Origin of the sequence: Thermoactinospora rubra, assembly GCF_002093975.1 — a bacterium.
In the GTDB taxonomy this organism is placed as follows: Bacteria; Actinomycetota; Actinomycetes; order Streptosporangiales; family Streptosporangiaceae; genus Nonomuraea; species Nonomuraea rubra_A.
The window spans coordinates 440,625-492,437 of the sequence record NZ_KZ084324.1 but is presented as its reverse complement, the minus strand read 5'-3'; the positions used below and the strand labels follow the sequence as shown (position 1 = coordinate 492,437).

The 51,813-nt window shown below is 70.3% G+C and carries 56 protein-coding genes (1 of these 56 cut by a window edge); 12 read left to right on the top strand and 44 right to left on the bottom strand.

What is annotated here, in order from left to right; all coding sequences use genetic code 11:
- Positions 1-436: 436 nt before the first annotated feature.
- The 5 genes from BSB02_RS02540 to msrA all read right to left on the bottom strand — a co-directional run bounded on the left by BSB02_RS02540 (position 437) and on the right by msrA (position 4,575).
- Positions 437-907 (bottom strand): hypothetical protein, encoded by a 471-nt coding sequence (locus BSB02_RS02540; protein ID WP_084956150.1) that lies wholly within the window; start codon positions 905-907, stop codon positions 437-439.
- 113 nt (positions 908-1,020) lie between these two features.
- Entirely contained in the window at positions 1,021-1,494 is a 474-nt protein-coding gene (locus BSB02_RS02535; protein WP_084956147.1) for a hypothetical protein, read from the bottom strand.
- Between the two features lie 17 nt (positions 1,495-1,511).
- Positions 1,512-2,711 (bottom strand): helix-turn-helix domain-containing protein, encoded by a 1,200-nt coding sequence (locus BSB02_RS02530; RefSeq protein WP_240506112.1) that lies wholly within the window; start codon positions 2,709-2,711, stop codon positions 1,512-1,514.
- Between the two features lie 879 nt (positions 2,712-3,590).
- A complete protein-coding gene (locus BSB02_RS02525) occupies positions 3,591-3,869 on the bottom strand; it encodes a hypothetical protein (protein ID WP_143590151.1) in 279 nt (92 codons plus the stop codon).
- 43 nt (positions 3,870-3,912) lie between these two features.
- Positions 3,913-4,575 (bottom strand): peptide-methionine (S)-S-oxide reductase MsrA, encoded by a 663-nt coding sequence (gene msrA / locus BSB02_RS02520; protein ID WP_084956142.1) that lies wholly within the window; start codon positions 4,573-4,575, stop codon positions 3,913-3,915.
- 101 nt (positions 4,576-4,676) lie between these two features.
- Here msrA and rarD point away from each other — a divergent pair, with 101 nt between their 5' ends.
- Positions 4,677-5,588: an EamA family transporter RarD gene (rarD, locus tag BSB02_RS02515; protein ID WP_084956139.1), complete on the top strand. Its 912-nt coding sequence runs from the start codon at positions 4,677-4,679 to the stop codon at positions 5,586-5,588.
- A 7-nt stretch (positions 5,589-5,595) separates the two neighbouring features.
- On the opposite strand, the gene BSB02_RS02510 is transcribed toward rarD, so the two are convergent.
- The 19 genes from BSB02_RS02510 to BSB02_RS02420 form a co-directional block, all read right to left on the bottom strand.
- A complete protein-coding gene (locus BSB02_RS02510) occupies positions 5,596-6,585 on the bottom strand; it encodes a polyprenyl synthetase family protein (protein WP_084956136.1) in 990 nt (329 codons plus the stop codon).
- A gap of 12 nt (positions 6,586-6,597) precedes the next feature.
- Positions 6,598-8,133 (bottom strand): NADH-quinone oxidoreductase subunit NuoN, encoded by a 1,536-nt coding sequence (nuoN, locus tag BSB02_RS02505; protein WP_240506124.1) that lies wholly within the window; start codon positions 8,131-8,133, stop codon positions 6,598-6,600.
- A 44-nt stretch (positions 8,134-8,177) separates the two neighbouring features.
- Positions 8,178-9,713, bottom strand: coding sequence for an NADH-quinone oxidoreductase subunit M (locus tag BSB02_RS02500; RefSeq protein WP_084956130.1), 1,536 nt, complete (start codon positions 9,711-9,713; stop codon positions 8,178-8,180).
- Complete coding sequence (gene nuoL, locus BSB02_RS02495) at positions 9,713-11,554, bottom strand: NADH-quinone oxidoreductase subunit L (RefSeq protein WP_206184481.1); 1,842 nt, start codon at positions 11,552-11,554, stop codon at positions 9,713-9,715. Before nuoL ends, BSB02_RS02500 begins: the two co-directional genes overlap by 1 nt.
- A gap of 70 nt (positions 11,555-11,624) precedes the next feature.
- The gene (nuoK, locus tag BSB02_RS02490; RefSeq protein WP_084956119.1) at positions 11,625-11,921 is read right to left on the bottom strand and encodes an NADH-quinone oxidoreductase subunit NuoK; all 297 of its coding nucleotides are present in this window, start codon (positions 11,919-11,921) and stop codon (positions 11,625-11,627) included.
- A complete protein-coding gene (locus BSB02_RS02485; protein WP_084956116.1) occupies positions 11,918-12,688 on the bottom strand; it encodes an NADH-quinone oxidoreductase subunit J in 771 nt (256 codons plus the stop codon). Before BSB02_RS02485 ends, nuoK begins: the two co-directional genes overlap by 4 nt.
- Positions 12,681-13,196 carry an NADH-quinone oxidoreductase subunit NuoI gene (nuoI, locus tag BSB02_RS02480; RefSeq protein WP_084956112.1) on the bottom strand — a complete coding sequence of 172 codons (516 nt, stop codon included), beginning with the start codon at positions 13,194-13,196 and terminating at the stop codon, positions 12,681-12,683. The genes BSB02_RS02485 and nuoI overlap by 8 nt, the downstream gene beginning before the upstream one ends.
- Positions 13,183-14,496 (bottom strand): NADH-quinone oxidoreductase subunit NuoH, encoded by a 1,314-nt coding sequence (nuoH, locus tag BSB02_RS02475; RefSeq protein ID WP_084956109.1) that lies wholly within the window; start codon positions 14,494-14,496, stop codon positions 13,183-13,185. The genes nuoI and nuoH overlap by 14 nt, the downstream gene beginning before the upstream one ends.
- Entirely contained in the window at positions 14,493-16,862 is a 2,370-nt protein-coding gene (locus tag BSB02_RS02470; protein WP_240506123.1) for an NADH-quinone oxidoreductase subunit G, read from the bottom strand. The genes nuoH and BSB02_RS02470 overlap by 4 nt, the downstream gene beginning before the upstream one ends.
- Before the next feature lie 23 nt (positions 16,863-16,885).
- Entirely contained in the window at positions 16,886-18,175 is a 1,290-nt protein-coding gene (gene nuoF, locus BSB02_RS02465; protein WP_084956102.1) for an NADH-quinone oxidoreductase subunit NuoF, read from the bottom strand.
- A complete protein-coding gene (gene nuoE, locus BSB02_RS02460) occupies positions 18,172-18,828 on the bottom strand; it encodes an NADH-quinone oxidoreductase subunit NuoE (protein ID WP_084956099.1) in 657 nt (218 codons plus the stop codon). The genes nuoF and nuoE overlap by 4 nt, the downstream gene beginning before the upstream one ends.
- 64 nt (positions 18,829-18,892) lie before the next feature.
- Positions 18,893-20,209: an NADH-quinone oxidoreductase subunit D gene (locus BSB02_RS02455; RefSeq protein ID WP_084956096.1), complete on the bottom strand. Its 1,317-nt coding sequence runs from the start codon at positions 20,207-20,209 to the stop codon at positions 18,893-18,895.
- Complete coding sequence (locus BSB02_RS02450) at positions 20,206-20,883, bottom strand: NADH-quinone oxidoreductase subunit C (protein WP_084956093.1); 678 nt, start codon at positions 20,881-20,883, stop codon at positions 20,206-20,208. Before BSB02_RS02450 ends, BSB02_RS02455 begins: the two co-directional genes overlap by 4 nt.
- Positions 20,880-21,431: a NuoB/complex I 20 kDa subunit family protein gene (locus BSB02_RS02445; protein WP_084956090.1), complete on the bottom strand. Its 552-nt coding sequence runs from the start codon at positions 21,429-21,431 to the stop codon at positions 20,880-20,882. Before BSB02_RS02445 ends, BSB02_RS02450 begins: the two co-directional genes overlap by 4 nt.
- A 3-nt stretch (positions 21,432-21,434) precedes the next feature.
- The gene (locus BSB02_RS02440) at positions 21,435-21,794 is read right to left on the bottom strand and encodes an NADH-quinone oxidoreductase subunit A (protein WP_084956088.1); all 360 of its coding nucleotides are present in this window, start codon (positions 21,792-21,794) and stop codon (positions 21,435-21,437) included.
- Between the two features lie 76 nt (positions 21,795-21,870).
- Positions 21,871-23,124, bottom strand: a complete 1,254-nt coding sequence (locus BSB02_RS02435) for a geranylgeranyl reductase family protein (protein WP_084956085.1) — start codon at positions 23,122-23,124, stop codon at positions 21,871-21,873.
- A gap of 187 nt (positions 23,125-23,311) precedes the next feature.
- The gene (locus BSB02_RS02430) at positions 23,312-23,509 is read right to left on the bottom strand and encodes a DUF397 domain-containing protein (RefSeq protein ID WP_084956082.1); all 198 of its coding nucleotides are present in this window, start codon (positions 23,507-23,509) and stop codon (positions 23,312-23,314) included.
- A 142-nt stretch (positions 23,510-23,651) separates the two neighbouring features.
- Positions 23,652-23,867 carry a DUF397 domain-containing protein gene (locus BSB02_RS02425; RefSeq protein WP_084956310.1) on the bottom strand — a complete coding sequence of 72 codons (216 nt, stop codon included), beginning with the start codon at positions 23,865-23,867 and terminating at the stop codon, positions 23,652-23,654.
- 67 nt (positions 23,868-23,934) lie between these two features.
- Complete coding sequence (locus BSB02_RS02420; protein ID WP_084956081.1) at positions 23,935-24,828, bottom strand: helix-turn-helix domain-containing protein; 894 nt, start codon at positions 24,826-24,828, stop codon at positions 23,935-23,937.
- Positions 24,829-25,059: 231 nt separating this feature from the next.
- Here BSB02_RS02420 and BSB02_RS02415 point away from each other — a divergent pair, with 231 nt between their 5' ends.
- Positions 25,060-25,617, top strand: coding sequence for a hypothetical protein (locus BSB02_RS02415; protein WP_084956077.1), 558 nt, complete (start codon positions 25,060-25,062; stop codon positions 25,615-25,617).
- Here the strand turns inward: BSB02_RS02415 and BSB02_RS02410 are convergent.
- Positions 25,599-26,318 (bottom strand): demethylmenaquinone methyltransferase, encoded by a 720-nt coding sequence (locus BSB02_RS02410; protein WP_084956075.1) that lies wholly within the window; start codon positions 26,316-26,318, stop codon positions 25,599-25,601. The genes BSB02_RS02415 and BSB02_RS02410 overlap by 19 nt on opposite strands.
- Positions 26,319-26,428: 110 nt before the next feature.
- Here BSB02_RS02410 and BSB02_RS02405 point away from each other — a divergent pair, with 110 nt between their 5' ends.
- Positions 26,429-27,646 carry a hypothetical protein gene (locus BSB02_RS02405; RefSeq protein WP_084956072.1) on the top strand — a complete coding sequence of 406 codons (1,218 nt, stop codon included), beginning with the start codon at positions 26,429-26,431 and terminating at the stop codon, positions 27,644-27,646.
- Here BSB02_RS02405 and BSB02_RS02400 read toward each other — a convergent pair.
- A complete protein-coding gene (locus BSB02_RS02400; RefSeq protein WP_084956069.1) occupies positions 27,643-27,858 on the bottom strand; it encodes a DUF4229 domain-containing protein in 216 nt (71 codons plus the stop codon). The two genes, BSB02_RS02405 and BSB02_RS02400, sit on opposite strands and share 4 nt — an antisense overlap.
- 257 nt (positions 27,859-28,115) lie before the next feature.
- Here BSB02_RS02400 and BSB02_RS02395 point away from each other — a divergent pair, with 257 nt between their 5' ends.
- Positions 28,116-28,337, top strand: a complete 222-nt coding sequence (locus BSB02_RS02395) for a BldC family transcriptional regulator (RefSeq protein ID WP_084956066.1) — start codon at positions 28,116-28,118, stop codon at positions 28,335-28,337.
- Positions 28,338-28,427: 90 nt separating this feature from the next.
- Here the strand turns inward: BSB02_RS02395 and BSB02_RS02390 are convergent, their stop codons facing one another.
- Both BSB02_RS02390 and BSB02_RS02385 read right to left on the bottom strand, forming a co-directional pair.
- Positions 28,428-28,712, bottom strand: a complete 285-nt coding sequence (locus BSB02_RS02390; RefSeq protein WP_084956063.1) for a hypothetical protein — start codon at positions 28,710-28,712, stop codon at positions 28,428-28,430.
- A gap of 10 nt (positions 28,713-28,722) precedes the next feature.
- Complete coding sequence (locus tag BSB02_RS02385; RefSeq protein WP_240506111.1) at positions 28,723-29,457, bottom strand: hypothetical protein; 735 nt, start codon at positions 29,455-29,457, stop codon at positions 28,723-28,725.
- Positions 29,458-29,648: 191 nt separating this feature from the next.
- On the opposite strand from BSB02_RS02385, the gene BSB02_RS02380 reads away from it, so the two are divergent.
- Entirely contained in the window at positions 29,649-29,954 is a 306-nt protein-coding gene (locus BSB02_RS02380) for a PLDc N-terminal domain-containing protein (RefSeq protein WP_084956056.1), read from the top strand.
- 6 nt (positions 29,955-29,960) lie between these two features.
- Here the strand turns inward: BSB02_RS02380 and ccsA are convergent, their stop codons facing one another.
- The 5 genes from ccsA to BSB02_RS02355 are packed head-to-tail and all read right to left on the bottom strand — an operon-like array spanning position 29,961 to position 34,357.
- Positions 29,961-30,881: a cytochrome c biogenesis protein CcsA gene (ccsA, locus tag BSB02_RS02375; protein ID WP_084956053.1), complete on the bottom strand. Its 921-nt coding sequence runs from the start codon at positions 30,879-30,881 to the stop codon at positions 29,961-29,963.
- On the bottom strand, positions 30,871-32,391 hold the full coding sequence (gene resB, locus BSB02_RS02370; protein ID WP_084956050.1) for a cytochrome c biogenesis protein ResB: 1,521 nt from the start codon (positions 32,389-32,391) through the stop codon (positions 30,871-30,873). Before resB ends, ccsA begins: the two co-directional genes overlap by 11 nt.
- Positions 32,391-33,113: a cytochrome c biogenesis CcdA family protein gene (locus BSB02_RS02365; RefSeq protein WP_084956047.1), complete on the bottom strand. Its 723-nt coding sequence runs from the start codon at positions 33,111-33,113 to the stop codon at positions 32,391-32,393. The genes resB and BSB02_RS02365 overlap by 1 nt, the downstream gene beginning before the upstream one ends.
- Entirely contained in the window at positions 33,106-33,672 is a 567-nt protein-coding gene (locus tag BSB02_RS02360; protein WP_084956046.1) for a TlpA family protein disulfide reductase, read from the bottom strand. The genes BSB02_RS02365 and BSB02_RS02360 overlap by 8 nt, the downstream gene beginning before the upstream one ends.
- Positions 33,673-33,727: 55 nt before the next feature.
- Positions 33,728-34,357, bottom strand: a complete 630-nt coding sequence (locus tag BSB02_RS02355; RefSeq protein ID WP_084956043.1) for a histidine phosphatase family protein — start codon at positions 34,355-34,357, stop codon at positions 33,728-33,730.
- Positions 34,358-34,469: 112 nt separating this feature from the next.
- On the opposite strand from BSB02_RS02355, the gene BSB02_RS02350 reads away from it, so the two are divergent.
- On the top strand, positions 34,470-35,321 hold the full coding sequence (locus BSB02_RS02350; protein ID WP_084956041.1) for a DMT family transporter: 852 nt from the start codon (positions 34,470-34,472) through the stop codon (positions 35,319-35,321).
- A 10-nt stretch (positions 35,322-35,331) separates the two neighbouring features.
- Here BSB02_RS02350 and BSB02_RS02345 read toward each other — a convergent pair whose 3' ends face one another.
- Positions 35,332-36,267 (bottom strand): LysR family transcriptional regulator, encoded by a 936-nt coding sequence (locus tag BSB02_RS02345; protein WP_084956038.1) that lies wholly within the window; start codon positions 36,265-36,267, stop codon positions 35,332-35,334.
- A gap of 228 nt (positions 36,268-36,495) precedes the next feature.
- On the opposite strand from BSB02_RS02345, the gene BSB02_RS43255 reads away from it, so the two are divergent.
- Positions 36,496-37,599: a dihydrofolate reductase family protein gene (locus BSB02_RS43255; protein WP_084956037.1), complete on the top strand. Its 1,104-nt coding sequence runs from the start codon at positions 36,496-36,498 to the stop codon at positions 37,597-37,599.
- Here the strand turns inward: BSB02_RS43255 and hemL are convergent.
- Complete coding sequence (gene hemL / locus BSB02_RS02335; RefSeq protein ID WP_084956035.1) at positions 37,574-38,854, bottom strand: glutamate-1-semialdehyde 2,1-aminomutase; 1,281 nt, start codon at positions 38,852-38,854, stop codon at positions 37,574-37,576. The genes BSB02_RS43255 and hemL overlap by 26 nt on opposite strands.
- Before the next feature lie 57 nt (positions 38,855-38,911).
- Here hemL and BSB02_RS02330 point away from each other — a divergent pair, with 57 nt between their 5' ends.
- Positions 38,912-39,316: a nuclear transport factor 2 family protein gene (locus BSB02_RS02330; protein WP_143590147.1), complete on the top strand. Its 405-nt coding sequence runs from the start codon at positions 38,912-38,914 to the stop codon at positions 39,314-39,316.
- Positions 39,317-39,358: 42 nt separating this feature from the next.
- Here BSB02_RS02330 and BSB02_RS02325 read toward each other — a convergent pair whose 3' ends face one another.
- The 6 genes from BSB02_RS02325 to BSB02_RS02300 form a co-directional block, all read right to left on the bottom strand.
- Positions 39,359-39,985: a bifunctional DNA primase/polymerase gene (locus BSB02_RS02325; protein ID WP_084956031.1), complete on the bottom strand. Its 627-nt coding sequence runs from the start codon at positions 39,983-39,985 to the stop codon at positions 39,359-39,361.
- A 153-nt stretch (positions 39,986-40,138) separates the two neighbouring features.
- Complete coding sequence (gene hemB, locus BSB02_RS02320; RefSeq protein WP_084956029.1) at positions 40,139-41,122, bottom strand: porphobilinogen synthase; 984 nt, start codon at positions 41,120-41,122, stop codon at positions 40,139-40,141.
- Between the two features lie 40 nt (positions 41,123-41,162).
- Positions 41,163-42,710 (bottom strand): bifunctional uroporphyrinogen-III C-methyltransferase/uroporphyrinogen-III synthase, encoded by a 1,548-nt coding sequence (locus BSB02_RS02315; protein ID WP_084956027.1) that lies wholly within the window; start codon positions 42,708-42,710, stop codon positions 41,163-41,165.
- Positions 42,707-43,648, bottom strand: coding sequence for a hydroxymethylbilane synthase (hemC, locus tag BSB02_RS02310; protein ID WP_276206305.1), 942 nt, complete (start codon positions 43,646-43,648; stop codon positions 42,707-42,709). Before hemC ends, BSB02_RS02315 begins: the two co-directional genes overlap by 4 nt.
- Positions 43,645-44,895, bottom strand: coding sequence for a glutamyl-tRNA reductase (locus BSB02_RS02305; RefSeq protein WP_084956025.1), 1,251 nt, complete (start codon positions 44,893-44,895; stop codon positions 43,645-43,647). The genes hemC and BSB02_RS02305 overlap by 4 nt, the downstream gene beginning before the upstream one ends.
- Positions 44,892-45,587: a redox-sensing transcriptional repressor Rex gene (locus BSB02_RS02300; RefSeq protein ID WP_084956023.1), complete on the bottom strand. Its 696-nt coding sequence runs from the start codon at positions 45,585-45,587 to the stop codon at positions 44,892-44,894. The genes BSB02_RS02305 and BSB02_RS02300 overlap by 4 nt, the downstream gene beginning before the upstream one ends.
- 119 nt (positions 45,588-45,706) lie before the next feature.
- On the opposite strand from BSB02_RS02300, the gene BSB02_RS02295 reads away from it, so the two are divergent.
- Positions 45,707-45,943, top strand: a complete 237-nt coding sequence (locus tag BSB02_RS02295; RefSeq protein WP_084956020.1) for a glutaredoxin family protein — start codon at positions 45,707-45,709, stop codon at positions 45,941-45,943.
- Positions 45,944-45,946: 3 nt separating this feature from the next.
- Here BSB02_RS02295 and BSB02_RS02290 read toward each other — a convergent pair whose 3' ends face one another.
- Positions 45,947-47,356: a putative quinol monooxygenase gene (locus BSB02_RS02290; RefSeq protein WP_084956018.1), complete on the bottom strand. Its 1,410-nt coding sequence runs from the start codon at positions 47,354-47,356 to the stop codon at positions 45,947-45,949.
- 176 nt (positions 47,357-47,532) lie between these two features.
- Here BSB02_RS02290 and BSB02_RS02285 point away from each other — a divergent pair, with 176 nt between their 5' ends.
- The 3 genes from BSB02_RS02285 to BSB02_RS02275 all read left to right on the top strand — a co-directional run bounded on the left by BSB02_RS02285 (position 47,533) and on the right by BSB02_RS02275 (position 49,794).
- A complete protein-coding gene (locus tag BSB02_RS02285; protein WP_084956016.1) occupies positions 47,533-48,165 on the top strand; it encodes a sigma-70 family RNA polymerase sigma factor in 633 nt (210 codons plus the stop codon).
- Between the two features lie 146 nt (positions 48,166-48,311).
- Positions 48,312-48,899: a DUF5667 domain-containing protein gene (locus tag BSB02_RS02280; protein WP_084956014.1), complete on the top strand. Its 588-nt coding sequence runs from the start codon at positions 48,312-48,314 to the stop codon at positions 48,897-48,899.
- A 19-nt stretch (positions 48,900-48,918) separates the two neighbouring features.
- Positions 48,919-49,794, top strand: a complete 876-nt coding sequence (locus tag BSB02_RS02275) for an HAD family hydrolase (RefSeq protein ID WP_084956012.1) — start codon at positions 48,919-48,921, stop codon at positions 49,792-49,794.
- Between the two features lie 20 nt (positions 49,795-49,814).
- On the opposite strand, the gene BSB02_RS02270 is transcribed toward BSB02_RS02275, so the two are convergent.
- Together BSB02_RS02270 and BSB02_RS02265 are read right to left on the bottom strand one after the other, a co-directional pair.
- The gene (locus BSB02_RS02270; RefSeq protein ID WP_084956010.1) at positions 49,815-50,858 is read right to left on the bottom strand and encodes an alpha/beta fold hydrolase; all 1,044 of its coding nucleotides are present in this window, start codon (positions 50,856-50,858) and stop codon (positions 49,815-49,817) included.
- A gap of 55 nt (positions 50,859-50,913) precedes the next feature.
- Positions 50,914-51,813: the 3' portion of an LCP family protein gene (locus BSB02_RS02265; RefSeq protein ID WP_084956008.1), read on the bottom strand. 81 nt of this gene lie beyond the right edge of the window; only the last 900 of its 981 coding nucleotides appear in the window; the start codon falls outside the window, past its right edge — the gene reads right to left on this strand; it ends in the stop codon at positions 50,914-50,916.

Below are 51,813 nucleotides of genomic sequence, written 5' to 3'. Positions count from 1 at the left end.
AGGCGACTTGACACAAGCACCCAACGCCTATCTATACGGCATTGGTACTAGCACCGGCGGTAGCACTGCGCTCCGTGCACTATTTGCTAGTCCGTGTCTTTGGGATGCCGTGGCGACGCATAGATCACCCAGACAGTACGGGTGTCGTCGTCAATGACGTAGCGGACTCGTCCGCCGCTGGTGACTTCAAATTCCCACTGCTCCAAGTCCTTACCGTTATGACGATGGGTCGCGAGATCGCCCCGCAGTCGATGCTGACGGTCGTGATTGGCTCGTGAGCGAGGATCAGCGCGCAGGATCTCCAAGCACCGGCGTGTGTTCGCCAGAGCGTGACGGCACAGCTCTTCCCAGCCCGTGACCGCGTCGCCAGTACCGAACCGGACATCCCACTCATCATCCGGCGGTGGCACCGTAACTCGATCTCCGCGCTTCGGGCTCATGCAGAAACCTGCACCGATCCGAAATCGCCGCTCGTGGGCTTGCGGGCCTCGACGTAGCGCGCAGGGTCGGCCTTGATTCTGGCGGTGGCCCGCCAGCCTGCGATGACCTCATGGATGGTGGCGTCGACGTCCAGCTCGGCCGCATCGGACAGCGCCGCGACCAGTTCCAGCGTGAAGGCACGCAGTTCGTCCGGGGTCAGGTGGCGAACCCACGGGAAGACCTCTGGCATGGCTATGACCAGCGCACGCGCGGTCGGATCGTGCTTGATCAGGGCAAGGAGCAGCCGGGACGCCGTGGACAGCGTCCGTTCGCGCTCCTCTTCACGGTCTGCCGTGGTCAGGTAGAAGTCTGGAGCATCACGGTGAGTGACGCGCACACGTCCCAGGCGTGCCGCGCGCTCGGCGACCGCTCGGGGATTTCTCGACAAGTCGGAAAAGGTCACAGCGTCGGCATGTCCAGCGCTCACGCTACGAGCGTATATCAGAACACGTTCTGATATGAGCGATCGAGTAGATCACTTGTACCGGGGCGAGGACGCCGGATCGCGAGAGACGTCGTCACGTCTCCGGACTGACGGGATCAGTCGCGCCGTGCTCCCTCAGGCCAGACGATCCGCACCGTGATGCCGCGTTCCTTCGCCTCGGCAACCACATCGGCCGTTCCGCCGTACCCTCGGGCGGGCTGGCCGTCCCACACGGCAATCAGCTCATCGGCCTGGTCCAGCATGCGCCTGCTCGCCGCCATGTGCGCCTCGGAGGTGGATTCGACGAGCGGCAGGCGATGCACCCGGACAGCCTGCGTGAGCAGCGCGTCGTACTCCTCCCACGCCTCAGCTGGTAGCCCGTCGCGGTACTGCTCGGCAGGGATCACCACTTCCAGCTGCCCACCCATGTCCACGACCGCACGGGCGAAGATCTGGTCGGCCCCGTCCGCCAGGCAGGAAAGCCCCGTGATCTCAGGCCCGTACTCGCTCAACACCTCCCGTATCCCTTGGTCGACCAGTCGCGCGGTCTCGGGTGGCAACCCGCGATGCCCGGATACAGCGATGCGCATCGTGTCTCCTCAAAGCCTCAGAGCAAGGTCGCTTGAAGTCGCTCGTCGAACTCCCGCACCGCGGCGATCACCGGGCCGGTGTACTGCCTGCGGAAGCGTCGCACCCGATGGACGACGCGCTCCGAGCCGTACGTCAGGCCGATGGTGAGCGCGCTGCTCGCCAGTTTGAACGCCTCCTCCGGATGTCCGGCCATCGCCTTGACCGTGGCCATCTCGGTCATGAGCACGCCGCGTTGCTTAACCGCCGGCTGCGTTGAGGACAGCGACTCGGCGAACGCCGTCTCCGCCTCTTCGGTACGGCCCAGCCGTACCATGACCAGCGCACGGTACCCGGCGAGCTTGGCCTGATCAAAGGGAAAGACCCACGGCCAGGGTGGCGCGGCGGCCCGCTCGCTGGCCCTCACCGCTGCCTCGGCCGTCCGCAGCGCCGTCTCCGCTGCATGTCGATCATGGGCACTCGCATGCCCCAGGGCCTCGATGCTGGATATCCACGCGCGTGCCGTTGCTGGTGGCCGGTCCCCCAGCTCGCGCCGGGCCGTACCCACGAGGTTGAGTGCAATGCTGGGTTCTTCGGCGTCGATCTCGAAGGCGGCCAGGCTACCGATCATGTAGGCGGCCAGGAGGTTGTGCCCTGCCTGGCGTGCGCTCTCGATGGCCAGGCGGTAGTACGTCCGAGCGGTGCCGGAGTCGTGCATATCTGCGTGGAGCCACGCGGCGAACCCGGCGGCTTCGCTCAACCCGGCGCGGATGTCGCCGGCGATGTCCCGATGCGCTCGGCTCAGGACCCGCTTGGCAAGGTCCACATGGGCGGCGGCTCCACGTGCCAGTTCGCGGGCGGGCGTGCTGGACTCCAACCGACGTTGAGCCCCGGTGATGCTGGTTAAGGTCGGCGCGACGGTCTCGTCGACCTCCGCGCGCTTGGGTAGTGCCACACCGGCCAAAGCAGTCAGGACGACCGCCTTGCCGAAATCTCTGCGCTTCGTTGGATCTTCATCTCCTCGAACGCCGAACCGGAGCATGTGAAGCGGAACCCCGATTCGGCCTGCGATCTCCCGGACCTGTTCCACGGTGAGCGGCTGGCGGCCACGGAGCACCTTGGACACCCAGCTCTGGGAATAGCCCACTGCCTCAGCCAATTGGGCCTGCGTCCATCCGTTCTCGCGGCGGACTTCGGCAAGCACGGTGGGCATGTCGCACTCGGCGAGCGCGGCGGCCACGACCGGGGTGGACCAGAACTGAGGTGGTAAGCGACCTGATATCTTGGTCACAACGCTAGGTTAGGCGGCCAAGTGCGGCTCCACAGATATTCCTGACGCGAATATCGCCACCACCGTCAGCAATGCCTCGTTCACCTGCGGGTTTCCCGGCCCGGATGCTCATGGTCATGAGGGCATCCACGCGGCGGTCCATGGCTTCAGAGACGTCTCCGCATGACGACGCATACCGGCTCGCTGAAAGCCTGACGCGCCTGGGAATCGAGTCGGACGTCCATGCGGGGTACGGGCCTGGCGCTGGTCTCTGTCTGGGTCGGGCTGGTGGTCTGGTGCGATGGTGATCGTTACTGGTGGCGTTCCGGCTGGGATTCGGCACGGCAACGGGTCATCTATGCCTGGCATCCGGCCCTCGACCCCGAGCGTGCCGCTCGCCGGATCGCGATGCGGTACGAGGATCTTCACAGGAAGCACCCACTCTCCGAAGTGATCGCCGATCTTGTCGGTGTACGTGGAGAGCCCCGATGACGTGGGACCGATCCGCCATTGGCCAGCGAGCAAAGATCGTGGATCTGCTACATAGCCATGCTCGGACCCGTGCCGCCAGAACCTGGCTGATCGGCCAACGCGGCGTCATCGTCGCCGTCCTACGGAACGGCACGACACCTCTACTGGAGCTCGATGGCGAGGCTCAGGGTCTACCCGGTGGCGTCCGGCGTTGGCCGGTCCATTGGGACGATCTTCTTGTCTACTCCGTAGCGCCTGAGCCCACCGAGTGTGAGGCCGTGTACCGCTCCGGCATCTCCACGACCGGTGAGGCAATCCTCCATGCTGTGGCTGCTCAAGAACATGTCACCTTGTGTGGCACACCAGCTCGGCCACTCCCTATATGCGGCTGGTCCGTTCCGTTTGTCTCCACCAGCTCACGGGCCTGCGAGACCTGCTCTCGTCTGAGCGCTTCGCCTCGACCGAGATCTCGCTCCCGCCCACAGAGCGCGCCAACTTGAGATCGAGCCGTGCCGTTGACCCCACCAACGGGTAGTCGTACCAGCGTTCTTCCTGCTCATCGTCGGTACCCGGCAGCGCCGTCTCGACCGCCAGCCAGTCCAGGTCGTCGAATTCGTACCCCACAAGGGACGCGACGACCTCGCAGAAGACCCTCACGTTGCCCTCCTTGATCCATCCGCCCTGGATCAAGGAGGACCGATCAGGCGTCACCGGAAGTGAGACCGACCGGGCAAGAAACCCCGGTCCCCCCGATGCCGCAGTAGCCGTTCGGATTCTTGTACAGGTACTGCTGGTGATAATCCTCCGCGAAGTAGAACGGCCCCGCCGGAGCGATCTCCGTCGTGATCTCGCCATACCCCGCCCGCGACAGCACCTTCTGGTAAGCCTCACGCGAGGCGAGCGCCGCCTTCTCCTGCGCCGGCGAATGCACGTAAACGGCCGAACGATACTGCGTCCCGATGTCGTTCCCCTGCCGCATCCCCTGCGTGGGGTCGTGCGCCTCCCAGAAGACCTTCAGCAGCTCCTCGTAGGACACCCTGGCCGGGTCGAAGACGACGCGGACCACCTCGGCGTGCCCGGTGAGCCCTGAGCAGACCTCCTCGTACGTCGGGTTCGGCGTGTAGCCCCCCGCGTAACCGACGGCGGTCGTGAAGACGCCCGGGGTCTGCCAGAACTTGCGCTCGGCGCCCCAGAAGCAGCCCAGAGCGAAGTCCGCGATCTCCATGCCCGGCGGGTACGGCGGAGCCAGCGGAGCGTCGAGCACGGCGTGCCGTTCCGGGACGGGCATCGCCGCCGTGCGCCCCGGCAGGGCGTCCTCAGGAGAGACCATCGTTGTCTTGTTCGCGCCGAAGAGCCAGCCCATGCCGTCCAGCCTACGTCACGCGATAGATGTAGCAAAGCTTAACTGTCCGCATATCAAGACTTATTTGTGCCTAAAGACCGTAAGGGGCGACAATAGGTGACATGCCTGACCATCGCCGGGGTGTGCTGTACGGGATCGCCGCCTACACCATGTGGGGATTGTTCCCCCTCTACTGGCCGCTGCTCAAACCCGCGCAGCCGGTGGAGATCCTGGCGCACCGCGTCGCCTGGTCCCTGGTCGCCGTCGTCGCGATCCTGGCCGTGCGCCGCCACTGGGCGTGGTTCCGCGGCCTGGTCCGGCAACCCCGGAAGATGGCGCTCCTCGCCGTCGCCGCGGTCCTGGTCGCGGGGAACTGGGGCGTCTACATCTACGCCGTCAACAGCCACCAGGTGGTGGAAAGCGCCCTGGGGTACTTCATCAACCCCCTGGTCAGCGTGCTGTTCGGGGTGGTCCTGCTGAAGGAGCGATTGCGGCCGCTGCAGTGGGTGGCCGTCGGCTTCGGCACGCTGGCCGTCCTCGTCCTGACCGTCGGGTACGGCAGGCTCCCGTGGATCGCGCTCACGCTCGCGGTGTCGTTCGGCGTCTACGGCCTGGTCAAGAAGCAGGCGAACGTCGGAGCCGCCGAGAGCCTCACGGTCGAGACGCTGGTGCTCCTCGCCCCCGCGATCGCCTACCTCGTCTTCCTCGAGACCCAGGGCACCGGCACCTTCGGCCACACCACCCCGGTCCACGCCGTCCTGCTGGCGGGCGCGGGAATCGTGACCGCGCTGCCGCTGCTCAGCTTCACCGCCGCGGCGATCCGCATCCCGCTCAGCACGATCGGCCTGCTGCAGTACATTGCGCCGATCCTGCAGTTCCTGTGCGGCGTGCTGATCGCCAAGGAGACCATGCCGCTGACCCGCTGGCTCGGCTTCTCCATCGTGTGGCTGGCCCTGGCCGTCTTCACCTTCGACAGCCTGCGTACGGCACGGCAGGCCAGGAAGGCGCAACCGGTGCCCGTCGCCGTCAAATAGCCCGGGCTCAGCCGGAGCGCTCCACGACGTAGTCGCAAAGCGCCAAAAACGCATCCCTGGCTGGGATGTCGGGAAGGTCGACGATGTCGCGCCGCGCCCGGTCCGCCCACGCCTCCAGCTCCTGCCGGGCCTTCGCCATCGCCGAGGACCCCCGCAGCAGCGCCAGCGCCTCGTCGACGTCCTCCTCGGCCACCGGCCCCGGCAGCAGCGCCTTCAGCCGCGACTCCCCCGGCTCCTGGAGGGCGTAGAGCACCGGCAGGGTCCGGATCCCCTCACGCAGGTCCGTCCCGGGCGTCTTGCCCGACTCGGCGGACGAGGCGGCCACGTCGAGCAGGTCGTCGCCCAGCTGGAAGGCCACGCCGATGGCCTCGCACGCCCGGCTGATCCGCTCCTCCACCTCGGCCGGCGCCCCCGACAGCACGGCGCCGAAGCGGCCCGCCGCCGCGATCAGCGAGCCCGTCTTGTCGGCCAGCACGTTGAGGTAGTGCGCCACCGGGTCCTCGCCGGAGCGCGGCCCGATGGTCTCGCGGATCTGCCCCTGGACCAGGCGCGAGAAGGTGCGGGCCTGGATGCGGATGAGCTCGGCGCCCAGGTCGGCGAGGATGTCGGAGGCCTGCGCGAACAGGTAGTCGCCGGTGAGGATCGCGACCGTGTTGCCCCAGCGCGAGTTGGCCGACTCCGAGCCCCGCCGTACCTGGGCCTCGTCCATGACGTCGTCGTGGTAGAGGGAGCCGAGGTGGGTCAGCTCGATCACCACGGCGCCGGGCACCACGCCCGGCGCCGTGGGGTCGCCGAACTGCGCGGCCAGCAGCACCATCATGGTGCGGAACCGCTTGCCGCCGGCCTCGATGAGGTGCTTGGAGGCCTCCGTGACGAAGGCGTCCTCGGTCTCGACCGACGATCGCAGGAGCTTCTCGACCGCGGCCATCCCGGAGGCCAGATCCTGCGCCAACCTTTCGTCGACGATGGGAAGGTCAACAACGGGCGGCGCAGCCATGAATCCCCCTCTTTACCGAACAAACAGGCCTGAAGCGGCCTGGTGAGCAATGTCCAAAATAGGCTGCGGGTAAACGCCCACGACCGCCGTGACCAGCAGGGCGAGGGCGATGACCGCAGCCGTCCCGGCCGACGGCGAGGCCACCGTGGGCCCGTCGGCCAGCGGCTCGCTGAAGAACATCAGCACGATGACCCGGACATAGAAGAACGCGGCGATCGCGGAGGCGAGCACGGCCACGACCACCAGCCCCGTCATCCAGGCGCCCATCGAGTCGCCGCTCTCGCTTCCGCTGCGCAGGGCGGCGACGAACACGGCGTACTTGCCGAAGAAGCCGCTGGTCAGCGGGATGCCCGCGAAGGCCAGCAGGAAGAAGGCGAAGACGCCCGCCAGCATCGGCGACCGCTTGCCGAGCCCCGCCCAGCGGGACAGGTGCCCGGCCTCGCCGCCGGCCTCGCGCACCATGGTGACCACCGCGAAGGCGCCCACCGTGGTGAAGCCGTAGACCAGCAGGTAGAACAGGATCGCCGAGAGCGAGTCGGCGTTCTGCTCGGCCGCGTCGAAGGTCGCGAGCACGCCGATCAGCAGGAAGCCGGCGTGGGCGATCGAGGAGTAGGCGAGCATGCGCTTGATCTCGGTCTGCGTGATCGCCAGCACCGAACCGACGATCATCGTCAGCGCCGCGACGCCCCACATGACCGGCCGCCAGTCCCAGTCGAGGTTGCCCAGCCCGACCCAGAGCACCCGCAGCACCGCGCCGACCGCGGCCACGAGCACGCCGGAGGCCATCAGCGCGGTGATCGGCGTGGGCGCGCCCTGGTAGACGTCCGGCTTCCAGGCCTGGAACGGCGCGGCGCCCACCTTGAACATCAGGCCCACGCCCAGCAGCGCCAGGCCGGCCAGCAGCAGCGGGTCGAGCACGCCGCCGGTGCCCAGCGCGTCGCTGATCTTCGCCAGGTCGACGGAGCCCGCGTAGCCGTACACCAGGGCCGTGCCGTACAGGAAGAACGCCGAGGAGAACGCGCCCAGCAGGAAGTACTTCATCGCCGCCTCCTGCGACAGCAGGCGGCGCCGGCGGGCCAGGCCGCACAGCAGGTACAGCGGCAGCGACATGACCTCCAGGGCCACGAACATCACCAGCAGGTCGTTCGAGGCGGGGAACAGCATCATGCCGCCCACCGCGAACAGCACCAGCGGGTAGATCTCGGTGTGCGCGCGGCCCTCGGCCTCGGCCTCGTCCTCCGCGGCGGTTCCCGGTACGGCTGCCGCCGAGGCCACGAACTGGCCCTCGTCGTTGATCAGCAGCACCGACACGAACGCCAGGACCAGGATGACGCCCCACAGGAACAGCGCCGGTCCGTCGACCGCCACCGCCCCCATGGCCGCGGGGGCGGTCGGCGCGCCCTTGGTCATGGTCTGCACGACGACCAGGACGAACGCGCCGGCCAGGCTCAGCAGCGTGAGCGGCACGTGGATCGACTTGCGCAGGTAGCGCGGCGCGAACGCCTCCACCAGCACGCCCAGGACGGCCGCGCCGAAGACCAGCAGCATCGGCGCGAGCGTGCCGTACTCGATCGTCGGCGCCGGAATCTTGTTCACTGGCCCGCACCCTTCTCAGCGACAGCGGGGTTGTCGACCTTGACGTTGGTCAAGGTGTGGTCGACCGCCGGGTTGATGATGTCGAGCAGCGGCTTGGGGAAGAAGCCGAACCCGATGATCAGCGCGATCAGCGGGGCCACGACCCACTTCTCGCGCCCGCTCAGGTCGGTCATGCCGGACACCGACTCGGCCGTCGGCCCGTGCAGGACCCGCTGCACCATCCACAGGATGTAGACGGCGGCGAGGATGACCGCGGTCGCGGCGATCACCGCGGCCACGGTCAGCGCGCCGCTGCCGAACGCGGCGCTGGAGTAGGTGCCGATCATCACCATGAACTCGCTGACGAAGGACGACAGGCCCGGCAGCGAGAGCCCGGCCAGACCGGCGATGAAGAACGATCCGGCCAGCAGCGGGGCGACCTTCTGCGCGCCGCTGTAGTCGGCGATGTACGGCGAGCCGCGCCGCGCGATGAGGAACCCGGCGGCCAGGAACAGCATGCCGGTGGCGAAGCCGTGGTTGACCATGTAGAGCGTCGCGCCCGACTGGGCCACCTGCGACATCGCGAAGACGCCCATCGCGATGAAGCCGAAGTGCGAGATCGACGTGTAGGCGATCAGGCGCTTCATGTCGGTCTGGCCGATGGCCACGATCGCGCCGTAGATGATGCCGACCACCGACAGCACGATCGCCAGCGGCGTGAAGAACTTCGAGGCGTCGGGGAACAGCTCCAGGCAGAAGCGGAGCATGCCGAAGGTGCCCACCTTGTCCAGCACGCCGACCAGCAGGACGGCCGCGCCCGCCGGGGCCTGCGCCGCCGCGTCGGGCAGCCAGGTGTGGAACGGCACGAGCGGCGCCTTGATGGCGAAGGCGATGAAGAAGCCCGCGAACAGCCACTTCTGCGTCGTCGGGTCCTGGATCGCACCGACGAGCTGCGGGAACATGAAGGTGTTCTTGCCCGCGACGACGTAGAGCGCGATCACCGCGACCAGCATGAGCAGGCCGCCGAACAGCGAGTAGAGCAGGAACTTGATGGCCGCGTAGGACCGCTGGGCCCCGCCGTACGACCCGATCATGAAGTACATCGGGATCAGCATGGCCTCGAAGAACACGTAGAACAGGAAGATGTCGGTGGCCGCGAAGACCCCGATCATCATCGCCTCGAGGGCCAGGATCAGCGCGAAGTACGTCTTGACCGAGTACTTGGCGTGCGGGGAGTCGGCGTCGTGCCAGGAGGCCGCCACCACGATCGGCGTGAGCACGACCGACAGGGCGATCAGCACCAGCGCGATGCCGTCGACGCCCAGGCCGAACTTCACGCCGAAGGCCGGGATCCAGTCACGCTCGAAGACGAACTGGAAGCGGTCCCCGCCGGGCTTGAACTGGAACGCCATCACCAGCGTCAGCGCCAGCACGACCAGCGTGACGGCGAGCGTGAGCCACTTGGCCAGCGTGTCGCTGCCCTTGGGGAGCAGTGCCACCAGCACGGCGCCCACCACGGGCACCGCGATCAGGAGTGGAAGCCAAAGTGACATCACAGGTTCCCAACGAGGAGCAGGGCGCCGGTCAGCAGCGCGGCACCGAACAGGATGGACAGCGCGTAGGTGCGGGCGAACCCGGTCTGGAGGCGGCGCAGCCTGCCAGAGGAGCCGCCGATCGTCGCGGCCAGGCCGTTGACCAGCCCGTCGACGCCGCGGTTGTCGAAGAAGACCGCCAGGCGGGTCAGCCACTGGCCGGGGCGCATGAACAGCGACTCGTTGAGCGCGTCGCCGTACAGGTCACGCCGGGCGAAGGTGACCAGCGCGTTGCCGGCCGGGGCGGTCTGCGGGACCTCGGCCCTGCCGTACATGAACCAGGCGAGCAGGACACCGGCCGCGACCACGGCGAGCGTGACGAGTCCGGGAGTAGTGAACGGATCGAAGTGGGGGGCCTCGGCCGCGGCGCCGACCGCCGGCGAGAGCCAGTGGTAGAGCGTCTGGTTGACGACCAGGTAGCCGCCCAGGAAGATCGACCCGATCGACAGGATGATCAGCGGGATCGTCATGACCTTGGGCGACTCGTGCGGGTGGGCGCCTTCAGCCCAGCGCGGCTTGCCGAAGAAGGTCATGAACACCATGCGCGACATGTAGAAGCCGGTGATGCCCGCGCCAAGCACGGCCAGCCAGCCCAGGATCGGGTAATCGCTGTGGACGGCCGTCTCGATGATGCCGTCCTTGGTGAAGTAGCCGGACAGCAGCGGGAAGCCGATGATCGCCAGGTAGCCGATGATGAAGGTGATCGCGGTGATCCGCATCTTCGGGAACAGCCCGCCGTACTTGCGCATGTCGACTTCGTCGTTCATGCCGTGCATGACCGAGCCGGCGCCGAGGAACAGGTCGGCCTTGAAGAAGCCGTGCGTGAACAGGTGGCCGATGGCGAAGGCGTAGCCGACCGGGCCGAAGGCCGCGCCCAGCATCATGTAGCCGATCTGCGACATCGTCGAGCCGGCCAGGCCCTTCTTGATGTCGTCCTTGGCGCACCCGATGATCGCACCGGCCAGCAGCGTGGCCGCGCCGACGATCGCCACGGCCAGGGACGCGCCCGAGCCGACCGGGAAGAAGAAGGCGCCCGAGCGGACGACCAGGTAGACGCCCGCGGTGACCATGGTGGCCGCGTGGATGAGGGCCGAGACCGGGGTCGGGCCCTCCATCGCGTCGAGCAGCCAGGACTGCAGCGGGATCTGGGCGGACTTGCCGCACGCGCCCAGGAGCAGCAGCAGGCCGATGGCGGTCAGCGTGCCGTTGGACGCGCCGGTGACGTCGAGATCCTTGAACGTCAGCGTGCCGAACGTGGTCCAGATGACGAACATGCCGACCAGCAGGCCGAAGTCGCCGACGCGGTTGACCACGAACGCCTTCTTGGCCGCGACGGCCGCCGACGGCTTGAAGTACCAGAAGCCGATCAGCAGGTAGGAGGCCAGGCCCACGCCCTCCCAGCCGATGAACAGCCCGACGTAGTTGTCGGCCAGCACCAGCAGGAGCATCGCGGCGACGAACAGGTTGAGGTAGGCGAAGAACCGGCGCCGGGCGGGGTCGTGCGCCATGTAGCCGATCGAGTAGATGTGGATCAGCGATCCGACGCCCGTGATCAGCAGCGCGAAGCTGACCGACAGCGGGTCGACCAGCAGCCCCATCTTCACCATGCCGGGGATGAAGTCGTACAGCTCGATTGCCCGGCGGCGCTGCTCCTCGCCCAGGCCGAGCAGCTCGACCAGGGCCAGGACGGCCACCACGAAGGAGCCCAGCGACATGGCCACCCCGAGCAGGTGACCCCAGCGGTCGGTACGGCGGCCGCCGATCAGCAGGACCGCCGCGCCCAGGAGGGGCAGCGCGATCATCAGCCAGGCGACACCGATCACTCCGCCGGTGTGCGGGATGATGTCAGTGGGAGTTTGCACCGCTCGCCCCTCAGTACTTCAGCAGGTTCGCGTCGTCGACCGACGCGGACCTGCGGGTCCGGAAGATCGTCACGATGATGGCCAGACCGACCACGACCTCGGCGGCGGCCACCACCATCACGAAGAACGCGATGATCTGGCCGTCGAGGTTGCCCCACTGCCTGGCGAAGGTGACGAACGCGAGGTTGCAGGCGTTGAGCATGAGCTCCACGCACATGAACACCACGATCGCGTTGCGCCTGATCAGCACGCCGAGGGCGCCGATCACGAAAAGGATGCCGGACAGCACCAGGTATTCGGTGGTCACTTCGCCTCTTCCTCCTCCTCGGCGGCGTGCCGGATGGCCTCGGCCAGCTCGGGGTCGGAAGGCAGGTGCCCCTCCTCCACGTCGTGCCTGGCGATGGTGCGGTTGACCGACAGCTCCGACAGCCTGCCGTCGGGCAGCCGCGCCGGCATGTCGATGGCGTTGTTCCTGGCGTAGGTGCCGGGACCCGGCAGCGGCGAGGGGTCGCGGCCCTCGCGGAAGCGGGCGCGGGCCAGGTCCTTCTGCGTGGGCTTGGGCCGCAGCCGCTCGCGGTGGGCCAGCACCATCGCGCCCAGCGCGGCGGTGATCAGCAGTGCCGAGGTCACCTCGAAGGCGAACACGTGGCGCGTGAAGATCAGCGCGGCCAGGGCCGGGACGTTGCCACCCGCGGCCTGCGTCGCCTCGCCCAGCCCGGCCGGCGCGGTGAAGACCACGTTGCCGACGGCCAGGACGACCAGCAGGCCGAAGCCCAGGGCGGCCACGGCCGCCCAGAACCGCTGCCCCCTGATGGTCTCCACCAGCGAGTCGGAGGAGTCGACGCCGACCAGCATCAGCACGAAGAGGAACAGCATCATGATGGCGCCGGTGTAGACGATGATCTGCACCGCGGCCAAGAACGGGGCCTCCTGCACGGCGTACAGCACCGCGAGGCAGATCATCACCGTGCCCAGCATGAGCGCGGAGTACACCGCCTTGCGGTTGAACACCATGCCGAGCGCCGCGCCGACGGACACGACGGCGAGCACCCAGAACGTGATGGTCTCACCCATTGGTACGTCCCAGCCGGTAGTAGTCCTCTTCGGTCTCGCCGAGCCGCATCGGGTGCGGAGGCGCCTCCATGCCCGGCGTGAGCGGGGCCAGGAGCATCTCCTTGGTGTAGATCAGGCTCTCACGAGAGGTGTCGGCCAGCTCGTACTCGTTGGTCATCGTCAACGCCCGAGTCGGGCAAGCCTCGATGCACAGCCCGCACAGGATGCACCGCAGGTAGTTGATCTGGTAGGTGCGTCCATAGCGCTCGCCGGGCGAGTAGCGCTCCTCCTCGGTGTTGTCGGCGCCCTCGACGTAGATGGCGTCGGCCGGGCACGCCCAGGCGCACAGCTCGCAACCCACGCACTTCTCCAGCCCGTCGGGCCAGCGGTTGAGCTGGTGCCGCCCGTGGAAGCGCGGCGCGGTCGGCCGCTTCTCCTCCGGGTACTGGATCGTGACGGGCTTCTTGAAGATGTGGTGGAAGACGACGCCGAAGCCCTTGACGGGATTCAGCCAATCAGTTGCTCCCACTGGAGACCTCCTTGCGCTGTACCCCGTGGTAGTGCGGCGCGTCGAGCGGCGGCACCGGGAAGCCGCCGGCCACGGGCTCGTTCCTGAGCTCCTCGAACTCCGCCTCGATCTGCGCCTTCTTGGCTTCCCTGCGCCGCTGGTTGGTGGTGTCGAACCTGGCCCACACGGCCAGCCCGCCGATCAGCAGGAACGCCGTGATGCCCACGGCCCACCACCAGTCGGAGGTGCCCTGCGTGGCGCCGCGGACGGTCTGGATGCCGGCCACCAGCAGCAGCCAGGCCAGGTTGACCGGGATCAGCACCTTCCAGCCCAGCGACATCAGCTGGTCGTAGCGGACTCGCGGCAGCGAGGCGCGCACCCAGACGATGAAGGTGAAGGCCAGGAAGAACTTGAGGAACCACCACAGGAAGCCCCAGTAGCCGGAGTCGGCCCCGTCCCACAGGACCGACACCGGCCACGGCGCGTGCCAGCCGCCCAGGAAGAGCGTGACGGCCACGCCCGCGGCGGTGAAGGCGTGCAGGTACTCGCCCATCATGATGAGGGCGAACTTCAGCGAGGAGGAGTATTCGGTCTGGAAGCCGCCGACCAGCTCGCCCTCGCCCTCCGGCAGGTCGAAGGGGATGCGCGCCGCCTCGCCGAACATGCAGATCGCGTAGATGAGGAAGGACGGCAGCAGCAGGAAGACGAACCACCACTGGTCCTGCGCGGCCACGATCTCGGAGGTGGACAGCGTCCCGGCGAAGACGAAGACGCCGACGAAGGACAGGCCCATGGCGATCTCGTAGGAGACCACCTGCGCCGCCGACCTCAGCCCGCCCAGCAGCGCGTACGGCGAGCGGGAGGACCATCCGGCCAGCACCACGCCGTAGACCGAGATCGCGCCCATGGCCAGCATGAACAGCACCGCCACCGGCAGGTCGACCAGCTGCAGCGGGGTCTCGACGCCGAACATGTTGACCATCCCGCCGAACGGGATGATCGAGAAGGCCAGGAAGGCGGGCAACACCATGATGACCGGCGCCAGGAAGTAGAGCACCTTGTCGACGGTGTTGGGGAAGATGTCCTCCTTCAGGCCCATCTTCAATCCGTCGGCCACCGACTGCAGCAGGCCGAACTTCCCGGCGCGGTTGGGGCCGTAGCGGTGCTGCATCCGGGAGATGATCTTACGCTCGTACCAGACGCCGAACAGGATGCCCAGCATCACCATGACGAACAGCAGCACGGCCTTGACGATGGTGAGCCAGATCGGATCCTTGCCGAAGTCGGCGAGGGTCGGATCAGTCGCGAGTGTGCGGATCATGAGGCGCTCCCGATCGTGACGATGTCGCCGGGCACCGCGCCGAGATCGCGGGTGACCGAGCAGCCGCCGGAGTTGGCCGGGATCCAGACCACGCGATCGGGCAGATCAGCGATCCGTACCGGCAGGGTCACAGTCTGCCGCACCCCGCCGACACTTCCGGCCGCGCCCACGACGATCTTGTCACCGTCGGTGACGCCGACCTCGGCGGCGGTGCTCTCCGACAGCAGCGCCTCGGCGGGACGGGCGGTCCCGGCCAGGAACGGCTCGCCGTCCTGCAGGCGGCCGTCGTCGAGCAGCTGGTGCCAGCTGGCCAGCAGGGCCTGGCCGGCCCGCGGCACGGCGGGCGCGCCGCCCGAGACGTTCGGCGCCGGGACGCGGCCGCCGCGCCAGGTGCCGATCTCGGTCAGCTCGCGCCGGGCCGCCTGGGCGTCGGGGAGGCCCAGGTGGACGTCCATGTGGTCGGCGATGGCGGTGATCGCCTCCAGGTCGCTCAGCAGCCCGGGGACCTTGATGGCCCGGTCGAAGGAACGGCCGCGGCCCTCCCAGTTGACGAACGTGCCGCCCTTCTCCTGGACGGCCGCGACGGGCAGGACCACGTCGGCGCGGTCGGTGACGGCGCTGGCCCGGATCTCCAGGCTGACGATGAACGGGGTGTTCTCCAGCGCGGTCAGCGCCCTGGCCGGGTCGGGCAGGTCGTAGGGGTCGACGCCGGCGACCACCAGCGCGTCGAGCTCCTCGTCCAGCGCGGCCTGCAGGATGCCGGCGGTGTCGCGGCCCGGGGTCTCCGGCAGCGAGGTCACGTCCCACACGCGGGCGATCTCGGCGCGGGCCGACTCGTCGTCGACCGGGCGGCCGATCGGCAGCAGGTTCGGCAGCGCGCCGGCCTCAAGGGCGCCGCGCTCGCCCGCCCTGCGCGGGATCCAGGCGAGCCTGGCGCCGGAGGTGGCGCTCAGCCGTACCAGAGCCGACAGGGCGCCGGGGACGGTGGCCAGCCGCTCGCCGGCCAGGATGATCGTGCCCTCCTCCAGCTGGAGGCCGCCGATGGCCTCCACCTCGGCGCCCGGCAGGGTCCTGATGAGCGTGCCGCCCATCTTGACCAGGCCGGGGCTGGCGAAGGGGGCGATCGCCGAGACCTTCAGCCGCTTCTTGCGCCACGCCTTGCGCAGGCGCAGGAAGACGATCGGCGACTCCTCCTCGGGCTCGAAGCCCACCAGCAGGACGGCCTTGGCGTTCTCCAGGTCGCTGTAGGAGACGTCGATCCCCTTGCCGGCCACGGCGTGCGCGAGGAACTGGGCCTCCTCGGCCGAGTGCGGGCGGGCGCGGAAGTCGATGTCGTTGGTGCCGAGCGCGACGCGGGCGAACTTGGCGTAGGCGTAGGCGTCCTCGACCGTGAGCCGCCCGCCCACCAGGAAGCCGGTCCGGCCGCGCGCCGCCGCCAGCCCCTTGGCCGCCACCGCGAGCGCCTCCGGCCACGAGGCCGGCACCAGCTTGCCCTCCTCGTCGCGGACCAGCGGCGTGCGCAGGCGGTCGGGCTGCGTGGCGTAGGTGAAGGCGAAGCGGCCCTTGTCGCAGTTCCACTCCTCGCTCACCTGCGGGTCGTTGCCCGCCAGGCGGCGGGTGACCCGGCCGCGCCGGTGGTCGGTGCGCAGGGCGCAGCCGGAGGCGCAGTGCTCGCACGCGCTGGGCTGGGAGACCAGGTCGAACGGGCGGGCGCGGAACCGGTAGGCGGCGCTGGTGAGCGCCCCGACCGGGCAGATCTGGATGGTGTTGCCCGAGAAGTACGAGTTGAACGGCTCGCCGTCGGCCGTGCGCACCTGCTCCTTGGCGCCGCGCTCGAAGAACTCGATCAGCGGGTCGCCGGCGATCTCGTCCTGGAAGCGGATGCAGCGTGCGCACTGCACGCAGCGCTCGCGGTCCAGCAGGACCTGCGTCGACAGCGGCAGCGGCTTGGGGAAGGTGCGCTTGTGCTCGTGGAAGCGGGACTCGGCCTGGCCGTTGGACATGGCCTGGTTCTGCAGCGGGCACTCGCCGCCCTTGTCGCAGACCGGGCAGTCCAGCGGGTGGTTCATCAGCAGCAGCTCCATGGCCGCCCGCTGGGCCTTCTCCGCCACCGGGGAGGTCAGGGCGGTCTGCACGACCATGCCCTCGGCGACCTCGATCGCGCAGGAGGGCTGCGGCTTGGGGAAGCCGCGGCCGTTGCCCGCGTCGGGGATCTCCACCAGGCACTGGCGGCAGTTGGCCGCCGGGTCGAGCAGCGGGTGGTCGCAGAACCGGGGGATCTGGATGCCCAGGAGCTCGGCGGCCCGGATGATGAGGGTGCCCTTGGGCACGCTCACCTGGAACCCGTCGATCGTGAGGGTCACCAGGCTCGTCTCAACTGCGGTGGAAGTCACTGGTCACCCCACAGAGTGGACTTCTTCGGGTCGAAGGGGCAGCCGCCGACCTCGAAGTGCTGGAGGTACTCCTCGCGGAAGTGCTTCACCGAGGAGTGGATCGGGCTGGTGGCGCCGTCGCCCAGGGCGCAGAAGGAGCGGCCCAGGATGTTGTCGGCGATGTCGGTGATCGTCGCCAGGTCCTCCTCGGTGCCCTGTCCCGCCTCCAGCCGCTTGAGCACCTGCTTGAGCCAGTAGGTGCCCTCGCGGCACGGGGTGCACTTGCCGCAGGACTCGTGGGCGTAGAACTCGGTCCAGCGCAGCACCGTGCGGACCACGCAGGTGGTCTCGTCGAAGATCTGCAGTGCGCGGGTGCCGAGCATGGAGCCCTTGGCGCCGACCGACTCGAAGTCGAGCGGCACGTCCAGGTGCTCGTCGGTGAAGATCGGCGTGGAGGAGCCGCCCGGGGTCCAGAACTTCAGCCGGTGCCCGGCGCGGATGCCGCCCGCCATGTCGAGCAGCTCGCGCAGCGTGATGCCGAGCGGCGCCTCGTACTGGCCGGGACGGGTCACGTGGCCGCTGAGGGAGAAGATGCCGAAGCCCTTGGACTTCTCGGTGCCCATGGAGGCGAACCAGTCGGCCCCGTTCGCGATGATCGAGGGAACACTGGCGATCGACTCCACGTTGTTCACGACGGTGGGCGAGGCGTACAGGCCCGCCACGGCCGGGAAGGGGGGCTTGAGCCGGGGTTGGCCGCGGTAACCCTCCAGCGAGTCGAGCAGCGCCGTCTCCTCGCCGCAGATGTAGGCGCCCGCGCCGGCGTGGACGACCAGCTCCAGGTCGTAGCCGGTGCCGAAGATGTCCTTGCCGAGGTAGCCCTTCTCGTACGCCTCGCGGACCGCGGCGTGCAGCCGGCGGATGACGTGCAGGACCTCGCCGCGCACGTAGATGAAGGCGTGGTTGGCGCGGATGGCGAAGGACGTGATGATGACGCCCTCGACCAGCGCGTGCGGGTTGGCCATCATCAGCGGGATGTCCTTGCACGTGCCGGGCTCGGACTCGTCGGCGTTGACCACGAGGTAGTGCGGCTTGCCGTCGCCCTGCGGGATGAAGCCCCACTTCATGCCGGTGGGGAAGCCGGCGCCGCCGCGGCCGCGCAGGCCGGAGTCCTTCACCGCCTGGATCACCGCGTCGGGGTCCATGCCCAGCGCCTTGCGCGCCGCCTCGTAGGGGCCGTAGGCGTCGATGGTGAAGGAGTCGGGCCGATCCCAGTTGGCCGTCAGGACCGGGGTGAGTGTGGTGCTCATGCCTCGGGGGCCTTCCATCCGTTGGCCTTGGCGACCTTCAGGCCCTCCAGCGAGGGGCCGGCGGCCGACGGGCCCTCATGCGCCAGGTCGTCGGGCAGGCCGGCCAGCACGCGCGAGGCCTCCTTGAAGGTGCACAGCCGCCTCGGGCCGCGGGTCGGCGCCACCTCCTTGCCGGCGCGCAGGTCGTCGACGAGCTGCTTGGCCGACTCGGGCGTCTGGTTGTCGAAGAACTCCCAGTTCACCATCATGACCGGCGCGAAGTCGCAGGCCGCGTTGCACTCCAGGCGCTCCAGCGAGATCTTGCCGTCCGGGGTGGTCTCGTCGTGGCTGACGCCGACGTGCTCGCTCAGCTCCTCCCAGATCTGGTCGCCGCCCATGACCGCGCACAGCGCGTTGATGCACACGCCGACGTGATACTCGCCCGCGGGCCTGCGCTTGTACATGGTGTAGAACGTCGAGACGCCCACCACCTCGGCCTTGGACAGGCCCAGCATCTCCGCGCAGAACTCGTGGCCGTCGTCGGAGACGTAACCGTCTTCGGACTGGACCAGGTGCAGCAGCGGCAGCAGGGCCGACCGGCTCCTGGGGTACCGGCCGATGATCTCCTTGGCGTCCCGCTCGAGACGCTCGCGGACCTCCGGTGAATAGCTCATGCGTCCTCCTCCGTCGGACGCATGAGCAAAGCTGCTGCGCCTCCTGTGAGCTCGACAAGCTCGCTCACCTGTCAACACCTCCCATGACGGGGTCGATCGAGGCCACGGCCGCGATCACGTCGGCGACCTGGCCGCCCTCCGCCATCGCGGGGAAGGACTGCAGGTTCGTGAAGGACGGGTCGCGGAAGTGCACGCGGTAGGGGCGGGTGCCGCCGTCGCTGACGACGTGCGCGCCCAGCTCGCCGCGCGGCGACTCGATGGCCGCGTACGCCTGTCCGGCGGGCACCCGGAAGCCCTCGGTCACCAGCTTGAAGTGGTGGATGAGGGCCTCCATGGAGCTGCCCATGATGTGCGCGATGTGGTCGGGGGAGTTGCCGAAGCCGTCGGGCCCGAGCGCCAGCTGCGCGGGCCAGCCGATCTTCTTGTCCTCGATCATGACGGGCTGGTTCTTGAGCGGACCGGCGATCCGGTCGAGAGCCTGCTCGATGATCTTGAGGGACTCCTCCATCTCGGCCATGCGCACCAGGTAGCGCCCGTACACGTCGCAGCTGGTCTGCGTCGGCACCTCGAACTCGTAGGTCTCGTAGCCGCAGTATGGCTGGGACTTGCGCAGGTCCCACGGCAGGCCGGCGGCCCGCAGGATGGGCCCGGTCACGCCGAGCGCGATGCAGCCGGTCAGGTCGAGGTAGGCCACGTCCTGGGTGCGGCGCAGGTAGACCGGGTTGGCGTCGAGCAGCTTGCGGATGTCCTTGATCCGCTTGGGCATCTCCTTGAGGAACTCGCCGACCTTGTCCACGGTGCCCGCGGGCAGGTCGACGCTCACGCCGCCCGGCCGGATGTAGGCCATGTTCATCCGCAGGCCGGTGATGTACTCCATCAGGTCCATGACCATCTCGCGGTCGCGGTACCCGAACAGGAACGGCGTGGTGGCGCCCAGCTCCATGCCGAAGGTGCCCATCGCCACCAGGTGCGAGCTGATGCGGGTGAGCTCCATCATCATCACGCGGATGGCCGAGGCCCGCTCCGGGATGCGGTCGGTGATGCCGAGCAGCTTCTCCACGGCCAGGCAGTACGCCGTCTCGTTGAAGATCGGCGAGAGGTAGTCCATGCGGGTGACGAACGTGACCCCCTGGGTCCACGTCCGGTACTCCATGTTCTTCTCGATGCCGGTGTGGAGGTAGCCGATGGCCGACCGCGCCTCGGTGACGGTCTCGCCGTCGAGCGTCAGGATGAGCCGGAGCACGCCGTGCGTGGAGGGGTGCTGCGGGCCCATGTTGACGACGAGCCGCTCCTCCTCGGTGTCGCGCACCTCGGAGACGACCTCGTCCCAGTCGCCGCCGTTGACGGAGTAGACCTTGCCTTCCGTCGCTTCAGTGGTCATGCGTACGACCTCCTCTGGTCCGGCGGGGGGATCTCGGCGCCGCGGTACTCCACCGGGATGCCACCGAGCGGGTAGTCCTTGCGCTGCGGGTGGCCGTCCCAGTCGTCCGGCATCATGATCCGCGTCAGCGCGGGGTGGCCGTCGAAGACGATGCCGAAGAAGTCGTAGGTCTCCCGCTCGTGCCAGTTGTTGGTCGGGTAGACGCCCACCAGCGAGGGGATGTGCGGGTCGGCGTCGGGGCAGCTGACCTCCAGCCGGACGCGCCGGTTGTGGGTGATGGAGCACAGGTGGTAGACGGCGTGCAGCTCCTCGCCCGCGAGGTCGGGGTAGTGCACGCCCGACACGCCCAGGCACAGCTCGAAGCGCAGCGCCGGGTCGTCGCGCAGCTTGCGCGCCACCTCGACCAGGCGCTCGCGCTTGACGTGGAGGGTGAGCTCGCCGCGGTCGACGACGACCCTCTCGATCGCGTCGTCCATGCCCAGGGTGTCGACGACCTCGTCGAAGTACTCGCCGTACGGCCGCGGGCTGGACAGCCGCGGCGCGCGGCGCACGACCAGGCCGCCGAAGCCGGAGGTGTCGCCGGAGTCCTGGGCGCCGAACATGCCGCGGCGGGCGACGGGCGCCTCGGGGACGTCCGGCACGCCGGGCACGCCCGGAAGGTTGTTCTCGCTCACTTGGCCGCCCCCTGGTCGATCAGCGGCAGCGTGCGCAGCGCCTGCAGCTCGAGCTCCTCGATCTGCTTGGCGCGGTGCGCGCCGAACTTCATGTTCTGGATCTTGTCGTGCAGCTTGACGATCGCGTCGATGAGCATCTCCGGGCGCGGCGGGCAGCCGGGCAGGTAGATGTCGACGGGCACGATGTGGTCGACGCCCTGCACGATGGCGTAGTTGTTGAACATGCCGCCGCTGGAGGCGCACACGCCCATCGCGATGACCCACTTGGGCTCGGCCATCTGGTCGTAGATCTGGCGGAGCACCGGCGCCATCTTCTGCGACACCCGGCCGGCCACGATCATCAGGTCGGCCTGGCGGGGAGAGGCCGAAGCACGCTCCATGCCGAAGCGGGCCAGGTCGTAGTGGGGGCCGCCGGTGGCCATCAGCTCGATGGCGCAGCAGGCCAGGCCGAAGGTGGCAGGCCACACCGAGTTCTTGCGCGCCCAGCCCGCGGCCTTCTCGACCGTGCTGAGGATGAACCCGCTCGGGAGTTTCTCTTCAAGTCCCATGTCTCAGTCCCACTCCAGGCCCTTGCGGCGCCAGACGTACGCATAGGCGACGAGCACCGTCACGATGAACAGCACCATCTCGACCAGCGCGAACACCCCGAGCTGCCGGAAGGAGACGGCCCAGGGGTAAAGGAAGATGATCTCGATGTCGAACACGATGAACAACATCGCGGTGATCATGTATTTGAGCGGGAACCGTCCGCCACCGACAGGCTGGGGCGTCGGCTCGATGCCGCATTCGTAGGCGTCAAGCTTGGCGCGGTTCCAGCGCTTGGGACCGGTGAAAGGAGCGATCGCGACGGAGAAGACCGCGAACCCTCCAGCGAGAACGGCGAGCACCAAGATGGGCACATAGAGGTCCATCGCTACGCCTCCTCTTCAATCGCCACGCGCGCGGGCGCGCAGTCTGACGTACAAATTTGCCGGGTGGGTGTTGCGTTCATGCTGGCGGGACGACCTTCGAGAGCGCGTTGATGATCCTGTCCGACGCATCGCCTCGCCGGTCGGTGAGATTACCAAGGAGCTTGAGTGCGAAGCGCATCAGCCTCGGGTGGGGTAGCGCGTGCCGTACTCCGAAGCTCATGAGACCCGGCTGCCCGATGGCTTCGACGAACAACCTGCCGAGCGTGAAATAACCGCCGTAGGCGTCCTTGAGGATCTTGGGGTAGGCGCGCAGCATGCGCTCGCGCTGGGCCGGGGTGCTCTGCCGGAGCGCCTTGGCGATCACCTCGGCGGCGATCTCGCCGGTCTCCATGGCGTAGGCGATGCCCTCGCCGTTGAACGGGTTGATCGCGCCACCCGAGTCGCCCACGAGGACCAGGCCCCGGGTGTAGTGCGGCTGCCGGTTGAAGGCCATCGGCAGCGCCGCCCCGCGGATCGGGGCCGTCATGTTGCCCTCGGCGAACCCCCACTCCTCGGGCATGTTCTTGGTCCAGCGGCGCAGCAGGTCGCGGTAGTCGATGTGCTTGAACGCCTCGCTGGTGTTGAGCAGGCCCAGCCCCACGTTGGCGGTGCCGTCGCCGACGCCGAACACCCAGCCGTAGCCGGGCAGCAGCGTGTCGCCGTCCCACAGCTCCAGCCAGATCTCCAGGTAGTCGTCGTCGTGGCGGGGGCTCTCGTAGTAGGTGCGTACGGCGACGCCCATCGGGCGGTCGGGGCGCTTGTGCAGGCCCATGGCGAGGGCGAGGCGGGTGGAGTTGCCGTCGGCGGCCACCACGATCCGGCTCCTGAAGGAGCGTCCGTCCTTGGTGGTGACGCCGACGATGTGGCCGCTGCGGTCGTCGAGGATGGCGCCGCTGACGGTGACGCCCTCCATCAGGCGCGCGCCCGCCTTGACCGCGTTGGCGGCGACGATCTGGTCGAAGTCCTTGCGGGTGCGGACCAGGCCGAAGTCGGGGAAGCTCCGCAGCTGCGGCCAGTCGAGCTCGAAGCGCAGGCCGCCGCCGACCACGCGCAGGCCCTTGTTGCGGATCCAGCCGGGCCCGTCGATGTCGACGCCCATGTTGAGCAGCTGCTTGACCGCACGCGGGGTGAGGCCGTCGCCGCAGACCTTCTCGCGGGGGAACCTGGTCTTCTCCAGCACCAGCACGTCCAGCCCGGCGCTGGCGAGGTAATAAGCGGTGGCGGAACCGGCGGGACCGGCGCCGACGACGATGACGTCGGCGTCAGCCTGGGTGGCGGCTGGCACGGTCACGGGAGGTGTCCTGTCCTGAACGCTGGAGCGGCCTCGTGGTGGCTTGTGTTCCTTTGTGAAGGTCTTCACAAGCTGTCGCAGGGCAGTCTAACGCCTTTCCGGCGTACGGTGGCAGCCGGGGCGGTCACGGGCGGGCAACGTCAAGGGGCCTCCCACCGGTGACGGGAGGCCCCTTGACGATCGTGCTTCAGACGTCGAATTCGGCGTTTCGGACACCGGCCAGAAAGGCTCGCCACTCGCCGTGCGAAAAGGTAAGAACCGGACCGGATGGGTCTTTAGAGTCACGAACGTGCACCAAGGAGTCAGCGCGGAGAATCTCCACACAGTCTCCCGTCATATGACTAAAGGTGCTTTTCACCCATATGGGTGAGATCTCAGCTGACATAGCGGCTCCCCTGGTGATTACGGGAAGCAGCCTACCGGTGACGCCTAGTTAATGGCTGCGGTATGGCTGCGATCATGGAAAGAAGGAGCCGAATTCTTGCACAGAAGAAACCATCCGAAAAGATCCGCAGGCCCGCGGGGCTTCAGCCACCCCTCGGCGCGCCAGGCGATGCCAGCGCCTCCCTGCTGAACTGCCCGGACGCGACTCCGGCCAGGAAGGCGTCCCACTCGGCGGCAGTGAAGGTCAGCTTTGCGGCATGGGGACTCTTCGAGTCTCGGACGACAACCTCTCCCGTGGCCGTCAACCCGACTTCCACACAGTCACCAGAGATGTGGCTGTACGTACTCTTGCGCCACATGACGGGGTCATCGTCTATGGCTGACACTATCTGTCTCCTTTGCCGGGATACCTAACGGCATACCCAGTCAAGAGATCGTAAAATCGCCGAGTCGATCGGCAATACGCATGATCATCTCTACCGAGTCTCGCTCTGGCAGGGCATTCTCTGTCAGGAACTCGAATATGCGCTGGTAACGATAGGCCTCCTGCTCGTCCTCGTGGAGGCTCGCCGACCCATAGCTCTCCTGGTATAGGACGTCGCCATAGAGGCGGCCCAGCGGTTCCCCGACGTCGGGGAACCGCAGGAGCACGAAGCTCTCCCATGCGGCCATGCGGGCCGAGTCGAACGGCCACACCTGGACCGTCACGTTGGGCAGCGAGGCCATCTTCTGCAGGTGGCGAAGCTGCTCGATCATCACCTCGGCCGATCCGACCCGCCGGTGCAACACCGCCTCGTCGAGCACGGCCCGGAAGTGGAGCGGTGGATCGGCCGTCAGCAGGCGCTGACGGCGCAGGCGGATCTTCGTGCGCCGTTCCACCTGACGGGGCGTGATGAGGCTGAACGGCACGCTCTGCTCCATCATGGCGTGCGTGTAAGCATGGGTCTGGAGCAGGCCGGGCAGGACTCCCGTCTGCCACGACCAGATCTCCTCGGCGCCGTGTTCCAGCCCGATGAACGCCAGGTATGACTCTCCCGCGTCATCGGCATAGGCGTCCCACCATGCCTTCTGCTCCGACTCTCGCGCCAGCCCCAACAGCGCCTCCCGCAACTCCTGCGGCGCGCCGTACAACTCGCTCAGCGCGACCACGTCGTCCGCTGAGATCCCGACCTGGGCCTTCTCCAGCCGTGACAGGCGAGAGGTCGACCATCCCAGGGCTCGCTGGACATTCGAGCCGGTCATCTGCGCGTCCTCGCGGAGCCGGCGAAGCTCGAGGGCGAGCCGCCGCCTGCTGACAGTCGGACTGGGTTCCCGAGTCACCAGCGACTCCTCACTCCATGCCCCCGAAATCGGCACATTCCTCTTACTTTGGGAGTCCCAGCGGGATTCCCGCAGCGATTCCCGGGAAGAATCTCAGCGAGTCTCCCGGCGGGAAACCACCATCATAGCTCCGAGCCGCCCAGCGAGCGCGGATTCCGAGCACATAGGCGCATCACCGAGCCAGATCGCATCCTGGCCCACGCCCACCCCCGGAGAACGGAGCCGCGTTCCATGAGCCGACCCACCCCCCAAGCATGCCCGCCCAAGCGCAACATCCTCATCTGGTCGTCCGGCCCCCAGCCACCACGCCGCCCGCGACGGCGACCGCTGGGAGCCGCGATCGGAGCGCTGGTCCGGTGGCGCAGCGAGCTGTCCGCCGCCGCGATCCTGGTCCTGACCTACCACCAGCTCGCGCTGTGGAGCGATCCACTGACCGCGGCGCTCGCGCTCCTGGGCAGCACGCTGGCGTTCCTGGGCACGCCGCCGCTGCGGCGCAGGATCCGGGAGCACGTCGTCGGCCTCGCGGTACGGCACCGCTTCCAGGGTCTGTGCAAGCACTCGGCCATGCGTGACCCGGAGGGCCGGTTGCCGCTCGTGCTGCGATGCGAGACCGAGGGCGACAGCGTCTTCCTGCTGCTCTGGCTGCGCCGCGGCATGACGCCGGAGCTGGTCTACGCGCACCGCTCGCTGATCAGGACCGCCTGCGCCGCGGCGGACGTCGTCCCCTACCCCCATCCCATGAACGGCGCGCTGCTCACCCTGCGGGTGGTTCACCCCTGGGGCTTGTAGGCGCGATGCAGCGCCACGGTGCCGAGCGACAGGTTCCGCCACGCCACCCGCTCCCAGCCCGCGCGCCGGATCACGGCCGCGAGCGCGGGCTGGTCGTGCCAGGCGCGGATGGACTCGGCGAGGTACTCGTAGGAGTCGTCGTTGGACCCCGCCAGCTTGCCGATCCTCGGCAGGACGTGCGCCAGGTAGACCTGGTAGGCCGCGTTGAACGGCTTGAGCGTGGGCTGGGAGAACTCGGACACCACCAGCCGCCCGCCCGGCCTGGTCACGCGCAGCATCTCGCGCAGCGCCCGCTCGGTGTCGTGGACGTTGCGCAGCGCGAAGGAGATGGTCACCGCGTCGAAGACGCCGTCGGCGAAGGGCAGGTTGAGCGCGTCGCCGGCGACGAACGGGATGCCGGGGCCCGACAGCGCGCTGCCGCCCATGCGACGCGCGCCGGTGCGCAGCATGCCCAGGGAGAAGTCGCAGGCGATCGCGCGGGCGCCCAGGGTCGTGAAGGTCACGGTGGAGGTGCCGGTGCCGGCGCCCAGGTCGAGCACCACCTCGCCGGGACCGGCGTCGACCGCGCGCGCCGTCGCCCTGCGCCACAGCCGGTCCTGCCCCATGGACATCAGATCGTTGACCAGGTCGTAGCGGCGGGCCGTGCGATCGAACATCGCGGCGACCTCGTGCGGCTTCTTGTCCAGCTGCGCGCGTGTCATGGTGGTAAGCCTAAAGGCCGCTCCCCGCGCCCCTCCGGAGCCCCAGCCGTACGGAAAAGATCAACGCAAAGTCATCATGACATTACCCATGGTGTGTTAAGACTTGGCGAATGATTGTCCGAACGGCCCTTGCGGCGACCCTGGCCCTGTCCCCCCTGGCCTCTCCCGTCGCGCACGACCGCGTGGTCTCCGCGAACCCGGTCGACAACACTCCGCACGTGCTCGACGGCATCGTCAACGCCATCGCGCTCGTCGGCGGCACGGTCGTGGTCGGCGGCTCCTTCACCGAGGTGAGCGACGCCCGGCGGGGCGTCGTCCACGAGCGGGCCAACCTGTTCGCCTACGACCTGGCCACCGGCTCGATCCTGCCGGGCTTCGCCCCCGAGCTGGACGGCCCGGTGCACGCCCTGGCGGCGGGCCCGTCGGGCACCGTGTACGCCGGTGGCGACTTCACCACGCCCGACGGCGCCGCCTCCCTGGTACGGCTGAGCCTCGCCGACGGGTCGGAGGTCCCCGGCTTCGCGCCGCGCATCGGAGGCGGGATGGTCACCGCCCTGGCCAGGCGCGGCTCCCACCTGTACGCCGGAGGCGACTTCACCCGGCCCCGCACCGCGCTGGCCAGGCTCGACGCCACGACGGGCGCGGCGGACCCGTCCTTCACCGTCACGCCCGGCAGGCCGCTGACGCCGCGGGTGAGGGTCCACGCCCTGGCCGTCACGCGCGACCGGCTGGTCGTCGGCGGCACCTTCACCACGCTCGGCGGGCCGGCGCGCCCGCAGCTGGGCGTCGTCGACATCGGCCGCCGAGTCCCCAAGGTCGCCGACTGGCGCACCGACGCCTACGCGCCCAGGTGCAAGGAGACGTTCCCGTCCTACGTGCGCGGCCTCGACGTGTCGCCCGACGGCTCCTACTTCGTGGTGGTCACGACGGGCGGGGCGGGCGGCAGGAGCAAGCTGTGCGACAGCGCGGCCCGGTTCGAGACCTACGCCAGGGGTTCGGGGATCCGCCCGACGTGGGTCAACCACACGGGCGGCGATTCGCTGTACTCGGTGGCGGTCACCGGCGCGGCGGTCTACGTGGGCGGGCACCAGAGGTGGCTGGACAACCCCCTGGGGCGCGACTCGGCGGGACCGGGGGCGGTGCCCCGGGAGGGGATCGGCGCGATCCACCCGCGCACCGGCAGGGCGCTGGCGTGGAATCCCGGGCGGGAGCGAGGAATCGGAGTCAAGGCCTTTCTCGCGCATCCCGGCGGCCTACTGGTCGGTAGCGACACAACGCGGCTCGGACGGGAGTACCATGCCCGAATTGGCATGTTTCCTCGATCTTAGCCATCCTCCGGCCTGGGCCGGTCGAGCTTCTGGCTGAGCCGGGCGCTCACCGCGTCGCGCTGCTTGGACAGCAGGACGTAGCTGGCGATCCCGCTGAACACCGCGGCAGCGAGGATGAGGAGCCAGGAGCGCATGCCAAGCACGTAGAGCAGACCGAGCGCGACGAGGAACAGGCCGATCCGCGACAGGGTGTAAACGAGGACGGGGTGCACAACCTCGAGGTTACTCCCCGCTGGGGCGTGTCATCTCTTCGCATCGGGCGCGAGCGCTGCTACTGTTCCCAGTCAGGTGGTTTCGTAAAGAAACACCCACGAGAGCCCCAAAAAGGCTCTATCATATAACAATCGGGCAGTCAGCTGATAACAACCCGTGATCTTTGTAGAAAACCACGGATAAATCAGGCTTCGCTCGACACACTGGTTACCTGTCCGCCCGCTGGCAGGAAGCGGGATGCGAGGGGGAGAGATTGGTGGAGAGTAGCAGCGAGCGTCTGCTGACCCCGGGCGAGGTTGCCGCCCTCTTCCGGGTAGACCCAAAGACCGTGACGCGCTGGGCAGCGGCAGGCCGCATCAGTAGCATCCGCACCCCCGGAGGGCACCGGCGCTTCCGCGAGTCGGAGGTGCACGCCCTTCTTCGTGGCGAGGACGTAGTGGCGGCCGACAGGTCGGCAGGCGAGTCCCCGCGCGTCTGACGTTCGGTCAACGGTGATCCTGCCGCCACAAGCCGCAGGGTCACCGACTGGAACGCCCTCGGGCCGGCGCCGTGCGTCAGTCCTCGCGTGTCAGTCCCCTGTGTCAGCCCCCGTGTCAGCCTCCCGCTGCGCCCCTGACGCTTCCTGCTGCGCCTTGAACGCCAGAAACTCCCGCTCCAGTTCGTCGTTGCCGGCCTGCCACCGCTCCCTCCGCGCGGCGAGCTCCTCCTCCGTGAGCGCCTCGGGCAGCCATTTGTCGTAATCGGGATCCCCCGGCTCCAGCTCGACGTAGGCGTTGCCGATGAGCCGCCCGTCCTCGCTCGTGACACTCCGCGGCACGCGCAGCCTGCCGTCGGCGAGCCGGATGACATACATGGCTGACCACCTAAATTCCGTAACGCCGGTTGAAGAACAGCATGACCTCCAGCGCCGTCCGGGTGTCACCGCTGAGCATGTCCACCAGGGCCGGACGCTGGCGGGAGGCGATGGCGGCGAAGGCGTCGGCGAAGAACTCCTTGCGCCCGATCCCGCCACCCTGGCGGTGGAACGCCGACACCAGCAGCGGCTTTGCTCTCTCGTAGAGTGCCACGAACTCCGGCGAGTCGGAGACCCAATCGCCGTGGCGGCCGTCGACGTCGTCGATCGCGTGGCCCACCTCGTGCATCATCACGTCGGGCGTGGGCGAGGGCCGGTCCCCCACCACGATCTTGCGGTCGCCGTACGCGCCGGCGCAGATGTCCCAGGTGGCGCGGCCGGACGGCAGCGGCGCGCCGCGCAGGTAGCCCATGTCGTCCAGGTCGGGCACCCCGCCCGCGCCGACGTAGATGCCGTCGAGCCGCTCGGCCAGCAGGTCCTTCAGCCGCTCCGGCAGCGCGGCCAGGCTCTCCACCGCGCGGACGGCGTCGGCCGACGGCGGCCCCTGGCGCGCGTCCCACTGCCGGTGCAGGATCCTCTCCAGCTTCCCGCAGTGGCGTAAGCCGTCGCCGCGCGGCGGCGCCTCGGGCCGGTTGGGCTGCGCCCGCGGCCGCTCGTCGGGCAGCTCGAAGTCCTGCCAGGTGTACTGCGGGCGGTCCAGGATGGCCGCTGAGAGCCGTTCAGGGGCCCGCTCGGGGCGATCCACCCAGATGGACCGCTCCGGCCCCCGAGAGGGCTCTCTGCGCCGCGAGAAGAGGTATGAGCCGCGCCGCCACCAGCTGCCGCGTCGATGACGCCCGCCGTCCTCTGAACGCACCTTCGTACGGTACGGCGGAGCGCGGGCCGAGCGACAGGGTCTGGACACGACAGCGCCCGCGATGGCTTACAGTTCGGGACATGGCGGGTGTGCTTATCAGCCTTGCGGTGCTGGCCTTCTGGCTCTACTCCCTCTTCGACGTCATCACCTCGCCGGAGGAGGAGACCAGGAACCTGCCGAAGGTGCTCTGGGTCCTCATCGTCGTCGTGCTGCCGGTGGCGGGCAGCGTGCTGTGGTTCCTGCTCGGCCGTCCCCGCGTCGCTCCCGGCCCGCCGCGAGCCATGCGTCCCAGGCCGGAGACGCCCTCGGCGCCCCCGCCCAAGGGCCCGGAGGACGACCCCGAGTTCCTCAAGGAGCTGGAGCGCCGCCTCCGCGGCGAAGACTAGGGAGGGCTACTCGACGCCCGCGTAGCTGTGCAGGCCGTCGAGGAAGATGTTGACGCCGATGAGGTTGAACAGCAGGCAGCCGAAGGCCAGCAGCTGCACGATCGTGGTCGACCTGCCGCGCCAGCCGGCCGTCACCCTGGCGTGCAGGTAGGCCGCGTAGGCCACCCACGTGATGAACGACCAGACCTCCTTGGGGTCCCAGCCCCAGTAGCGGCCCCACGCCTTGTCGGCCCACATCGCGCCGGCGATGACGGCGAAGGTCCACACCGGGAAGGCCAGCACGATGGCCCGGTGGGCGATGCGCTCCAGGTCGGCGCGCAGCGGCAGGCGCGAGGGCCCCTCGCCGCGCACGAGGGACAGGATCCCGGCGACGGCGCCCACGACGAACAGCCCGGTGGCCAGGATGGCCGCGGTGACGTGGATGGCGATCCAGTAGGAGTTCAGCGCCGGCACCACCGGCCCGGCCTGCGTGTAGAGGAACCTGACCGAGAAGCCCAGCCCGAGCACCACGGCGATCATCACGAAGGCGCCGAGGAAGCGCACGTTGCTCCGGGTCTGCGCCACGAGGAACGCCGTCGTGGCGGCCAGGCAGATGGCCACGACGAACTCGTACATGTTGCCCCACGGCCAGCGGCCCACGGCCAGCCCGCGCAGCACGATGGCCGCCAGGTTGGCGGCCCAGCCCAGCCAGGCCAGGGCCAGCGCCGCCCGGCCCGCCGTGGGCGCCCACGCGGGCGGCTCGGGCCCGCTCTCCTCGACGCGGCTCCCGCCGCCGCCCACGCCCACCTTCGCCTCGGGCGCCTTGACCTCGGCCCGTGACCGGCCGAAGGCCAGCTCCAGCGCGAAACCGATCATGGCGAGGAGGTAGGCGAACACGGCGACGACGATGAGCGTGTCGCTCAACCCGGCCAGCTGGTCAGCGGACATCCCTGTCTCCGTTGGATTGGACCCTGGTGGATAGGACCCGGACGATGTCGGCGAACTCCTCGGCGAAGCCCGCCGCGGAGCCCTCGGTGCGGGTCAGGCCGCCCGCCTCGGCCGTGCCGCCGGCGACCCGGACGAACACGCGGCGCCTGCGGATCATGAGGGATCCGACGATCCCGGCGACGGCGAGCGCGGCCGAGACCAGCGCGGGGACCCGGCCCGGGTCGTAGGCGATCTGGAGGGTGATCCACTCCTTGACGCCGGTGAACTCGATCTTGCCCGCGCCGCCCGGCAGGTCGAAGGAGTCGCCGACCTTCAGCGGGTGCGACCCCATGAAGATCCGGTCGAGCTTGGCCATGATCTCCGGCGGGGCGATCTGGTAGACCGACTGCGGCACGCCGGAGCGGGTGCCGAGGTCGCCGGTGAAGGCCGCCATGAGCCGCAGCTCCGGGGCGAGCGGCGCGGGGAAGCGCGAGCCGCCGTGTCCGTCGCGGGTCGGCGCGAAGGCCAGGTAGAGGCCCAGCTGGGACGGCCTGGCGTCGGGCGCCTTGACGACGCAGTCGGACAGCAGCGTGGCCCTGACCGTGATCAGACAGGGGACGGCCCGGTCGACCACCACCTGGCCCTTGCCGTCGGTCACCTTGACCACGGGGGCGTAGCCGTGGCCGATCAGGTAGGTCTGCGTGCCGCCCACGTCGAGCGGCTCGTTGACCTTCAGCTCGTAGTCGCGCCTGTCGTCCACGCGCAGGAAGGCCGAGTAGTCGAGCTCCTGGCCGCGGGTGGAGTAGGTGGCGCGGAAGTCCTTCAGCGTGAACCAGAACGGCTCCAGGGACTGGGCGTCGACCAGCCGCCCGGGGGTGAACTGGTCGTAGGCGGCCACCGTGTTGGCGAAGCCGTCGCCCTCGACCACCAGCACGTTGCCGCGGTAGCCGAACAGCGAGCCGACGGCGACGGCGACCAGCAGGCCCAGCAGCGAGATGTGGAAGACGAGGTTGCCGGCCTCGCGCAGGTAGCCCTTCTCGGCCGACACCCAGCCGTCGCCCGTGACGACGCGGAAGCGCATCCGGCGCAGCCGCCGGGCGGCCTCCTCGACGGTGAGCTCGCCCGGCAGCTCGGCGTGGTGGGGCAGCCTGGACAGGTGGCGCGGCGCGGCGGGCGGCCTGCGGCGCAGCTCGCGGGCGAAGGTGACGGTCCGCGGCACGATGCAGCCGATCAGCGAGGTGAACAGCAGCAGGTAGACGGCCGCGAACCAGGGCGAGGCGAAGACGTCGAAGAGGAACAGCCGGTCGTACCACTCGGCCAGCGCCGGGTTGCTCTCGTAGAGCTGGGCGACCTTGTCGGGCTCCACGCCGCGCTGCGGCAGCAGCGAGCCGGGGATGGACGCCAGCGCGAGCAGGAACAGCAGGATCAGTGCCGTCCGCATCGAGGTGAGCGTGCGCCAGCCCCAGCGCAGCCAGCCGGCCGGGCCCAGCCCGGGGGCCTTCTCGGCGGGGGGCGTCTGCACGGCGGTCATCAGATCACCGGCCTGAATCCGCCGATCCAGGTCTGCATGGCCGCGACCAGCTGGCCCCACCAGCCGGTCACGAGCAGGACCCCCACGGCCACCAGCATCCCGCCGCCGAGGCGCGTGATGAGCGGCGTGTGGCGCCTGATGGCCTTGAAGGTGCGCAGCGCCTTGCTGTAGGCCAGCGCGGCGGCGACGAACGGCAGGCCCAGGCCCAGCGCGTAGGCCACCGCCAGCAGCGCGCCGCGCGAGGCGCTGGCCTGGCTGTAGCCCAGCGAGAGCACCACCGCGAGCGTGGGGCCGATGCACGGGGTCCAGCCCAGGCCGAACACCACGCCGAGCAGGGGCGCGCCGGCCAGGCCCGCTCCCGGCACGCGGTGGATGCGCACGTCCCGCATCAGGCCCGGGACCAGGCCGAGGAAGGCCAGGCCGAGCACGATCGTCACGACGCCGATGACGCGCGTGATGACGTCGGCGCTGCCGTACAGCACCGAGCCGAGGCCGCCGAACAGCGCGCCGCCGGCCACGAACACCGCGGCGAACCCGAGCACGAACAGGACGGTCCCCAGCACCAGCCGGCCGCGCCGCGGGTCGGCGCTCATGCCGGTCACGTACGACAGGTAACCGGGCACCAGGGGCAGCACGCAGGGCGACAGGAACGAGACCACCCCCGCCAGGACCGCGATCGGCACGGCCAGCAGCAGCGAGCCCGAGGCGACGACCTCACTCATCGCGCACCCTGGTGACGGCGTCGAGCAGGTCCTGGTACTTCACGGCGCCCAGCGCCCTGGCGGCCACGCGGCCCTGCTTGTCGATGATGAGCGTGGAGGGGATGGCCGCGGGCGGCACGGTGCCCTGGAAGGCCAGCGCGAGCCTGCCGGGCTGGTCGTAGATGCTCGGGTAGCCGGGCTGCTCGGTGCGCTCGAAGGCCAGCGCCTCGTTCTTGCTGTCCTTGAAGTCGATGCCCACGAACTCCACGCCACTGCTCTTGGTCTTGGCGGCCACGTCCTTGAGGATGGGGGCCTCGGCGCGGCAGGGGTTGCACCAGGAGGCCCAGAAGTTCAGCACCACGACCTTGCCCTTGTGGGCCGCCAGCGAGAGGCGCCCGCCGTCCAGCGTCTCCCCCTCGATCGGGGGCGCGGGCTTGCGGTCGGCCGCCGGGAAGACCTGCACCTTGCCGTCTCCGGCGACGAACCGGGTGTCACCCGCCTGCGGCTGGGCGTCCTGGGCACCGGCGCAGCCCGCGGCGAGCGCGACGAGCAGGGCGAGGGTGAGGGACGTCGAGCGCACTGGAGGATGATCTCCCTGTACTACAGCCGGTAGAGCTGTAACTCTACCGGGGGCCTCACGCGCCCGGCACACTAGGGCCTTGGACGAGAGACCGGGCGGGCTCGCTGTAGCCCACGCTGACGAGCCGGTCGCCCTCGAAGGTGAAGCTGGTCAGGCTGGCCAGCTCGCACTGCCGCCGCCGCGGGTCGTGCCACAGCCGCCGGCCCTCCGCGGCCAGCCGGACGACCCAGATGGGCAGCTGGTGGCTGACCAGCACCGCCTCGTGGCCGCGCGCCTTCCTGCGGGCGTCGATGATGGCCGCCCGCATGCGGGCCACCACCTCCACGTACGGCTCGCCCCACGACGGGCGCGCGAAGTTCCAGAAGTGGCGGTAGTTGCGCAGGCTGCGGAAGAACTCCCCGACGGGCCTGCCCTCCAGCACGTTGGCGGCCTCCACCAGCCGGTCGTCGGTCACGACCTCCAGGTCCAGCGTCGCGGCCAGCGGCGCGGCGGTCTCCCGCGCCCGCTCCAGCGGCGAGCTGTACAGCGCGACGATGTCGCGCCCGGCCACCGACTTGGCCACCAGCTCGGCCATCCGGTGGCCGCGCTCCGACAGGTGGTAGCCGGGCAGCCGGCCGTACAGGACGTTGCCGGGGTTGTGCACCTCACCGTGCCGCAGCAGGTGAACGACGGTGGTCTCAGCCATGGTGCCGCCAGCCTATACGCCCCATGGGTCGCACAGGCCTCGGCGGAGGCCGGCGCGAGGTGCGCGGACCGGCGAGAGGTAGAGTCGTCGCCCCCGCCTCTGGAGTCGTGCCGTGAGTCCTGTGGCCCTCGTCCTGGTCCTCGTCGCCGCCGTCTGCCACGCCTCGTGGAACCTGCTGAGCAAGCAGGCCGCCAAGGTCGACGGGCTGGTGTTCGTGTGGCTGGTCGCCGCGGTGGCGTCGGTGGTGTGGCTGCCGGTCGCGGCCGGCTTCATGCTGGTGGCCGGGACACTGCCCACTTGGCGGGACCTGGGGCTCATCGCGGTCAGCACGGCCCTGCACCTGGGGTACTTCGTCACGCTCCAGCGGGGGTACGGCACAGGCGACCTGTCGGTGGTCTACCCGGTCGCGCGCGGCACGGGCCCGATGCTGGCCGGCGCCTTCGCGATCGCCTTCCTGCACGAACGGCCCTCGCCGGCGGGCGTGGCCGGGATCGTGCTCGTGGGCGCAGGGGTCTTCCTCATGAGCGGCGGCGGGCGCGCCTCGCCGCCCGGCGTGCTGTGGGGGCTGGCGACCGGGCTGTTCATCGCCGGCTACACGATCTGGGACGCCCAGGCGGTGGGCGCGCTGGCGGTGCCGCCGCTCCTGCTGACGTTCTTCGGCGAGGCGGGCAGGATGCTGGCCCTCACGCCCGCGGCGCTGACCAGGCGGGCGGCGGTGGCGGCGGCCTGGCGCGAGCACCGGGCGCGCGTGGTGGGCTCGGCCGTGCTGGTGCCGCTGTCCTACCTGCTGGTCCTGTTCGCCTTCACCATGGCGCCGGTGAGCGTCGTGGCCCCGGCGCGCGAGGTGAGCGTGCTGGTGGCGGTGCTGCTGGGCGGCCGGCTGCTGGCCGAGGGGCACCTGGCGCGGCGGCTACTCGCCGCGGGGATCATCCTGGGCGGCGTCGTGGCGATCGCGCTCAGCTGAGCTGGGCCGATCAGCCGGCCTGGACCTTCTCGGCCTGCTCGCCCGGGATGAGCTCGCGGCTGACGGCCGACAGCGCGTCCACGGCGGCGCGGATCGCCGGGCGCCGGGCCGCGTCGGTGCGCCACAGGGCCCAGATGCGCCGGATCTGCCGGGGCAGGGTCGGCACCATCCGCACCCTGTCCGGCACGTAGCAGCGGCCCAGCCGGGGCACGATCGCGCAGCCCAGGCCCGCCTCGACCAGCGCCAGCTGGGTGTCGTACTCGTTGGCCCAGTAGACGACCTCGGGCTCCAGGTCGTAGCTGCGCAGCGTGTAGACCAGCCACTCGTGGCAGATCGTGCCGGGCGAGCCGCTGATCCACCCGGCGTCGCGCAGCTCCGACAGCTCGATCTCGGCCCGGCCGGCCAGCGGGTGGTCGGCGGGCAGGGCGACGTCGGCGATGTCGTCGAACAGCGTCTTGCGCGACAGGCCCTCCGGCACGCCCAGCGGCTGGTTCATCCAGTCCTGCGCCACCACCAGGTCGAGCTCGCCGCGGACGACCTTGCGCATGGCCACCTCGGGCTCCAGCTCGTACAGGTGCGCCTGCAGCTCGGGGTGGCGCTTCCGCAGCAGCACCAGGGCCTTGGGGAGCAGGCCCCTGGCGGCCGTGGGGAAGGCGCCCACGTTGATGCGGCCGACCACGGCGCCGCGCAGGGCCTGGAAGTCGGCCTCGGCGCTCTCCACCAGCGCGAGGATCCGCTCGGCGTGCTCGGCCAGGACTCCGGCGGCGTCGGTGAGGCGGATGCCGCGGCCGTTGCGCTCCACGAGCGTCGCGCCGGTCTCGCGCTCCAGCTTGGCGATCTGCTGGGAGATCGCGCTGGGCGTCACCATCAGGGCCTCGGCCGCCGCGCCCACCGAGCCATAGACGTGGACGGCGTGCAGCGCCTTCAAGCGGTTCAGGTCCAACATGTCGGCCTCCCGTAAGCAGTGCTTAAGAGTTTAGCGTAGAAAGAATCGATTGTGCTAGACCGTGAAGCAGGCGAAAATATATGCATGCGAATGATTAAGCGGACCAAGCAGCAGACCGAGACCTCGTACCTGCGCCTGCTCGCCGAGCAGACCCGCGAGCGGCGCAACCGTTACCTGAAGAAGTAGCCCCGCGGGGGACCTCCCCCGCGGTGGGCTACCGTCCTGTGCATGGACGTCCGGCCCTACGTGCTGCTCAGCTGCGCCATGTCGATCGACGGCCACATCGACGACGGCTCTCCTGAGCGGCTGATCCTCTCCGACGCCGCCGATCTCGACCGCGTGGACGAGGTCAGGGCCGGATCCGATGCCATCCTCATCGGAGCGGGCACGCTCCGCCGGGACAATCCGCGCCTGCTCGTCGCCTCGCCGGAGCGACGGGCGCGGCGCGTGGCCGAGGGGCGGCAGCCGTACCCGCTCAAGGTGGTCGTGACCGAAAGCGGCGAGCTCGACCCCGAGCTCAGGTTCTGGCACCACGGCGGCCACAAGCTCGCCTACTGCCCCGACGCGGCCGTCCCGCGGCTGCGGGCGGCCCTGGGCGGCCTGGCCGAGGTGATCGGCCTCGGCCCGCGGGCCGACCTCGAACGGCTGCTCGACGACCTCGGCCGCCGCGGCGTGCGGCGGCTCATGGTCGAGGGCGGCTCCAGCCTCCACACGCAGTTCCTCGCCCTGGACCTGGCCGACGAGCTCCAGCTGGCCATCGCGCCCGTGCTCGTGGGCGACGCCTTCGCCCCGCGCTTCGTCGATCCGGCGCCCTTCCCCGCCGGCCGCATGGTCCTCGCCGAGACGCGGCAGGTGGGCGACATGGCGGTGCTGCGTTACCTGCCCCGCCACCACCGCCGCTGGCTGCGCCTCGCGATCGAGCTGGCGCGCCGCTGCCCTCCCTCGGCGACCGCCTTCTCCGTCGGCGCCGTCATCGTCGACGAGCACGGGCGGGAGCTGGCGCGCGGGTTCTCCAGGGAGACCGGCCCCCACGTGCACGCCGAGGAGCAGGCCCTGGCCCGGGTACGGCCCGGCGACCCCAGGCTGCGCGGCGCCACCCTCTACAGCTCGCTCGAACCCTGCGCGAAGCGGGCCTCACGCCCCCGGACGTGCGCCGAGCTGATCGTGGCCGCCGGGATCCCCCGCGTCGTCTTCGCCTGGCGGGAGCCGCCCACCTTCGTCGCCGGCGCCGAGGGCGCGCGGGTGCTGCGCGCCGCGGGCGTCGAGGTCGTGGAGATGCCCGAGCTGGCCGAGGCCGCGCGGGAGGTCAACGCGCACTTGCCGCGGCCTTAGCCGCGGCGGGCAGCGCGTCGGCCACCCGGGAGATCGCCTCCTCGTCGTGGGCGGCGGAGACGAACCAGGCCTCGTACGCCGAGGGCGGCAGGTAGACGCCCTGGTCGAGCATCGCGTGGAAGAACGCGCGGAACGCCGCCGTGTCCTGCGTGCGCGCCTCGTCGAAGGTCGTGACCTCGCGGTCGGTGAAGAAGATCGAGAACAGGTTGCCGGCCTTCTGCAGGCGGTGCGGCACGCCTTCGGCGGCGAGCGCCTCGGAGGCGGCCCCGGCCACGGCGTCGGCGGCGGCGTCGACCCTGGCGTAGGCCTCGGCGTCGAGCGCGCGCAGCGTCGCCAGCCCGGCCGCGCAGGCGATCGGATTGCCCGACAGCGTGCCGGCCTGGTAGACCGGCCCGGCCGGGGCGAGGCGCTCCATGATCTCGGCGCGTCCCCCGAAGGCCGCGGCGGGCATCCCGCCGCCCATGACCTTGCCGAACGTCATCAGGTCGGCGGCCACCGGCTCCAGGCCGTACCAGCCCGCGGCGGACACGCGGAAGCCGGTGAGCACCTCGTCGACGATGAGCAGCGCGCCGTGGCGCGTGCAGATGTCGCGCAGGAAGGCGTTGAAGCCGGGCGCGGGCGGCACCACGCCCATGTTGGCCGGGCAGGCCTCGGTGATGACGCAGGCGATCTCGAAGGCCGCGAACGCCTCCTCGACGGCCTCGCGCGAGTTGTACGGCAGGACGATCGTGTCGGCCGCGGAGGCGCCGGTGACGCCGGGCGTGTCGGGCAGGCCGAAGGTCACCACGCCCGAGCCGGCGGAGGCGAGCAGCGCGTCGACGTGGCCGTGGTAGCAGCCGGCGAACTTGACGACCTTGGAGCGGCCGGTGAAGCCGCGCGCCAGCCGTACGGCGCTCATGGTGGCCTCGGTGCCGGAGGAGACCAGGCGGACCTGCTCGACGGGCGCGACGCGGGCGACGATCTCCTCGGCCAGCTCGACCTCGCCGGGGGTGGCGGTGCCGTACGAGAAGCCCTGGGCGACCGCGGCCTCGACGGCGGCGACCACGGCCGGGTGACGGTGGCCGAGGATCATCGGGCCCCACGAGCAGACCAGGTCGACGTAGCGGTTGCCGTCGACGTCGGTGATGTACGGGCCCTGGCCGGAGGCCATGAAGCGCGGCGTGCCGCCCACGGCCCCGAAGGCGCGGACGGGCGAGTTCACGCCGCCGGGCACGACTGCGCGGGCTCGGGCGAACAGCTCCTCGGACTTCGTCATGCCTTTCAGCCTAGTGGGAGTTGCCGGAGTCGTATGGCGTACGGTACGTTGTACGGCATGCGATACACACCCACCACCGAAGACCTCCAGAGCATCGAGCAGTGGTTCGCCGAATACGACGCCCTCGCCGCCAAGGGCGAGGTGGACAGGCTCGCGGACATGGCGATCTTCCCGATGAACCTGGCGACCGACGTGCCCGGCGGCTACGGCGCGGTGCGGCAGTGGACCAGGGAGGAATACCTGGAGACGATGCGGCAGGCCATGGGCGAGGGCGCGGCGGGGCTCAAGCCGAAGCGGACGCCGCACTTCCTCAGCCCGAACCTCGTCGTCGTGGAGACCGTGGACGAGGAGCACGGCATGCACTACGCCGACCTGCTCGTGCGCACGGCCGACGGCTGGGGCTTCCAGACGATGGTGCAGGGCGGCTGGGGCCACGGCTGGCCCCCGGCCAAGCTGGGCTAAGACGCGAGGGGCGCCCCGAGCAGCCGAGCGGAGCGCGGCAAATCAAACAAGGAAGTCGAGGACCCGGAGCGGGTCGGGGAGCGGGCGGCCGTCGGGTGGCCGCAGCCACGAACACGGCCGGCCCGAGGGGAGCATCGAGGGCGGAGCCAGCACGTAGCTGTCACGGCAGTGCCAGCGCACGCCGGGCGTGCTGTCGATCTCCGCGGGCGTGCAGTCGAGGCTGCACGTCCACCACTCGTCCTCGTCCTCCGGGTTGCCCCTCGTGGCCACGAAAAACAGCACCCGGTCGCCGTTGGCGGCGACCGGGCCGGTGTGCAGGTGGGCGGCGTCCATGCGGGCCAGGGCGGGCATCCCGAGCGTGAGCGGTACGTCGAAGACGTCGAACACGCGGCCCGTGGGCAGGATCACGTTCGCCTCGGGGTCGCGCTGCCACCAGCGGGTGAGCAGCGCGGTGTCCGTCGTGGCCTGCATGTGCCAGGCGGGCGAGAGCGGGTGCTGACCGGGGCTGGGACAGCCCACGCGGTCACAGGAACACGCGCGGGGGCCGCGACGCAGGGGATGCGCGCCCGGGACACAGGGCCAGCCGAGCGCCGCGTATCCGAGGACGGAGTCGAGGCGTGTCGGATGGGCCCGTTTCCTGCTGCGCCTGGCGAGTGGTACGCCGACCATGCCTCATCTCCTCCCGTTTGTTCCGCGCGCGACCTGAGCTGTCCCCCGACTCCGGGCATACACGCACACGAGGAGTCTGCTGCAAAAGGACACACCCGCACTTGTCTGTGCACTCTAACGCACAGGCTTCCCATGCGATCGCGAAACCCCCCGTTAGAGGCGTCGCGCCACCTCGGTGGCCCAATACGTCAAGATCATGTCGGCGCCCGCGCGGCGGATCGCGACCAGCGACTCCATGATGGCCCGCTCCCGGTCGATCCAGCCGTTGGCCGCCGCCGCCTCGATCATCGCGTACTCGCCGCTGACCTGGTAGGCGGCCACCGGCACGTCCACCGCGTCGCGCACCTGGCGCAGGATGTCGAGGTAGGCCAGCGCCGGCTTGACCATGACGATGTCGGCGCCCTCGTCGAGGTCCAGCCGCACCTCGCGCAGCGCCTCGCCGACCGGCCCTGCCGGGTCCTGCTGGTAGGCCTTGCGGTCGCCGAAGTTCTTCGGCGTCTCGACCGCGTCCCTGAACGGGCCGTAGAAGCCGGAGGCGTACTTGACCGAGTAGGCCATGATCGGCACGTTGGCGAAGCCGGCCGCGTCGAGCGCCCGCCGGATGGCCCTGACCTGGCCGTCCATCATCCCGCTCGGCGCCACGAGCTGCGAGCCGGCGCGGGCCTGGGCGACGGCCATGGCGGCGTAGCGCTCCAGGGTGGCGTCGTTGTCGACCTCGCCCGAGTCGGTCAGCACGCCGCAGTGCCCGTGGTCGGTGACCTCGTCCAGGCACGTGTCGGCGCCCACCACGAGCGCGTCGCCGACCTCGGCCACCACGTCGCGCAGGGCCGCCTGGGTGATGCCGTCGGGGTCGTCGGCGGCCGAGCCGAAGGCGTCCTTCTCCTCGGGGACGCCGAAGATCATGATGCCGCCCACGCCCGCCGCGGCCGCCTCGTGCGCGGCCTTGCGCAGCGAGTCGCGGGTGTGCTGGACGACGCCCGGCATCGACGCGACCGGCTGCGGCTCGGCGATGCCCTCCTTGACGAACACCGGCAGGATCAGCTGCTCCGGATGCAGCCACACGCCGGTGACCAGCCGCCGCATCGCGGGTGTACGGCGCAGCCTGCGCGGCCGGGCGGCCGGGAACTGGGCGCTCATGCCGGCTCCCGCGTCGTGGCGGGCGCGGCGGTGCTGTTGCTCATAGGGCTCCCCTCTTGCGGCGGCGCGTCTGGGAGGGCCGCCTCGGCACGTCGCCCGCCGCGAGGGCGGCCTGGCGTCTCTTCTGACCGTACTCGGCCAGGGCCGCCGCGAGGGCCGAAGCCGAAGGCTTGTCCGCCATGACGTCCACGCGCAGCCCGAACTCCTCGGCCGTCTTGGCGGTCTGCGGCCCGATGACCGCGATCACCGTGACGTTGTGCGGCTTGCCCGCGATGCCCACCAGGTTCCTGACCGTCGAGGAGGAGGTGAACAGCACCGCGTCGAACCCGCCGCCCTTGATGGCCTCGCGGATGGGCGCGGGCGGCGGCGCGGCGCGGACCGTGCGGTAGGCGGTCACGTCGTCGCACTCCCAGCCCAGCTCGGTCAGGCCGGCGATCAGCGTGTCGGTGGCGATGTCGGCGCGCGGCAGCAGCACCCGGTTGATCGGGTCGAGCATCGAGTCGTACGGCGGCCACTCGGCCAGCAGGCCCTCGGAGGACTGCTCGCCGGTGGGCAGCAGGTCGGGCTTGACGCCGAACTCCACCAGTGCCCTGGCCGTGGCCTCGCCCACGGCCGCCACCTTCAGCCCGGCGAACGCGCGGGCGTCCAGGCCGTACTCCTCGAACTTCTCCCTGATCGCCTTGACGGCGTTGGCACTGGTGAAGGCCACCCACTCGTAGCGCCCGGTGACCAGGCCCTTGATGGCGCGGTCCATCTGCTGCGGAGTGCGCGGCGGCTCCACCGAGATGGTCGGCACCTCCTCGGGCACCGCGCCGTAGGAGCGCAGCTGCTCCGACAGGCCCGCCGCCTGCTCCTTGGTGCGCGGCACGAGCACCCGCCAGCCGAACAGCGGCTTGGTCTCGAACCACGACAGCCGCTCGCGCTGGCCCACCGCCTCGCCCACGACGATGAGCGCGGGCTCGCCGAGCGCGGCGTGCTTGAGGTCGGCCTGGAGCCGGCCCAGCGTGGACACGACGGTGTGCTGCTCGGTGGTGGTGCCGGAGGCGCTGACCGCCACCGGCGTGGTGTCGGGCTTGCCGTGCGCGACCAGCGTCTTGCCGATCGCCACGGCCTGGTCCAGGCCGTTGTAGACGACGAGTGTGCCGGGGCAGGTGGCGTGCGCGGCCCAGTCCTGCTCCTGCGCGGCGTCGACGATCCTGAACTCCGGTACGGCCGTCGCCGGCGGGATGCCGGCGTAGGCCAGTACGGCGGTCGCGGGCGGGACGCCGGGCACGATCTCGAAGTCCACCTCGGCGGCGGCACAGGCGGCGGCCTCCTCGGTGATCGAGGAGAACAGCATGGGATCGCCCTCGCACAGGCGCACGACGCGCTTGCCGGCCGCGGCCTGGGCCACCCAGCCGGCGCCGCCGTCGAGCACTTCCACGCCCTGGCGGCAGTGGCGCAGCAGCGGGCGGAGCGACTCGTGGTCCAGGACCACGGCGTCGGCCTTGGCCAGCAGCTCGGCGCCGCGCAGCGTGAGCAGGTCCGGGTCGCCGGGACCCGCCCCCACGAACGCTACGAACCCGGAGGTCGGACTTTCGGAGCTCACTGGGAATGCTCCCCCATCAGTCTGTCGGCCCCCTCCGCCAGCATCCGGGCCGCGAGCTCGCGGCCCAGGGCGCTGGGGTCGGACGAGGGACCGGCGGCGGACTTGCGCACCGCACGGGCGCCGTCGAGGGCGACGACCGTGGCGGTGAGGTTCAGGGTGCTGCCGTCGTCGACGGCGTGGGCGCCGACCGGGGCCGAGCATCCGGCCTCGAGCGCGGCCAGCACGGTGCGTTCCGCGGTCACCGCGGAACGGGTCAGCGGATCGTCGAGCACGGCCAGGAGGTCGACAAGGTCGGCGCGGCCGGCCAGGCACTCCACCGCGAGCGCCCCCTGCCCGGGGGCCGGGAGCAGCTCCTCGACCTCGAAGATCTGGACGATCTCGGCCTCCCTGCCGATCCTGGCCAGCCCCGCGGCGGCCAGCACGACCGCGTCCAGCTCGCCGCTGTGCACCTTGCCGATGCGGGTGTCGGCGTTGCCCCTGATCGGGACGTACTCCAGGTCGGGCCGCAGCGCGCGCAGCATGGCGACGCGCCGGGGCGACCCGGTGCCGACCCTCGCGCCCGGCGGCAGGTCGGCCAGCTTGGCGTGGCCCACGAGGGCGTCGCGGTGGTCGTGGCGGGCCGGGATCGCGGCCAGCGTGAAGCGCTCGTCGGGCTTGGTGGGCAGGTCCTTGAGGGAGTGGACGGCGAAGTCGACGGTGCCCTCGACCAGCGCGTCGCGCAGCGCGCTGACGAACACGCCCGTGCCGCCGAGCTGCGCGAGATGGGCCTTGGTCACGTCGCCGAACGTGGTGATGCCCACCAGCTCGACGGCCCGCCCGGTGTGCGCGGTGTAGGCGTCGGCGACCATCTGGGACTGGCTGGTCGCCATGAGGCTGCGCCGGGTCCCCAGGCGCAGCGCCGGCCGCTGCACTGACAGCTGCGTCGGCTGTGGCGTCACAGCTCCACCTCCCTGACGGCCTCCGGCACCTTCGGATCGAGATCGAACAGCTCTCGGAGGGCCTCCGCATAATGGTCGCCCGCGGGCGAGGTCGCGAGCCGCTTGACACGCACGGTCGGCTCGTGGAGCAACTTGTCCACGACACGGCGAACCGTCTGGGCCACCTCGTCCCTGGCCCGGTCGTCGAGGTCCGGCAGGCGCGTCATCAGCCGGCCCAGCTCCGCCTCCACCACGTCGGCGGCCTTGCTGCGCAACGCCACGACCGTCGGGGTGACCCTGGCCGCCCGCTCGGCGCTCAGATACGCCTGCAGTTCCTCGGCCACCAGCCTACGCACGGCCTGGACCGCCTCGTCCCCGCGAGCGCCGACGCCCGACTCCTTGATCGTCTCCAGGTCGATCAGGGTCACGCCGGGCAGCTCCCGCACCGCGGGGTCGACGTCGTGCGGCATCGCCAGGTCGAGCAGGACGAGCGGGCCCTTCACCATGGCGGGGGTGATCACATGGCGGCCCGCGCCGGTGCAGCTGACCACCAGGTCGACCTGCGCCAGATCGATCTCCTCCAGCCTGATCGCGCGACCGCCGACCGACTCCGCCAGCCGTACGGCACGCTCGTGGGTCCGGTTGGCCACGACGATCTCGCCCACGCCCGCGCGGGCCAGCGTCGCCACGGCCAGGCCGCTCATGGACCCGGCGCCCACCACCAGCGCCCGCTTGCCCTCGACCGGGCCGCCCAGCTGCAGGCCCGCGGTGACCAGGGAGGCGCCGGCCAGGTCCAGGTCGGTCTCGGTGTGGGCGCGCTTGCCGACGCGCAGCGCCTGCTGCACCAGCTCGTTGAGCACCGCGCCGACCGTGCCGCGCTGCTGCGCCAGCTTGAGCGCCTGCCGTACCTGGCCGAGGATCTGGCCCTCGCCCACCACCATGGAGTCCAGGCCGCACACCACCGAGAACAGGTGCTCGGCGGCGCGGTCCTCGTAGTGGACGTACAGGTGCGGCGTCAGCTCCTCGGCGGCGACCCCGGTGTGCCTGCTCAGCAGCTCCGTCACCGCGGTCACGGCCGCGTGGAAACGGTCCACCGCCGCGTAGACCTCGACCCTGTTGCAGGTCGAGACCACCATGGCCTCCGCGACGCAGGCGTCCTGCTGCACGTCGTGGAGCAGCTTCTCCAGCCGCTCGCCGGAGACGGAAACGCGCTCGAGCAACGCCACAGGAGCGCTCCTGTGGCTCAGTCCGATCGCCAAAACGCTCATTGGCTCTCCACGGCCATCACTGGCCCCCCACTTTCGCGATCCGCTTTGCGTTGCTCGTGGAACGCAAGGATCTGCAGCTCGATCGACAGGTCGACCTTACGCACCTCGACGCCGTCGGGCACGGAGAGGACGACCGGGGCGAAGTTCAGGATGCTGGTCACGCCCGCGGCCACCACGCGGTCGCACACCTGCTGCGCGGCCGCCGCCGGTGTCGCCAGAACCACGATCGACACCCCGCGCCGCTTGATCACGGCCTCCAGTTCGTCGATGTGGTCAACATTCAACCCCGCTATCGTGTCGCCCACCACTTCGGGGTCGGCATCCAGCAAAGCCGCCACCCGGAAGCCGCGCGAGACGAACCCCCCGTAGTTGGCCAGCGCGCGGCCCAGGTTGCCGACGCCCACGATCGCGACCGCCCAGTCCTGGGTCAGGCCCAGCTCGCGGGAGATCTGGTAGACGAGGTACTCCACCTCGTAGCCGACGCCGCGGGTGCCGTACGAGCCCAGGTGGGACAGGTCCTTGCGGAGCTTGGCCGAGTTCACCCCGGCGGCCGTCGCCAGGTCCTCCGAGCTCACCGTCGCGATCCCGCGCTCGGCCATCCCGGTCAGCGCCCGCAGGTACAGCGGCAACCGCGCGACCGTCGCCTCGGGGATGCCGCGGGGATCACGGGTGGGGGACGGGCGACGGGACACGGAGCTCCAGAGCGTGAGGGCGACACCGGTGCCCGGGGTCGCGTCAACGAAATCGAACCATCCTTCAGGTTAATCCCTTTGTGAACCGACGCACAAAGTCGCGGGCTAACCTTGAACGCATGCATCGCGTCACCTTGCTCGGCAAGCCCGGCTGCCACCTGTGCGACGACGCCCGGGAGATCATCGCCCGGGTCGCCGGCGAGCTGGGCGTCCCCTGGGAGGAGGTCGACATCACCTCCTCGCCCGAGCTGCAGGAGAAGTACTGGGAGATGATCCCCGTCACGCTGGTCGACGGGGTGCAGCACGACTTCTGGCGGGTGTCGGAGGACCGGCTCAGGGCCGCGCTGACCGCCTAGAAGCTAGAACAGCGCCGTCGGGAGCGGCATCACCTTGGCGGCGTTGACGTTGAGCTCGATCACGTTGGTGGCCAGCACCAGCGACTGCCGCTCGGCGACGAACCGCTCCACGTGCGGCTGGCGCTGGTGGTCGGCGTAGGCGACCTCGTCGCGGTAGAGCTCGTAGACGATCCGCTGCAGCGGGGCCGACTTGACGCCGTGGCACACGTAGACCAGCGTGTCGGGCTCGCTGCGCCGTACCGCCTCGACCGTCTCCTCGGCCAGCCGGTCGAACGCCGCGCCCGCGCCGTCCATCAGCGTGAAGACGGTCAGCAGGCCGTAGATCGAGGGCGAGGGGCGGGAGGCGGCGGCCGACACCTCGGCGCCGGGGAACAGCGCGCCGGTCGCGGGCATGGCCAGGTCCGGCTGCCGGTGCTGGGGCCGCTGCGGCTGGGAAAGCGGCGGCTGGGGGATCGGCTGCTGGGGGATCGGCTGCTGGGGGATCGGCTGGGGCTGGGGCGCGCCGTGCCTGCCGTACTCGCCGGACGTCATCCCGTACTCGCCGGAGGTCACCCCGTTGGCCAGGAAGACGCCGGTGGCCGGGCCGGAGTCGAGCGGGTCGGCGGCGCGGTACTCGGCCACCAGGTCACCCAGCCCGGAGGTACGGCGGGGCCGCACGGGCGGGGCCTGCGGCGGCTGCGGGGTCTCGGTGCGGCGCGGGGCCGGTTCGGGCTGGATGTCGTCCTCCTCCTCGTCCTCGTACGGCGCGAGGGGGCGCAGCACGGAGTACCAGATGCCGGCCGCCGCGACGAGCAGCAGCGCGGTGGTGAAGATCCCCGGCACGCTGAAGCGCATCGCGCCGAGCAGGGCGAGCGTCGAGGGCGCGATGACCAGGGTGGCGTGCAGGTTGTCCAGGTCGTAGTCGTCGCCGGTGCGCCAGCGCAGGGCCGCCACGACGACCGCGCCGACCATGACGAGCGCCACCGCCACGTGCGCGGCGGCCAGCGCGTAACCGGCGAAGATGGGCGGCCAGTGCGTGGCCGCGTGCGGCACGCTCTTGGTCATCGCCTCGGTCTTCGACACCGGGTCGAAGACCACCACGACCGACAGCACGACGGTCGAGGCGATGCCGATCAGCCACGCCGCGAACCGCGCCGGCACCTTCTCGGCCAGCAGCTGGACCAGGCCGATGCCCAGCCACAGCGGCGCCAGCAGCGCCCCGCCGAGCTGGAAGACCTTGAACGTCCCCATGCCGAAGCCCACCAGCGAGCCCACGCCGACGCCGCCCAGCGCCAGCGCCAGCCCGGCGGCCGCCACGGTCCACGCGATCAGCCACCCCTCCGCCTCCTCACGCAGACGGCGGGCCAATGCTCCGGCGGCGATCGCCGCGAGCAGCGCGCCGGCGAACGCTAGGACAGCGACGAGGATCTCCATGGTGCCTCCAATGCTGCCGGACGATGCCTCCCAGCCGGTAGCCGAAGAGGGGAAACAGGTCGGTGCACACCGTATCCGCGCGTTGTGACTGCCCAAGCCACCGTTTGAAGTGCATTGTGGAAATCAGTCTTGATTTCTAGAGTGTTCGAGCACGCCGAACCCCCAAGGGATACCGGATGCCTGACCCCCATACCGCATCATGGCCGCTCGCCGGGATCATGACCGCCGCCTCCCCCAGAGCGAGCGAGCTCCCCGCCCGAGACGACGACCTGCGCACCGTCGTGCTGCGTGCCAAGACCGGGGACAGCGAGGCTTTCGGAACGCTCTATGACAGGTACCTCGACCTGGTCTACCGCTACATCTACTTCCGGGTCGGGTCCCATCCCCTGGCCGAGGACCTCACCAGCGAGACCTTCCTCCGGGCGCTGCGCAGGATCGCCGACTTCACCTGGCAGGGCCGCGACTTCGGCGCCTGGCTCGTGACCATCGCGCGCAACCTCGTGACCGACCACTTCAAGTCCTCGCGGTACCGGCTCGAGGTGCCCACGGGCGAGATCTTCGACGTCCCCCTCGACGGCGCGCACATCCCGGAGAACGCCGTGGTCGACGCGCTGGTGTACGACCGGCTGTTACGGGCCGTGCGAGAGCTCAACGCCGAGCAGCAGGAGTGCGTGGTCCTGCGTTTCCTGCACGGGCTCTCGCTCGCCGAGACCGCGCTGATCATGGGGAAGAAGAGTGGAGCGATCAAAGCCCTGCAGTTCCGTGCCGTGCGCGCCCTGGCCCGGGCCCTCCGCTCGGACCTGGCGTAACCTCCGCGGACCGGACGTCGTTAGTCAGACGGACAGCAGTCGGGCGGGCGGCTGGGTGTCACTCTCGGTGAGAAGGTCATCGGTGAGAAGGTCACATGCGTAGGTCTCGGCGGTCTCGGCGGTCTCGGCGCAGGGCGCAGGAGGATGTGCTCGCCAGGCTGGCCGAGCTGCGCGACGCCCCGCCCGGCACGGGCCCCGACCCGGCCTTCCGCGCCCGGCTGCGGGAGCGGCTGCTGGCCGAGCCCGTGGGGCGGGAGCCGGAGCCGCGCAGGAGCCCGGTCCGGCCCGTGCCGCGCACCTCGTGGCTGACCCAGCTGGCCACCGTCGGCCTGGCCGCCGCCATGATGCTGGCCGCCTTCGTCACCTACCGGTCCGTGCCCGGCGAGCCGCTCTACCCGCTCAAGCGCGCCGCCGAGGACACCCTGGTACGGCTGAGCCCCGACCCGGTCGAGCGCGGCGAGCGCGAGCTGGTCTCCGCCAAGACCCGGGCCCAGGAGCTCGACGCCCTGCTGCGCTCCCCCGACGGCGGCCCGCACGTCGGCGCGACCCTCAAGGACATGGACCGGAGCACCCGCTCGGGCATCAGCCGGCTGCCCCGCTCGACGAAGATCAAGAAGTTCGCCGAGGACCAGCGCAACCTCGTCGAGGGCATGCTCCCCCAGCTCGACGGCCCCGAACAGGTCCAGGCCAGCGGTTACCTGGACTACATCGACGGCCTCGTTGCCCCGCGATGAGACCCCTTAAGCTGACTGCATGAGGCGGCTACTGCGACGACGGCACGAGACGGAGGCGGAGCGGGCCGGCGAGGTGGCGGCCGCGGCGGCGGTGGCCGCCACCCCCAGCGAGCCCGACCTCCAGGCGGCGGCCTTCTTCGACGTGGACAACACGATGATGCGGGGCGCGTCGATCTACCACTTCGCGCGCGGGCTGGCCACCAGGGGGCTGTTCAAGACCTCCGACCTGGTGAAGTTCGCCCTCGGCCAGGCCATGTTCCGGCTGCGCGGCAGCGAGAACCCCGAGCACATCGCGGTGGCCCGCGAAACGGCGCTGGCCTTCGTGGCGGGCAGCAAGGTCGAGGACGTCGTACGGCTCGGCGAGGAGATCTACGACGAGGTGATGGCGGACCGGATCTGGGCGGGCACCCGCGCCCTGGCCCAGGCCCACCTGGACGCCGGCCAGCGGGTCTGGCTGGTCACCGCCACCCCGGTCGAGCTGGCGCGGGTCATCGCGCAGCGCCTGGGCCTGACGGGCGCGCTCGGCACGGTCGCGGAGACGGTCGACGGCGTCTACACCGGGCGGCTGGTCGGCGACCTGCTGCACGGCCCGGCCAAGGCCGAGGCGGTGCGGGCGCTCGCGCGGCGCGAGGGGCTGGATCTGACCAAGTGCACCGCCTACAGCGACTCGGCCAACGACCTGCCGATGCTGTCGCTGGTCGGGCACGCGGTGGCCATCAACCCCGACTCCGAGCTGCGCGAGTACGCCAAGAAGAACGGCTGGCCGGTCAAGGACTTCCGCACCGGGCGCAAGGCCACGCTCACGGCCCTGCCGATCGCCGCGGGCGCGGGCGCCGTGGCGGGCGGGGTCGCGGCGGGCATCGCGCTGCGCAAGCACTACCGGAAACGGCTCTAGCGTCCCGGGCACGCCTCTCTCTAGGCGGCTTTCGGCTCTCCGGGCGGCATCGGCTCTTTCAGGGCTTTGCCGACCAGCTCGGCCAGGGTGCGGTTGACCACTTCCGGGCGCTCGAGGCCGAGCATGTGCCCGGCGCCGGGCACGACGATCAGCCGGGCGCCGGGAAGCGCCTGGGCGATCCTGTGGGCGTGCGAGGGCGGCGTGAGCCGGTCGCGGGCGCCCACCATGACCAGCGTCTCCACCGAGGCCAGCGCGTGGAGGGCATCGGCCTTGTCGTGCGCCATGATCCCGTGGAAGAAGCCCACCATCACCTCGGTCGGCGTCGCCGCGACCATGCCGTTGACGAGGCTGACGTGCTCCCGCCTCGCCCCGGGGCCGAACGCCAGGTAGCGGGTGACCGGCCAGTTCACGCCCCGCTTCAGCGCGGCGCTGCGGTCGATCAGCGGGGCCCTGGCGAGCATGCGCTCCAGCACGAGCGGCGTCATCCTCGGCACGGCGCGGCCCAGCGGCCCGCGCAGGCCGAACGTGCTGCCGGCCAGCCCGCCGCAGGAGGTGCCGAGCAGCGCGACACCCCTGATCCTGTCGCCGAACAGCTCCGGCCGCCGGGCCGCCAGCCCCATGACGGTCATCCCGCCCATCGAGTGCCCGACCAGGACGACGGGCAGCTCGGGCGGGACGACCTCCTCGACGACCGTCTCCAGGTCCTCGGCGAGCCGGTCGACGGTGCAGCAGTCGTAGGCCCCCGCCGAGGAGGCGCCGTGCCCGCGCTGGTCGTAGCAGACCAGAATGGCCTCGCCGGCCAGCGCCTCCCGCTGGGGGAACCAGCACCCGCGGTTGAGCACCCACCCGTGGGCGAACACCACCGCCGCCTTCGGCTCGCTCGCCTCGTCGACCTCGACCGCCAGCCGTACGCCGTCGCCCGTGGTGACGGTGAGACAGCGGCCCTGTCGCGGCTCTCGTCCGGGCTCCTGACGGGTGGTACGGCGGCGCCTGGCGAGCCCGGCCGCGGCGCCGAGCAGCAGGCCCGCGGCCAGGGCTCCGCGGATGCCACGCCTGATCTCCATGACCCAGACGATAACCGTTGCTGGACTTTTCGTCCAATAAGGATCCGATAATGGCTTATTTCAGCGTCTTGAACAGGCGCGCGGCGTCGGGCTGGAGCCATTCGACCCGGTGCGGGTCAGGGGAGTACTGCCTGACCGGAACCGTGACGAAGGTCGGCGTGCTCCCTCCCATGCCGGCGGCCAGGCCGTACATCGTCTCCAGGTCGAAGCCCTCGTCCGTGGTCACCTGCCGCCGGACGGCCGCGACGAAGTCCCGCAGCCGGGCCGGGTCCGACAGCGTCTGCCGGGCCTTACGCGCCATGGCGGCCATGAGCTGCTGCTGGCGCCGGATGCGGTGCAGGTCGGAGCCGTCGCCGTAGTCGCGCAGCCGCGCCCAGGCGACCGCCTGCCGGCCGGTGAGCGTCTGCCTGCCCTTGTCCAGGCGCAGCTTGGACCTGGGGTCGTCGACCGGCTTCGGCACGGTGATCTCCACCCCGCCCAGCGCGTCCACCATCGCCTCGAACCCGGAGAAGTCGAACGCCACCGCGTGGTGGATGCGAAGGCCGGTGAGCTGCTCGACCGTCGTCCACGTGCAGCGCAGGCCGCCCCGGTCGTAGGCGGCGTTGATCATGTCGAGCCGCCCGCCCCCGCAAGCCGGCAGCTTGACCATCGAGTCGCGCGGGATGCTGACCACGGTCACGGCCTTCCTGTCCTCCGGGACGTGGACCAGGAGCAGCGCGTCGCCGCGCTCGCCCTTCCCGAGCCGGGGCGTGCCGGCCTGGCTGTCGCTGCCCACCACCAGGATGTTCACGGCGCCCGCGACCACGGCCGGCCGTACCCCCTCGGGCTCCCGGACCCGCGTCGCGGTCCCGCCGCCCGCGAGCAGCACGGGCACCAGGATCGCCACCGCCGTGGCCGCCGCGGCCAGGGACACCGGCAGCCAGCCGATCCTTCGCCTCCTGGCGCCCAGCATCCT

Bases quoted from the DNA above. Each gene is read 5' to 3' on its own strand.
- BSB02_RS02535 (WP_084956147.1), bottom strand. From the start codon at position 1,494: ATGCGCATCGCTGTATCCGGGCATCGCGGGTTGCCACCCGAGACCGCG.
- msrA (WP_084956142.1), bottom strand. From the start codon at position 4,575: ATGGGCTGGCTCTTCGGCGCGAACAAGACAACGATGGTCTCTCCTGAG.
- rarD (WP_084956139.1), top strand. From the start codon at position 4,677: ATGCCTGACCATCGCCGGGGTGTGCTGTACGGGATCGCCGCCTACACC.
- BSB02_RS02510 (WP_084956136.1), bottom strand. From the start codon at position 6,585: ATGGCTGCGCCGCCCGTTGTTGACCTTCCCATCGTCGACGAAAGGTTG.
- nuoN (WP_240506124.1), bottom strand. From the start codon at position 8,133: ATGCTGCTGGTCTTCGGCGCGGCCGTCCTGGGCGTGCTGGTGGAGGCG.
- BSB02_RS02500 (WP_084956130.1), bottom strand. From the start codon at position 9,713: ATGTCACTTTGGCTTCCACTCCTGATCGCGGTGCCCGTGGTGGGCGCC.
- nuoL (WP_206184481.1), bottom strand. From the start codon at position 11,554: ATGATCGCGCTGCCCCTCCTGGGCGCGGCGGTCCTGCTGATCGGCGGC.
- BSB02_RS02485 (WP_084956116.1), bottom strand. From the start codon at position 12,688: ATGGGTGAGACCATCACGTTCTGGGTGCTCGCCGTCGTGTCCGTCGGC.
- nuoH (WP_084956109.1), bottom strand. From the start codon at position 14,496: ATGATCCGCACACTCGCGACTGATCCGACCCTCGCCGACTTCGGCAAG.
- nuoF (WP_084956102.1), bottom strand. From the start codon at position 18,175: ATGAGCACCACACTCACCCCGGTCCTGACGGCCAACTGGGATCGGCCC.
- nuoE (WP_084956099.1), bottom strand. From the start codon at position 18,828: ATGAGCTATTCACCGGAGGTCCGCGAGCGTCTCGAGCGGGACGCCAAG.
- BSB02_RS02455 (WP_084956096.1), bottom strand. From the start codon at position 20,209: ATGACCACTGAAGCGACGGAAGGCAAGGTCTACTCCGTCAACGGCGGC.
- BSB02_RS02445 (WP_084956090.1), bottom strand. From the start codon at position 21,431: ATGGGACTTGAAGAGAAACTCCCGAGCGGGTTCATCCTCAGCACGGTC.
- BSB02_RS02440 (WP_084956088.1), bottom strand. From the start codon at position 21,794: ATGGACCTCTATGTGCCCATCTTGGTGCTCGCCGTTCTCGCTGGAGGG.
- BSB02_RS02430 (WP_084956082.1), bottom strand. From the start codon at position 23,509: ATGTCAGCTGAGATCTCACCCATATGGGTGAAAAGCACCTTTAGTCAT.
- BSB02_RS02425 (WP_084956310.1), bottom strand. From the start codon at position 23,867: ATGTGGCGCAAGAGTACGTACAGCCACATCTCTGGTGACTGTGTGGAA.
- BSB02_RS02415 (WP_084956077.1), top strand. From the start codon at position 25,060: ATGAGCCGACCCACCCCCCAAGCATGCCCGCCCAAGCGCAACATCCTC.
- BSB02_RS02410 (WP_084956075.1), bottom strand. From the start codon at position 26,318: ATGACACGCGCGCAGCTGGACAAGAAGCCGCACGAGGTCGCCGCGATG.
- BSB02_RS02405 (WP_084956072.1), top strand. From the start codon at position 26,429: ATGATTGTCCGAACGGCCCTTGCGGCGACCCTGGCCCTGTCCCCCCTG.
- BSB02_RS02390 (WP_084956063.1), bottom strand. From the start codon at position 28,712: ATGTATGTCATCCGGCTCGCCGACGGCAGGCTGCGCGTGCCGCGGAGT.
- BSB02_RS02380 (WP_084956056.1), top strand. From the start codon at position 29,649: ATGGCGGGTGTGCTTATCAGCCTTGCGGTGCTGGCCTTCTGGCTCTAC.
- ccsA (WP_084956053.1), bottom strand. From the start codon at position 30,881: ATGTCCGCTGACCAGCTGGCCGGGTTGAGCGACACGCTCATCGTCGTC.
- resB (WP_084956050.1), bottom strand. From the start codon at position 32,391: ATGACCGCCGTGCAGACGCCCCCCGCCGAGAAGGCCCCCGGGCTGGGC.
- BSB02_RS02365 (WP_084956047.1), bottom strand. From the start codon at position 33,113: ATGAGTGAGGTCGTCGCCTCGGGCTCGCTGCTGCTGGCCGTGCCGATC.
- BSB02_RS02355 (WP_084956043.1), bottom strand. From the start codon at position 34,357: ATGGCTGAGACCACCGTCGTTCACCTGCTGCGGCACGGTGAGGTGCAC.
- BSB02_RS02345 (WP_084956038.1), bottom strand. From the start codon at position 36,267: ATGTTGGACCTGAACCGCTTGAAGGCGCTGCACGCCGTCCACGTCTAT.
- BSB02_RS43255 (WP_084956037.1), top strand. From the start codon at position 36,496: ATGGACGTCCGGCCCTACGTGCTGCTCAGCTGCGCCATGTCGATCGAC.
- hemL (WP_084956035.1), bottom strand. From the start codon at position 38,854: ATGACGAAGTCCGAGGAGCTGTTCGCCCGAGCCCGCGCAGTCGTGCCC.
- BSB02_RS02330 (WP_143590147.1), top strand. From the start codon at position 38,912: ATGCGATACACACCCACCACCGAAGACCTCCAGAGCATCGAGCAGTGG.
- BSB02_RS02325 (WP_084956031.1), bottom strand. From the start codon at position 39,985: ATGGTCGGCGTACCACTCGCCAGGCGCAGCAGGAAACGGGCCCATCCG.
- hemB (WP_084956029.1), bottom strand. From the start codon at position 41,122: ATGAGCGCCCAGTTCCCGGCCGCCCGGCCGCGCAGGCTGCGCCGTACA.
- BSB02_RS02305 (WP_084956025.1), bottom strand. From the start codon at position 44,895: ATGAGCGTTTTGGCGATCGGACTGAGCCACAGGAGCGCTCCTGTGGCG.
- BSB02_RS02295 (WP_084956020.1), top strand. From the start codon at position 45,707: ATGCATCGCGTCACCTTGCTCGGCAAGCCCGGCTGCCACCTGTGCGAC.
- BSB02_RS02290 (WP_084956018.1), bottom strand. From the start codon at position 47,356: ATGGAGATCCTCGTCGCTGTCCTAGCGTTCGCCGGCGCGCTGCTCGCG.
- BSB02_RS02285 (WP_084956016.1), top strand. From the start codon at position 47,533: ATGCCTGACCCCCATACCGCATCATGGCCGCTCGCCGGGATCATGACC.
- BSB02_RS02275 (WP_084956012.1), top strand. From the start codon at position 48,919: ATGAGGCGGCTACTGCGACGACGGCACGAGACGGAGGCGGAGCGGGCC.
- BSB02_RS02270 (WP_084956010.1), bottom strand. From the start codon at position 50,858: ATGGAGATCAGGCGTGGCATCCGCGGAGCCCTGGCCGCGGGCCTGCTG.